Here is a 57,671-nt window from a genome sequence, read left to right on the forward strand (position 1 = left end):
AAACACCAAGCACAGCCGGGCCGTGCGCCGCCGGCTGTTCCCCGATACCGCGATCTTCGTGACCGCCCTACCCGCCCGGTAGGGCGGCGAGGTGGGCGACGAGGTCACCGGCCCGGTCGGTGATAATGCCATCCACGCCCGCCTCGCGCAGGACCTGCCACTGCGCCGGGTCGTTCACCGTCCAGACCAGAGTCGCCAGGCCCGCCGCCCGCCAGCGCGCCGGCGCCTCCGGGTCGGCCAGCACCACCGCGGCGTCCGGGTTGTAGGCGATGGCCCCCACCGCCGCGCAGGCCCGCACCGGGTCCTCGTGCGGCTCCTCGCTAAGCAACGCGCGCGGCAACCCGGGCGGGGTCGCGGCCACCAACGCCGGATGGAAACTCTGCACCACCATCCGTCCGGCCAGCCCGTGCGCCGCCGCCATCGCCACCACCCCGGCCACCTGGGCGTCGGTCATCGGCGGCTTGAGTTCCAGCAGCAGGCGGCCGCCGTGCGCGGCCAGGTCCGCGCAGAGCGCCGCGAACGTGGGCACCCGCTCGCCGGCGAAGCCGGGGTCAAACCAGGAGCCCGCGTCCAGGTCACCCAGGGACGCCGCGGTCAGCTCCGCCACGCTCCCCTCGCCGGCGGTGGTGCGGTCGACCGTCCGGTCGTGGATCACCACCGGTACCCCGTCGGCCGTGCAGCGGACGTCCACCTCGATCCAGTCCGCGCCCGCCCGGCGGGCGGCGGCGACCGCGGCCAGGGTGTTCTCCGGAGCCACCGCGGAGTGGCCACGGTGGGCGATCACGGCCGGGGGCTCGCCCCGCGGGCGCCTGAGCGGATGCATCGCGCGACCGGTCAGTGGCCCGCGGCGTTCCAGTCGGTGCCGGCGCCGATGGAGACCTCCAGCGGGACCGACAGCGGGTACGCACCGCCCATCTCGTCGCGGATCAGCCACTCCAGGGCCGCCCGCTCCCCCGGCGCCACCTCGAACACCAACTCGTCGTGCACCTGCAGCAGCATCCGCGAGCGCAGCCCCGCCGCCCCGATCGCCCGCTCCACCCGCAGCATCGCCACCTTGATGATGTCCGCCGCGGAGCCCTGGATCGGCGCGTTCAGCGCCATCCGCTCGGCCATCTCCCGGCGCTGCCGGTTGTCGCTGACCAGGTCCGGCAGGTAGCGCCGGCGACCGAGGATCGTCTGCGTGTACCCGTCCTGCCGGGCCTGCCCGACGATCTCCTGCAGGTAGTCGCGCACCCCGCCGAAGCGGCTGAAGTACTCCTCCATCAGCGCCCGGGACTCCTCGGCCGAGATGCCGAGCTGCTGGGAGAGGCCGAAGGCGCTCAGCCCGTACGCCAGGCCGTAGTTCATCGCCTTGATCCGCCGCCGCTGCTCCGGCACCACCGACTCCAGCGGCACCGAGAACACCGACGAGGCGGTCGCGGCGTGGAAGTCGGCGCCGGAGTTGAACGCGTCGATCAGCGCCCGGTCGCCGGACAGGTGCGCCATGATCCGCATCTCGATCTGGCTGTAGTCGGCGGTCAGCAGCGTCTCGTACCCCTCGCCGACCACGAACGCCCGCCGGATCCGCCGGCCCTCCTCGGTGCGGATCGGCACGTTCTGCAGGTTCGGGTCGGTGCTGGACAGCCGCCCGGTCGCGGCGACCGTCTGGAAGAACGTGGTGTGGATCCGGCCGTCGTCGGAGACCGACTTCAGCAGACCGTCCACCGTCGACTTCAGCTTCGCCACGTCCCGGTGGCGCAGCAGGTGCTCCAGCACCGGGTGCTGCGTCTGCGCGTACAGGCCCTGGAGGGCGTCCGCGTCCGTGGTGTAGCCGGTCTTGATCCGCTTGGTCTTCGGCAGCCCCAGCTCGGTGAACAGGATCTCCTGCAGCTGCTTCGGCGAGCCCAGGTTGAACTCCCGGCCGACCACCGCGTACGCGGCCTGCGCGGCGGCCTTCACCTCGGCGGCGAAGTGCGCCTCCAGCTCCGACAGGTAGTGCGTGTCCGCCGCGATGCCGACCCGCTCCAGCCCCGCCAGCACGAACAGCAGCGGCTGTTCCACCTCCGCCAGCAGGCGGGTGCTCTGCTCGCCGTCCCGGGACAGCTCGGCGTCGATCGCGTCGGCCAGGTCGAGGGTGGCGCGGGCGCGCAGCATCAGGTTCTGCTCCACCTCGCCCTGCGGGCCGAGCCCGTCCAGCGTCAACTGGCCGTCGTCCGGCGCCTCCACCCGCAGCTCGCGGTGCAGGTACCGCAGCGCGAGGTCGGTCAGGTCGTAGGAGCGCTGGTCCGGGCGGGCCAGGTAGGCGGCCAGCGCCGTGTCCCGCGATAGGCCGGACAGCGTCCAGCCGTGCGCCGCGAACGCCAGTACCGCCGGCTTGGCGTCGTGCAGCACCTTGGTGCGCTCCGGGTCGCCCAGCCAGGCGGCGACCGCCGCCTCGTCGGCCTCGTCCAGCGCGGCGGGGTCGAACCAGGCGGCCGGGCCCGCCGCCGATGCCACCGCGACGCCGGTCAGCGCGCCGGTGCCCCGGCCGAACGTGCCGGCGACCGCCACGCCCACCGCCGGACCGCCGGCCGGCACGTGCCGCGCCAGCCAGCCGGCCACCGCGCCGGGGCCCAGCACCGAGCCGTCGAGGTCGAAGCCCGACTCCGCCTCCGGCTCCACCGCCTCCAGGTACTGGTACAGCCGGTCGCGCAGGATGCGGAACTGAAGCGTGTCGAAGACCTGGTGGACCGCCTCCCGGTCCCAGCCCTCCCAGCGGGCGTCCTCGGGGCGCAGCGGCAGCTCCAGGTCGCTCACCAGGCAGTTGAGCTCGTAGTTGCGCAGCACGTCGGCCAGCCGCTCGCGCAGGCTGTCGCCGGCCTTGCCCTTGATCTGGTCGACGCCGGCCACCACGCCGGCCAGGCCGTCGAACTGGTTGATCCACTTCGCCGCGGTCTTCGGGCCGACGCCGGGAACCCCCGGGAGGTTGTCGCTGGACTCGCCCACCAGGGCCGCCAGGTCCCGGTACCGCTCCGGGCCCACGCCGTACCGCTCGCGCACCGCCGCCGGGTCCATCCGGGCCAGGTCGGAGACGCCCTTGCGCGGGTACAGCACGGTCACCCGCTCGCCGACGAGCTGGAAGGCGTCCCGGTCCCCGGTGCAGATCAGCACCTGCATGCCGGCATCCCGGGCCTGGCAGGCCAGCGTGGCGATCACGTCGTCCGCCTCGTAGCCGGGCTTCTCCACGACCGGCACGCGCAGCGCGTCCAGCACCTCCTTGACCAGGCTCACCTGGCCGGCGAAGGGCGCCGGGGTCTCCGCCCGGCCGGCCTTGTACTCCGCGTACTTCTCGGTGCGGAACGAGCGGCGGGACACGTCGAAGGCGACCACGATGTGCGTCGGCTGCTCGTCCCGCAGCACGTTGATGAGCATCGAGGTGAAGCCGTAGACCGCGTTCGTCGGCTGCCCGGTGCTGGTGGAGAAGTTCTCCACGGGCAGCGCGAAGAACGCCCGGTAGGCCAGGGAATGCCCGTCGAGCAGCAGCAGGCGGCCAGGTGCGGAACTCACGGGAACCGACTCTAGCCGGCCGGTACGACAGCCTTCCGCAGCGGCGTGGCGCCCGGGGATCAGCCGCGGTTCACGGCCGGTTAACACGCCCCGGCGACCCCACTGGCCAGGGAAGATTACGACTACGCAACGCTCACCGCGCGATGCCGGGGAAGGCCTAGTGCGACGGCTGTGGGGTCACTAAGTTGGGCGTTCATCAGCGGAACGCCGTGTGCACGTCCGTGCGCACCGACGCTGGACGAAGGAGACAGAATGATCCGCCCTAATACTGCCTGGCGCAGTGCGGTGCTCCTCAGCGCCGCGTGCCTCGCCCTGGCCGCGTGCGGTGGCGGCGGGGACGAGCCGTCGAACGGCTCCTCCGCTAGCGCGGCGACCGGGGGCGACGGGGTGCTCAAGATCGGGACCCTGCTGCCGCAGACGGGGTCGCTGGCCTTCCTCGGCCCGCCGGAGTTCGCCGGCGTCGACCTCGCCGCGAAGGAGATCAACGACGCCGGCGGCGTGCTCGGCAAGCCGGTCGTGGTCAGCCACAGCGACTCCGGCGACACCGCCACGGACATCGCCACCCAGTCGGTGAACAAGCTGCTCACCGAGAAGGTGGACGTGATCGTCGGGGCGGCCTCGTCGTCCGTCTCGCTCGCCGTGATCGACAAGATCACCGGCAGCGGGGTCGTCCAGATCAGCCCGGCGAACACGTCCGACGCGTTCACCACCTACAACGACCACGGCCTGTACTTCCGCACCGCCCCGCCGGACAAGCTGCAGGGCCGGGTGCTGGGCGACCTGGTGCTCCAGGACGGCAACGAGAACGTGGCCATGCTGGTCCTGCAGGACTCGTACGGCACCGGCCTGGCCAAGAACGCCCGTGCCGCGATCGAGAGCGGCGGCGGCAAGGTCGTCGCCGAGGAGACCTACGACCCGAAGGCGGCCGACTTCTCCGCCGAGGTGGGCAAGGTCAAGGCGGCCAACCCGCAGGCCATCATCCTGATCGGCTTCGACGAGACGAAGAAGATCGTGCCGAAGCTGGTCGAGGCCGGCCTGACCGCGCAGAAGACCCACTGGTACTTCGTGGACGGCAACCTGTCCAACTACGGCTCCGAGTTCCCGAAGGGCACGTTCGCCGGCGCCAAGGGCACCCAGCCGGGCGCGAAGGTCACCGACGAGTTCCGGCAGCGGATGCTGGGCATCGACCCGAAGCTGAAGGACTTCAACTACGGGCCGGAGTCCTACGACGCGACGATCCTCGCCGCGCTCGCCGCCGAGGCGGCCAAGTCCGACGCCCCCGCCGACATCGCCAAGAAGCTGGCCGAGGTCAGCAAGGGCGGCGAAAAGTGCACCAGCTTCAAGCAGTGCAAGGACCTGCTGGCGGCCGGCAAGGACATCGACTACGACGGCGTCAGCGGCCCGATCGAGTTCGACGACGCCGGTGACCCGGCCGAGGCGACCATCGGCATCTACCAGTACGGCGCCGACAACACGAACACGAACCTGACCTACATCACCGGCAAGATCAGCGGCTGACGCGCGGGCAGAACCAAAGGGGGCCCGGCCACCATGGCCGGGCCCCCTTCGCGTTGTCCCGATGTGTCCTGCCCGATGGTCCGCCCGGCCGCGGTGCGGGCCGCGCCGGACGCGGCCCGCACCGGCCGTCAGGCGCGGGCGAGGGTGCCGAGGTACAACTCGATGACCTTCGGGTCGTGGATCAGATCCTGCCCGGAGGCGGTGTACGCGTTGCGGCCCTGGTCGAGGACGTAGCCGCGGTCGCAGATCTGCAGGCAGCGGCGGGCGTTCTGCTCGACCATCACGACCGTGACGCCGGTCGAGTTGATCTGCTTGGTGCGGTAGAAGACCTCGTCCTGCATGGCCGGGGACAGGCCGGCGGAGGGCTCGTCCAGCAGCAGCACCCGCGGCTCCATCATCAGTGCCCGGGACATCGCCACCATCTGCCGCTCGCCGCCGGAGAGAGAGCCGGCGCGCTGCTTGCGGCGCTGCGCGAGGGTGGGGAACAGGCTGGCGACGAACTCGAAGCGCTCCTTGAAGCGCCGGGGCCGCAGGAACGTGCCCATCTCCAGGTTCTCCTCGATGGTGAGGGTCCCGAAGACGTTGTTGGTCTGCGGCACGAAGCCGATGCCCCGGCCGACCAGCACGTGCGCCTTGAGGTTGGTGATGTCCGCTCCGCCGAGGGTCACCGTGCCGGAGCGGACGGCCACCAGCCCGAACATCGCCTTCAGCAGGGTGGACTTGCCGGCGCCGTTCGGGCCGATGATGCCGACCAGTTCGCCCTCGCGCGCGTACAGGTCGGTGCCGTTGAGGATGTTCACGCCGGGCAGGTAGCCGGCGACGAGGTTGTCGGCGCGCAGCACCGCGCCCTCGGCGGCGGCCAGGTGCTCCCGGCGGTCGACGGTCTCGACGCCGGCGGTGTCGTCGGCCAGCGCCTCGGTGAGCTCCACCTCTGGCTCGTCGGTCATGCCTTCGCCTCGCCTTCGCTACGCCGCTCGCCCGCCGGGTCCTCGGCGGTTGGGGCGGACCGGGGAGCGCCATCGACGTCGGCCGGGCCGGTCTCGGCCGGTTCGCCGTCGACGGCCGCCTCGGCCACCTCGGGCGCGTCGCCGGTCGCCGCCGCGCCGTCGTGGTGCGCACCCAGGTACGCGTCGATGACCCGCTCGTCGGCCATCACCTCGTCCGGGGTGCCCTCGGCGATGACCCGGCCCTGACCCATGACCACGACCCAGTCGCTGATGTCCCGGACCATGTCCATGTCGTGCTCGACGAACAGCACGGTCATGCCGTCGTCGCGCAGACCCTTCACGTGACCGAGCAGGGACTGGGTCAGCGCCGGGTTCACGCCGGCCATCGGCTCGTCGAGCATGACCATCTCGGGGCCGACCATGAGCGCGCGGGCCATCTCCAGCAGCTTGCGCTGGCCGCCGGAGAGGCTGCCGGCGAAATCGCCGCGCTTGGCGTCCAGCTTGAACCGGACGAGCAGTTCCTCGGCCCGCTCGGTGATCAGCCGCTCCTGGTCCCGCCAGACCGCCGGGATCAGCCCCGGCCAGAACCGCTCGCCGCGCTGGCCGGTGGCGCCGAGCCGCATGTTGTCCAGCACGGTGAGCCGGGACAGCGCCTTGGTGAGCTGGAACGTGCGGACCATGCCGCGCCGGGCCACCAGGTGCGGGGCCACGCCGGCCAGCGGCTGCCCGTTGAACTGCCAGTTGCCGGCGTCCGGGCGGTCGAAGCCGGTGAGCAGGTTGAAGAAGGTGGTCTTGCCGGCACCGTTCGGGCCGATCAGCGCGGTGATCGAGCCGCGCTGGATCTCCAGGTGGGCGACGTCCACCGCGGTGAGGCCGCCGAACCGGCGGACCACGCCGTCGGCGACCAGGATCGGGTCCGGCTTGGCGGCGCCGGGCTGGCGGGGGACGTTCGAGAAGTCCCGGGCGGCGGCCACGGTGGGCGGGGCGTCAGCGGGCATCGAGCATGACCTCCCTCTTGTCGCCGAGGATGCCCTGCGGCCGGAAGATCAGCAGCAGGATCAGGATGGCGCCGACCAGGATGTACCCGACGGCACCCGCCTGGTTGGCGTCCATGACCCAGCGGGGGATGAGGCCGTCGCTGATCATCGCCGGCAGCAGTGCGTTGATGAAGTTCAGCAGCACCCAGAACAGCGCCGCGCCGAGGATCGGGCCGAGCACCCGGGCCGCGCCGCCGAGGATGACGATCGCGTACATGTAGAAGGTGAACTCGGTGCCGAACGTGTCCGGCTGCACCGCCGCGCGGCTCAGGGCGAACACGAAGCCGCCCAGGCTGCCGAGCACGCCGCCGAGGACCAGCGACTGCATCTTGTACGAGAACACGTTCTTGCCCAGGCTGCGCACCGCGTCCTCGTCCTCGCGGATGGCCTTGATGACGCGCCCCCACGGGCTGCGCATCGCCAGGAACACCACGAGCGAGGCGATCAGCACCAGGGTCCAGCCGACCACCATCACCCACAGTTCGCGGCGGTCGAAGCTGAACAGCCAGAGGTTGACGCCCGTCGTGAACGGGTTGCGGGAGTAGAAGTCGTCGGAGAACCGCTGGAGGCCGTCCGAGCCGCCGGTCCACTTGCTGAGGCTGACCGACCGGAACAGCAGGCGGACGATCTCCGCCGCGGCGATCGTGACGATGGCCAGGTAGTCGGCGCGCAGGCGCAGGGTGGGCACGCCGAGCAGCAGGGCCAGCACGACCGCACCGGCCAGGCCGACGAGGATACCGACGAAGAACGGCAGCCCGTACGTGGCGACCGACATCGCCAGCCCGTACGCGGCGACGCCGAGGAACGCCGACTGGCCGAAGTTCAGCAGGCCGGTGTACCCGAAGTGCACGTTCAGGCCGATCGCGGCCAGCGCGTAGACGATCGTCGTCGGGTTGATCAGCGACTCGACGGTCACACTGAAGATGGTGTTCCAGTCCACGGCGCCTCCCCTCAGCCGATCCGCTCCCGGCGACCCAGGATGCCCTGGGGCCGGAACAGGATGATGATGATCAGTACGGCGAGCGCGCCGACGTTCTTCAACTCCACCGGGATCCACAGCGTGGACAGTTGGGTGGCGATGCCGACCACGAGGCTGCCGATCAGGGCGCCGAACGCGGTGCCCAGGCCGCCGAGGGTGACCGCGGCGAACACCAGCAGGAGCATCTGGAAGCCCATCTGGTAGTTGATGCCCTGGAAGATGCCGAGCATCACGCCGCTGAGCGCGGCGAGGGCGCCGCCGATCGTCCAGACCAGCCGGATGATGCGGTCCACGTTGATGCCGGACGCGGCGGCGAGCGCCGGGTTGGTGGCGACCGCCCGGGTGGCCTTGCCGAGCCGGGTCAGCACCAGCGCCAGCGAGACCGCGACCAGGACCAGGATGGCCACGCCGTCCATGATGAGGTTCTTCGGCGCGATCGACAGCGGGCCGATATCCATGCCGGGCTGCGCCACGTACTCCCGGAACTGCTGGGTGGAGCCGCGGAACATGAACAGGTAGATGTAGCGCAGCATCAGCGCCAGCCCGATCGAGATGATCATCATGCCGATGATCCCGGTTCGGCGTCGTCGCAACCAACCCCAGAAGACCAGGTCCTGCAGGTAGCCGAAGAGCCCGCCGAGCGCGACGGCGACCACCGCCGCGAGCACCAGCGGCAGGCCGACGATCCAGTTGAAGAGGAACGCCATCAGCGCGCCGAAGGTGACCAGTTCACCGTGGGAGAAGTTGGTCAGCCCCATCGTGCCGAAGATCAGCGAGAGCCCGAGCGCCGCCAGCGCGATGGTGAGCCCGAAGTGCACGCCGGTGTAGAGCAGGTCGAGGGTGCGGTCCCAGAAGCTCACGCCGCTGTCCGGCGGCGGGCCGCTGCTGGTTCCCTTCGGGCCGAGCGGAAAGATCACGTTCCGGACGTTGTCGGCGAACACGGTGACCGTCAGGCTCGGCCGGCCGTTCGTCACGCTCAGCCCGTCCGGGAGCGTGCTGACGTCCAGGTCGACCTTGTAGGTGCCGCCGGCCGGGACCGGGACGCTCCACTTGCCGTCGGCCGCGGACGTCGCCGACCCGATCGCCGTGCCGTCCTGCGCGGTCACGGCGATCGTCACGCCGGCGACCGGATCTCCGTTGTTGCGCAACGTTCCCTGCACCGCCTGGCCCGCGGCGGACGCACCCGTCGCACTGAGCCCGAGCGAGACGAACAGGCAGCCCAGAAAGGCCGTGAGCATGACCACGGCTCTACGCAATGGTGCTCCTCGTGGGGGGCGGCGGGTTCGGTTGGAACCACCGATGTTTCAGGTCAGGACTGCGGGATCATAACGTGCGTCACAACCCGCGGAACGACCGTTACCGAACCGTTGTTCCCGGACAACACCGCTGCTCAGGACGGCGAGGGGGCGGTGCCCCCGGGCGACTCGGCGAGGATCCGGTCGGCTACCTCCCGCATCGTCATCCGGTGGTCCATCGCGGTGCGTTGGATCCACTTGAACGCCTGCGGCTCGCTCATCCCGTATGTGGTCATCAGCGTGCCCTTGGCCCGCTCAACCGCTTTGCGCGTCGCCAGCCGGTCGGTCAGCGACGCCACCTCGGCCTCCAGCGCGGACACCTCGGAGAACCGGGACAGCGCGATCTCGATCGCCGGCACCAGGTCGCTCTTCTGGAACGGCTTGACCAGGTACGCCATCGCCCCCGCCGCGCGGGCCCGCTCGACCAGATCCCGCTGGCTGAACGCGGTCAGGATCACCACCGGGGCGAGCCGCTTCTCGGCGATCTTCTCCGCCGCGGCCAGGCCGTCCATGACCGGCATCTTGATGTCCATGATCACCAGGTCCGGGCGCAACTCCTCGGCCAGCGCGCAGGCGGCCTCCCCGTCGGCGGCCTCGCCGACCACCGCGTAGCCCTCCTCGACGAGCATCTCGGCCAGGTCCAGGCGGATCAGCGCCTCGTCCTCCGCGATCAGCACCCGGCGCTGGACGCCCGGCTCAGTCTCGGCCACCAACCCTTACCCCCAACATGCTCGGTCCGCGTACCGCAGCCCTCAGCGTAGTGGGTATCCTGGTGCGATCCTGAACCGCTGCGGCACCGTTGCGGCCGGGAGCGCGTGAGTGAACGTGAAGCCCCTGTATCCCAATCGGCAGAGGAACGGAGCTCAAACCTCCGACAGTGTGGGTTCGAGTCCCACCGGGGGCACCACCGGGCCGTCAGCCCGTATTTCAATAGCGCAGCGTATCAACACGCGTCGCGTTCGGTATCGGCGACCGCCGACGCATTTCACATTTCCCGACGCATAGGCTGGTCATGGTTGCCGTCGCAACCACCGATGAGCCATGCTGTCGATCAAGCGAAACGCGCTGTGCGCAGAAAGCCGGGGAAAGATGGCGAAGCAGGTAATCACCAGCCTGATCGATGACATCGACGGAAAGCCCGCCGATCACACGATCGAGTTCGGGCTCGACGGCGTGGGCTACACGATCGACCTGTCCGACAAGAACGCGGACAAGTTGCGCGCCGCGCTGCACCCGTACATCGAGGCGGGCAACCGGGTCGGCCGGGTCGGCGGCAGCAACCGCCCCGTCGCCCGCAGCCGGGGCGCCGCCACCACCCGGGCGAACCGGGACCAGACCGCGGCGATCCGCGAGTGGGCGGTCAACAACGGTTACGAGGTGTCGCACCGCGGCCGGATCCCGGCCAAGGTGGTCGAGGCGTACGAGGAGGCACACCGGCGCTGACCACTGCCGTCGGAGCGCATTACGAAGGGGACCCGCAAATTACGTCGGGTCCCCTCCGCCGTGCGCCACCGGGCGCGGCCCGGGTAACCGCCGGCGCCCGCCCATTGAGTATCGGACGGGTTCGCCAAAAGCCCTTGGCAGCCATTGTCCGGGCTGCATGTCGCGGCACCCGGCCCGCCGCCGACCCATTGCCGGGCATTGACGGCCCCCACCGCTGGCACCGATGCTGGGACGACACCGGGCAGGACGGGGGGTGGGCGTGACGAGTCTCGGCGACGGCGAGGGCGTCCCGCGGGTCCGCGGCCCCGTCGCCACCCACCTGCGCCGGCTCTGGCGCCGCCGCCGGTTCGTCGCCGCCCTCGCCGCCGTCCTGGTCGTCTCGGTGGCGCTGCTCCAGGCCTCGTTCGTGCCCGCCCTCGACCGGTACGCGGAGATCCTGGTCAACCTCGGCGCCAGCTTCCTCGGCGTGGTCGCCACGGTGCTGGTGCTGGAGCCGCTGATCGAGCGCTCCCGCACCCCCGAGGAGGTGATCCACTCCGAGTTCCCGTACAAGATGTTCCTCACCGGCGTCGACACGGCCGCCTACCACCTGCGCATCCTCGGCGCCTGGCCGTACGTCATGGACCACCCGTGGCGGGCCCGCTTCCTCGACGGGCTGCGCGCCGCCGCCGAGCGGGGGGTGCGCATCCAGATCCTCGTCCTCGACCCGGACAGCAAGGCCGCCGAGCAGCGCTCCCGGGACCTGGACAACCAGTTCGACGTGGCCCGGGTCATCAGCGAGGTACTCCAGGAATTCTGGCGGCTGCGCGCCGGCCTGCCCGACCGCGTCGCGGCGCACCTGGAGATCCGCGTCTACTCGCTGCTCCCGCCGGCCCGCATGTACCGCTGGGACGCCCGGGCGATCAGCTCGTTCTTCCCGATGGGCAACTGGGTCGGCAGCGACATCAAGCACTACGAGACCAACATGAGCTCGCGCCTGGCCCAGTTCGTTGACGAGCAGTTCGAGCTGATCTGGCACGACGTGGACACCGTCTCGCTGGACGAGTACTTCCGGCTCTCGCTCGACCTGGCCGTGCCGGACTTCGGCTTCCTCTCCACCTCGCAGGAGTACGTGGTGCACGACGGCGTGCTGTACGTGGCCGCCCGGGAGATCGTCGAGGAGCTGTACCGGTTGCAGACCGCCGACCCGCTGCTGCGCCTGTGCAGCCGGGTCCGCGGCTTCGACCGGGGCGAGGACCGGCTCGCCATGGAGGTCATCCCGCAGAGCCGGGCCCCGCGCGTGCGCGACCTGTTCCGCCGCAAGTACGGCCCGGCCAGCCCGCTGGACGGCGGCGGCTCGCTGCTCGCCCTGGCCACCCGCCCGCGCGCCGGGCAACCGTGACCGGTGCCCGCGCCGGCGGGGTCACGGGTCCCCGGGGCGGTGGATGGTGAAGATCAGGTCGACGACGAGGGCGGTCCACCCGGTCTGGTGCCAGGCGCCGAGGCCGGCACCGTTGTCGCCGTGGAAGTACTCGGGGAAGGCGATCAGGTCGCGCCAGTCCGGGTGGGTCTGGAACAGGTCGCAGATGCCGTAGATGGGGCGCCAGCCCCACCGGTTGGGCAGGAACATCGAGACCAGGCGGCGGGACAGGTCGTCGGCGACCTCGGTGAGGGTGTGCTTCTGGCCGGAGCGGGCCGGGTACTCGACGGTGAGGTCGTCGCCGAAGAACCCGGCGAACCGGCGCAACGCCTCGATGAGCAGGTAGTTGACCGGCATCCAGATCGGACCGCGCCAGTTGGAGTTGCCCCCGAACAGGCCGCTGGTGGACTCCGCCGGCTCGTACCCGACGGTGAAGTCGGCGCCGCCGAGGTGCACGGTGAACGGCTTGTCCAGGTGGCGGCGGGAGAGGGTGCGCAGCCCGTACGGTGAGAGGAACTCGTCCTTGTCCAGCATGCGGGCGAGGATCCGCACCAGTTGCTCCGGGCCGACCATGGCCAGCAGGCGCTGGGTCCAGCCCTGCGCCGAGACCCGGCGGGCGCCGATGACGTCCCGGTACTCGGGCTTGTTGGTGAGCAACCAGCGCAGCCGGGCGGCCAGTTCCGGCATCCGGGCCAGTTGCCGGGAGGACAGCGTGGTGGTGGCACACAGCGGGAGCAGGCCCACCACGGAACGGACCTTCAGCGGGACCCTGCTGCCGTCGGGCAGGCGCAGCACGTCGTGGAAGAAGGCGTCCTCGGGGTCCCACAGGCCCTGCTCGTACGCGGCGGCGGCGATGTAGCTGAAGTGCTCGAGGAACTTCGTCGCCAGGTCCGTGTAGGTGTGGTCGTGCTGGGCCAGGGTCACCGCCATGTCCAGCATGTTCAGCGCGTACATGGCCATCCAACCGGTGCCGTCGGACTGCTCCAGCACGCCGGCGACGGGCAGGGCGGCGGACCGGTCGAACGGGCCGACGTTGTCCAGCCCGAGGAAGCCGCCCTCGAAGACGTTGTTGCCGCCGGTGTCCTTGCGGTTGACCCACCAGGTGAAGTTCAGCAGCAGCTTGTGCATGACCCGCTTGAGGAAGTCGTGGTCGCCGCCGCCGTCGATCTCGAAGACCCGCAGCGCCGCCCAGGCGTGCACCGGCGGGTTCACGTCGCCGAACGCCCACTCGTACGCCGGGATCTGCCCGTTGGGGTGCAGGTACCACTCGCGCAGCAGCAACAGCAGTTGCGCCTTGGCGAAGCCGGGGTCCACCCGGGCGATGGTCACGCAGTGGAACGCCAGGTCCCAGGCGGCGTACCAGGGGTACTCCCACGGGTCCGGCATGGAGATGACGTCGAAGCTGTTCATGTGCCACCAGGCGCTGTTGCGCCCGTGCCGGCGGCCGGCGGGGGGTGGCGCGCCGGCCGGGTCGCCGTCCAGCCAGCGCGCCACGTCGAAGTGGTAGAACTGCTTGCCCCACATCAGCCCGGCGATGGCCTGGCGGGCCACCAGGCGTTCCTGCTCGCTGGCGGCGGCGGGGATGAGGTCGGCGAAGAACTCGTCCGCGTCGGCGCGGCGGTCGGCCACGACCCGGGCGAAGCCGTCGCCGAGGTCGAGGGCGGGCGCCTGCCCGGTGCCCGGCGGCGGGCTGGTGACCGCGAGCCGCAGCCGGATCTTGACACTGTCGCCGCCGGGCACGGTAAGGCGGTAGTGCAGCGCCCCCTTGGTGCCCACGCCCGCCGGGTTGACCGTGTCGGCACCGTTCACGACGTGGTCGTTGATGCCGTCCTTCGGGTACGGGGCGCCGCCGTCGTATCCCCAGAGGCGCCTGGCGTTGGACTCGTTGTCGCAGACCAGCGGGGTGGGCGCTCCCTCCGCCGCTCCCCCCGCGTCATCGCCTTGGAGGACCAACTGGCCGAGCACCCGGTGCTGCCCCACCAGCCGGCCACCCTCGGCGGTCAGCACCGGCTTCCGCTCCCACCCGGGCAGACCCCAGGACCACGTGTTGCGGAACCACAGCGTGGGCAGCACGTGCAGGGTGGCCGCCCCGGGCGCCCGGTTCGCCACGGTGATCTCGACGCACAGGTCGGTCGGGCCCGCCTTGGCGTAGTCGACCGTCACCGCCCAGTACCGGTCGTCGTCGAACGCGCCGGTGTCCACCAGTTCGTACTCGGGCTCGTCGCGCCCCCGCGCGGCGTTGACCGCGACCAGTTCGTCGTACGGGAAGGCGCGCTGCGGGTAGTGGTACCGCCAGGTCATCCACGAGTGGGTGGGCGTGGAGTCGAGGTACCACCAGTACTCCTTGGCGTCCTCGCCGTGGTTGCCGCCGTCGCCGCCCAGGCCGAACATGCGTTCCTTGAGGATGGGGTCCTGACCGTTCCACAGCGCCAGCCCGAAGCAGAACGTCTGCCGGTCGTCGCAGACGCCCGCCATGCCGTCCTCGTTCCACCGGTAGGCCCGGGAGCGGGCGTGGTCGTGCGGGAAGTAGTCCCAGGCGGTGCCGTACTCGCTGTAGTCCTCGCGAACCGTGCCCCAGGCCCGCTCGGCGACGTACGGGCCCCACGAGCGCCAGGGCGTCCCGCCGGCATCCGCCTCGGCCAGCCGCGCCCGCTCGGCGCCCCCGACCGGCGCGGCAGACCGCTCCATTCCGCCTGTCGCCCCCGTCCCGCGCGCCCGATCCACCACACTGACATTCTGCGTCGGCACTGGTCGCGCCGGCCTGTCTGTACGAAGGGTAGCCATGATCCCAATCAGCTTCGGCCCGCAGGTATGCGGGGACCTCGCCGCGAGCGCCGCGCGGGAATGGCTCGTGCCGGACGGCTGCGGCGGGTACGCCATGGGCACGGTCGGCGGGCTGCTCTCCCGCCGGTACCACGGGCTGCTGGTCGCGGCCGGTGACGTGCCGGCGCGGCGGCACGTGGGGCTGGTCGCCCTGGACCCGGTGCTGCGCCTGCCCTCGGGCACCCAGGTGCGCCTCGGCGTGCACGAGTGGCGGGACGGCGTGGTCGAGCCGCGGGGCCACATCCACCTGGAGCGCTTCGACCTGGTGGACGGGCTGCCCCGGTGGCGCTGGCGGGTCGGCGACGTGGTGCTGGAGCGGGAACTGGCGACGGTGCACGGGCGGCCGGCGGTCGCGGTGGTGCACCGCCTGCTGGCCGGCGGCCAGGTTCGGCTGGGCTTGGACGCCCTGTGCACCTGGCGGGACGCGCACGGCGAGCGCACCGCGGGCGGGCCACCCCCGGTGGTCACCCCCGCCGCCGGGGGCGTCACCGTGGAGGACGCCTACCGGATCAGCGGGCCGGGGTGGGAACCGACCGGGCAGTGGTGGTACGGCGCGTACCACCGGGCGGAGGCGGAGCGTGGGCTGAACCCGGTCGAGGACCTGTGGTACGCGGGCCGGTTCACCGCCACCCTCGACGAGCCCGGCGCGACGGTCGAGGTGGTGGCCTGGGCGGGCGACCTGACCGACCCACCCCCGCCCGCCACCCGGGTCGTCGCCGCCGCGCAGGAACGCAACCGGACGGTGGTGGCGGCCGTCCGGCCCGCCGACCCGGTGGACGCCACCCTCGCCCTGGCCGCCGACGCGTTCGTGGTCACCACGCCGGCCGGGCCGGACGTCGTCGCCGGGTACCCGTGGTTCGGCGCCTGGTCGCGGGACACGATGATCGCGTACGAGGGGCTGTTCCTGACCACGGGGCGCGCCGCCCAGGGGCGGGAACTGCTGCGCGGGTACGCGGCCACGCTGTCGGAGGGGATGCTGGCCAACACGGCGGATACGGGGCACACCGAGTACAACACCGTGGACGCGACGCTGTGGTTCGTGCACGCGGTGGAGCGGCACGTGGCGGCCACCGGCGACACGGACCTGGCCGCCGACCTGCTGCCCGCCCTGCGGAGGGTGGTCGACGCGCACCTCAAGGGCACCCGGTACGGCATCCAGGTGGACCCGGCCGACGGCCTGCTCGACTCCGGCGCCGCCGGCGTGGCGCTCACCTGGATGGACGCCCGGGTCAACGGGGTGCCGGTGACGCCCCGGGCGGGCAAACCGGTCGAGGTCAACGCGCTGTGGGTGAACGCGCTGGCGGCGGTGGGCGCGCTCGCCGAGCGGGTCGGCGGGGAGCCCGGCGCCGCCGTGGACGCGCACCGCGCCGCCCGCGCCGCCTTCCGGCGCCGCTTCCCGGCGCCCTCGGGCTGGCTGTACGACGTGCTCGACGCGCCACCGCAGCCGTACCCGCTCGGCGGCGGGGACGAGCGGCACCCGGACGACTCGCTGCGCCCCAACCAGCTACTCGCCTGGTCGCTGCCGTACGCGCCGCTGCCCCCCGAACCGGCCGCCCTGCGGGCCGTCGAGGCCGGCCTGCTGACGCCGCTCGGCCCGCGCAGCCTGGCCCCCGGCGAGCCCGGATACCTGGGCAGCCACCGGGGCGCCCCGGCGGAACGGGACGCCGCCTACCACATGGGCACGGTGTGGCCCTGGTTGGTCGGCCCGTACGCGGACGTCCGACGGAAGGCCGGCCTGGCGCCCGGCGAGCCGTTCGCCGGGCTCGAAGCGCATCTCGGCGAGTTCGGCCTGGGCTCGATCTCCGAGACGGCGGACGGCCGGCCGCCGCACTCCGCCACCGGATGCCCCTTCCAGGCGTGGTCGGTCGGCGAACTGCTACGCGTCCGCCGGGGCTGATCCGACGGCGCGGTCAGACCCAGGCATCGGGGTCGGCGGCGAGGGTACGGACCCGCTCGGGGAGATCGTTGGCGGCCACGTCGGCGACCGTGACCAGTTCGAGGATCTCCCGCTCGCTCGCGCGCAGGGCGATCCACACGTCCTGGAGGGCGGTGGCGGCGCCGCGGTAGCCGAGATCCTCGGGGCGCTGGCCCCGGACGTTGGCGAGCGGGCCGTCCACGACCCGGATGATGTCGGCGAGCGTGATCTCGGCCGGCGGGCGGGCCAGCCAGTACCCGCCCTCCGGGCCGCGCTGGGCCTGGACGATGCCGCCCCGGCGCAGTTGCAACAGGATGCTCTCGAGAAACTTCGGCGGGACGTCCTGGGCGCGGGCGATCTGCTCGGCGGTCATCGGCGCGCGCCGCGGCCCACCGCCGGCCGGGGCGCCCGGCGCCGCCGCCGAGGCGCCGGCGGCGGCGAGTTCCACGACGGCACGCAGGGCATAGTCGACCCGGGCGGAGAGACGCATGCGGTCAGTATCTCCCGGAGATCACCGCTCCGGTCCGGCACCCACCTTGCGCAGCAGGCCCTCCTGCACCGCGCTGGCGATGTGCCGGCCGTCGCGGGTAAGCATGCGGCCGGTGGCCAGGCCCCGCGCCCCGGACGCCGACGGGCTCCAACAGTCGTAGAGGAACCACTCGTCGGCGCGGAACGGGCGGTGGAACCACAGCGCGTGGTCGAGGCTGGCGCCGACGACGCCGCCCGGACCCCACACCTCGCCGTGCACCGACAGCACCGAGTCGAGCAGGGTCAGGTCGGAGGCGTAGGTGAGCGCGCAGGCGTGCAGCAGCGGGTCGTCGGGGAGCTTGCCGTCGATGCGCATCCACACCCGCTGGTGCGCCTGGGCGGGCCGGTCGCCGGGCGCGACCCAGCCGGGCTCGCCGACGTAGCGGGCGTCGATGGGGCGCGGAATGATCGCCCAGAGACCCAGCCGCTCCGGGTACCGGGCGAGCCGGTCGGCCATCGTGGGGACGTCCTCGGGCGGGGGCACGTCCCGCGGGGTCGGCGCCTGGTGGTCCAGGCCCTGCTCGGCCCGGTGGAACGAGGCCGACATGAAGAAGATCGGCTTGCCCTGCTGGAGCGCCACCGAGCGGCGCACCGAGAAGGAGTGGCCGTCCCGGACCCGCTCCACCGCGTACTCGATCGGCTCGCTGGGATCGCCGCCGCGCACGAAGTACCCGTGCAGCGAGTGGACGTGGCGCTCCGGGTCGACCGTGCGACCGGCGGCGACCAGCGCCTGCCCGGCGACCTGGCCGCCGAAGACCCGCTGCGGGCCGATCTCCGGGCTGATCCCGACGAACGTCATCGCCCCGATCTGCCGCAGGTCCAGCACCTCCAGGAGCTGGTCGACGGCGGCCTGACCGACCACCGGACCGGGGGCGCCGGGACCGCTACGGCTCACGCGCTCAGCGGGCGGACCGACGCCGGGTCCACCAGCGAGCCGAGCTGGTGGACGCGCAGGGTGTTGGTGGAGCCGGGGGCGTTCGGCGGGCTGCCCGCCACCACGACCACGTAGTCGCCGGGCTTGCCGCGGCCCAGGCCCAGCATCGCGTGGTCCACCTGGCGGAACATGTCGTCGGTGTGCTGCACGAACGGCACCAGGAACGCCTCGGTACCCCAGGAGAGCGCGAGCTGGTCGCGGACCTCGGCGACCGGGGTGAACGCCAGCAGCGGCAGCTCGCAGTGCAGCCGGGACAGGCGGCGCACGGTGTCGCCGGTCTGCGAGAACGCCACCAGCGCGATCGCGCCGGTGTTGCGGGCGATCTGGGACGCGGCCACGGTCAGCGCGCCGCCCCGGGTGCGGGGGTCGTGCTGGAGCCGGGGCACGTGCAGCGAGCCCGCCTCGGTCGTCTCGACGATCTTCGCCATCGTGCTGACCGTGAGGATCGGATACTTGCCGACGCTGGTCTCCCCGGACAGCATCACCGCGTCCGCGCCGTCCAGCACCGCGTTCGCCACGTCGGACGCCTCGGCGCGGGTCGGGCGGGAGTTCTCGATCATCGAGTCGAGCATCTGGGTCGCCACGATGACCGGCTTCGCGTAGTCCCGGGAGAGCTGGACGGCTCGCTTCTGCACCAGCGGAACCTGGTCCAGCGGCAGCTCGACGCCCAGGTCGCCGCGGGCCACCATGATGCCGTCGAAGGCGTCGACGATCGACTCCAGGGCCTCGACCGCCTCCGGCTTCTCGATCTTCGCCAGGACCGGGCGGCGCCGCTCCTCCTCGTCCATGACCGCGTGCACCTGCTTGATGTCCTCCGGCGAGCGGACGAACGACAGGGCCACCAGGTCCACGCCCAGGCGCAGCGCGAAACGCAGGTCCTCGGTGTCCTTATCGGACATGGCGGGCACGCTCACCGCCACGTTCGGCAGCGAGACGCCCTTGTTGTTGGAGACCGGGCCGCCCTCGATGACCAGGCACCGGATGTCCGGGCCGTCGACCTCGGTGACCTCGACCGCCACCTTGCCGTCGTCGATCAGCAGGCGGTCGCCGACCTTCACCTCCTGCGGCAGCTTCTTGTACGTGCAGGAGACGCGCTCGGCGGTGCCGACGACCTCCTCGCTCGTGATGACCACCGAATCGCCGGTGCGCCAGTCGACGGGCCCGTTCGCGAACCGGCCCAACCGGATCTTCGGGCCCTGCAGGTCGGCCAGGATGCCGACGGCGCGACCGGTCGCCTGGGCGGCGGCGCGAACCCCCCGGTACACCTGCTCGTGGTCGGCGTGGGAGCCGTGGCTGAAGTTCAGCCGGGCCACATCCATGCCCGCTTCGACCAGGGCGCGCAGGCGTTCCGGGGAGGACGTCGCGGGGCCGATGGTGCAGACGATTTTCGCGCGCCGTGTCACGCCCATCAGGCTAGTCTCCTCCGGGCCGGCGCCGGGGCCGACCCCTCTCATCCACCAGGGCCCGGGCGGGCATCGTCGGCCGCTCGCGAGACAGCTTAACCAGGGCGGTGTGAGCCGGGGACCTCCCGGGCGAAGGCGCCGTGCCGGACGCGCGACCGCCCGCCCCGGCCGGGGCGGGCGGTCATGGAACCGCGGCTATCCGACGGCGGCGGTCAGGGCGGCCAGATAGCCCGAACGCTGCCCGGTGGCGTTCGGGTGGAAGGCTCCGGTCAGCGCGGTGATCCCATTGATCCACGGGGACGAGCCGCACACCCCGTGGCCGGCGAAAATCGAGCGCACGTCCACGAACGTCGCGCCGGCCGCCGCGGCCCGGGACCGGATCACCGTGGCGAGCGTGTCCGCGCCGGTGTTCAGCGCCTGCCGCTTGGCCACGCTCATCCCGAGCAGGCCGCAACCGGCGCTGCCCGTCTCGAACAGCCGCGGGTACCCGAGCACCACCAGCCGGGCGCCCGGCGCGCGGCTCTTGACGGCCGCGTACGTGCGGTCGAGCCGGCCGGGCAGGATCGTGCTGGCGTACGCCGTGCTGGTCGCCACGGCGGCCCGGCAGGCGTCGTCGGTGGCCAGTTGGCAGGTGCCGACGACGGCCACGAAGCCGGCGTCGTTGCCGCCGATCGTGATGGTGACGAGGGTGGTGGCCGACGTGATCGAGGAGAGCTGGCCGGCGAGCACGTCGTCGGTCGTCGCCCCGCTGCACGCGGCGAACGCGAACGACGGCGAGCTGTGGTTCGCGGCCCACAGCGGGCCGTACGCGACCGAACTGCGCGTGCAGCCCGACCCGTCGTACGAGCCGGCGCCGACGCCGGAGGAGTAGGAGTCGCCGAGGGCGACGTAGCGGTCGGCCAGGGCGGCCTGCGCGGGTGCGGTGGTAACCAGGACGGCGGCGAGGCTGCCGGCGGCGGTCAGGGTCAGCGCGAGGACGGCGCGGACCAGCGGGCGAAGCGGCATGGACCACCTCCACGAGGGGCGACGGGGATCGCCTCGTGGCCGCGCGCGTGGCCGAGAGGGTGCGGGGGTTACTGCCGGGTAATGCTATCGAAACAATTAAATCTATGGAAGTACTTGGGCGAATCGGCGGCGGGCGCGGGCGCGGGCAGCGGGCGCGGGCCAGCGCAGCACGCGGGCCCGGGGGCCCGGGTGCCGCCGCCGCGCGGCGCCCCGCCCCGCGGTCGCCGGGCGGGGCGGCCGAGCCGATCAGCAGGTCGCGGTGAGCGGGCGGGCGGACGGGTCCAGCGGGGTGGGGAGCGAACCCACCCCGCCCAGGTACGAGTGGATCGCCGCCGCGGCGGCGCGCCCCTCCGCGATCGCCCACACGATCAGCGACGCGCCGCGGTGCATGTCCCCCGCGACGAACACGCCGTCGGCGGCCCGCCAGTCCGGGGCGGCGTCCACCGCGCCCGCCCGGTTGCGGACCACACCGAGCTGGGCCAGCAGCGGCTGGTCCTCGGTGCCCTCGAAGCCGATGGCCAGCAGCACCAGGTCCGCCGGGAGCTCCCGCTCGGTACCCGGTGCCACGGTGACGACCCGGCGCCCGGCCACCTTCTCGACGCCGACCTCGGCGACGCGCACGGCCCGGACCCGGCCGGTGCCGTCATCCACGAACTCCCGCACCGCGACGGCGAACAGGCGGTCGCCGCCCTCCTCGTGCGCCGGGTAGGTGCGCAGCACCCAGGGCCAGGTGGGCCACGGGTCGCGGGCGCCGTCCCGGGCCTGCGGCGGCTCCGGGTACAGGTCGAGCTGGTGGATGCCGGCGGCGCCCTGGCGGTGCGCGACGCCGAGGCAGTCCGCCGCCGTGTCGCCGCCGCCGATGATGACCACGTGCCGGCCGGCCGCGTCGATGGCCGGCGGGCCGGCGGCGCGCCCGCTCACCGCCCGGTTCGCCGCCACCAGGTGCGCCATCGCCAGGTGCACGCCGCGCAGCGAGCGCCCCGGCGTCTCGGGCGCGTCCCGGCCGGCGAGCGCGCCGCAGGCCAGCAGCACCGCGTCGTGGTCGGCGCGCAGCTGCTCGCCGGTGACGTCCACGCCGACGTTCACGGACGTGCGGAACACCACGCCCTCCGCGGCCAACTGGTCGAGGCGCCGGTCGATGTGCTGCTTCTCCAGCTTGAAGTCGGGGATGCCGTACCGCATGAGCCCGCCGATCGCGTCGTCGCGCTCGTACACGGTCACGGCGTGACCGGCGCGGGCGAGCTGCTGGGCGGCGGCCAACCCGGCGGGGCCGGAACCGACCACCGCCACCGACCGGCCGGAACGCTCCGGCGCCGGCCGCGGCCGGACGTACCCGCGGGCGAACGCCCGGTTGCTGATCTCCACCTCGACCTGCTTGATGGCGACCGGGTCGGACCCGATGCCGAGCACGCAGGCGGCCTCGCACGGCGCCGGGCACAGCCGGCCGGTGAACTCCGGGAAGTTGTTCGTCGCGTGCAGGGCCTCGCTGGCGAACGCCCACGCGTCCGTGCGGACCAGGTCGTTCCAGTCCGGGATCCGGTTGCCGAGCGGGCAGCCCTCGTGGCAGAACGGGATGCCGCAGTCCATGCAGCGGGTGGCCTGCTCGCGGATCAACTCGTCGGTGGCCGCCGGGTACACCTCCTTCCAGTCCCGGATGCGCACCGGGACCGGCCGGCGGGCCGGCAGGCGCCGGGGATACCGCAGGAAGCCGTTCGGGTCAGGCACGTGCCGCCTCCATCACTGCCGTGTCGACGTCCCGGCCGGCGGCTTCGGCGGCCCGCATCGCCTCCATGACTCGCTTGTAATCCCGCGGTACCACCGCGGTGAACTCGGTGACCGCCGCCGGCCACCGGGTGAGCAGCCGCTCGGCCACCGCCGAGCCGGTCTCGGCGAAATGCCGCTCGACCAGCGCGCGCAGGGTCACCGCGTCCTGCTCCGAGACCGGCTCCAGGCCGACCAGTTCGGTGTTCACCCGGTGCGGGTCGAGCCGCCAGACGAACGCCGTCCCGCCGGACATGCCGGCGGCGAAGTTGCGCCCGGTCGGGCCGAGCACCGCCACCGTGCCGCCGGTCATGTACTCGCAGCCGTGGTCACCGACCCCCTCCACGACCGCGACCGCGCCCGAGTTGCGCACCGCGAAGCGCTCGCCGACCCGCCCCCGCAGGAACAGCTCGCCGCCGGTCGCCCCGTACAGGATGGTGTTGCCGGCGATGATCTGGTCCTCGGCGGCGAACGGCGCGGCGGCGGCCGGGCGGACCACCAGCCGCCCGCCGGACAGGCCCTTGCCGACGTAGTCGTTGGCGTCACCGTGCAGCCGCAGCGTGACCCCGCCCGGCAGGAAGGCGCCGAACGACTGGCCGGCGGTGCCGTTGAGGGTCACCTCGATCGTGCCGTCGGGCAGGCCCGCCCCGCCGTAGCGGCGGGCCACCTCGCCGCCGAGCATCGCGCCGACGCTGCGGTGCTCGTTGCGCACCGCGACCGCGGCGCGCACCGGTGTGCCGTCGGCCAGCGCCGGCGCGGCGATCTCCAGCAGCTCGTTGTCCAGCGCGAAGCGCAGTCCGTGGTCCTGCTCCCGCACCTTGCGCAGGGCCGCCCCTTCGGGCAGTTCCGGCAGGTGCAGCACCGGGGACAGGTCCATGCCCCGGGCCTTCCAGTGCTCCACCGCCGGCCGGGTGTCCAGCAGGTCGACCCGGCCCACCGCCTCGTCGATGCCGCGCAGGCCCAACCGGGCCAGGTACTCCCGCACCTCCTCGGCCAGGAACAGGAAGAAGTTCTCCACGAACTCGGGCCGCCCGGTGAACCGCTCACGCAGCACCGGGTTCTGCGTGGCGATGCCGACCGGGCAGGTGTCCAGGTGGCAGACCCGCATCATGACGCAGCCGGAGACGATCAGCGGCGCGGTGGCGAAGCCGAACTCCTCCGCGCCGAGCAGCGCGGCGATCACCACGTCCCGGCCGGTCTTGAGCTGCCCGTCCACCTGCACCGTGATCCGGTCCCGCAGCCCGTTCAGCAGCAGCGTCTGCTGCGTCTCGGCCAGGCCCAGCTCCCACGGCGTGCCGGCGTGCTTGAGCGAGTTCAGCGGGGAGGCGCCGGTGCCCCCGTCGTGCCCGGAGATCAGGACCACGTCCGCGCGCAGCTTCGCCACGCCGGCCGCCACCGTGCCCACGCCGACCTCGGAGACCAGCTTCACGTGCACCCGCGAGCGCGGGTTCACGCACTTCAGGTCGTGCACCAGCTGGGCCAGGTCCTCAATGGAGTAGATGTCGTGGTGCGGCGGCGGCGAGATCAGCCCGACCCCCGGCGTGGCGTGCCGGGTCCGGGCGATCCACGGCCAGACCTTGTAGCCCGGCAACTGGCCGCCCTCGCCGGGCTTGGCACCCTGGGCCATCTTGATCTGCAGGTCGTCCGCGTTCACCAGGTACTCGGCGGTGACGCCGAACCGCCCGCTGGCGATCTGCTTGACCGACGAGCGCCGGTGCGGGTCGTACAGCCGCTCCGGGTCCTCGCCGCCCTCGCCGGTGTTGGACCGGCCGCCCAGCCGGTTCATCGCGATCGCGAGCGTCTCGTGCGCCTCCGCCGAGATCGACCCGTACGACATGGCACCGGTCGCGAACCGGCGCACGATCGACCCGGCGGGCTCCACCTCGTCCAGCGGGATCGGCTTTTGCCCCCGGGTGCGGAACTCGAACAGACCGCGCAGCGAGCCGGCCGCCGCGGCCAGCGCGTCCGCCTTCGCCGTGTACCTGCGGAACACGTCGTACTGGCCGCTGCGGGTGGCGTGCTGGAGCAGGAACACCGTCTCGGGGTTGAACAGGTGCAGTTCGCCCTCGCGGCGCCACTGGTACTCGCCGCCCACCTCCAGCCGGCGGTGGCTGCGCTCGGCGTCGTTGGCCGGGTACGCCTTGGCGTGCCGGGCGGCGATCTCGGCGTGCACGCCGTCCAGCCCCACCCCGCCGATCTTGCTGGAGGTGCCGGCGAAGTACCGCTCGACGAGCTGCGGGTCCAGGCCGACCGCCTCGAACACCTGCGCCCCGCGATACGACGAGACGGTCGAGATGCCCATCTTGGACATGATCTTCAGAACGCCCTTGCCGAGCGCCTTCACGTAGTTGCGGATCGCCGTCGCCGGCTCGACGCCCGGCAGGGCGCCGGTGGCGATCAGATCCTCCACCGACTCGAACGCCAGGTACGGGTTCACCGCCGCCGCGCCGTACCCGAGCAGCACCGCCGCGTGGTGCACCTCCCGGCAGTCGCCGGACTCCACGATCAGGGCGACCTGGGTGCGGGTCTGCTCCCGGATCAGGTGCTGGTGCACCGCCGCGGTCAGCAGCAGCGACGGGATCGGCGCCAGGTCGGCGGTGGAATCCCGGTCGGACAGGACCAGGATCCGCACCCCGTCCTCGATCGCCTCGGAGACGTGCCGGCAGATCTCGACCAGCCGGGCGCGCAGCCCCGCCCCGCCGTCGCGCAGCCGGTACAGGCCGGAGACCCGGACCGCCTTGAAGCCGGGCAGGTCGCCGTCCTCGTCGATCGAGAGGATCTTGGCCAGCTCGTCGTTGTCGATGACCGGGTACGGCAGCAGGATCTGCCGGCAGCTGGCCGGACCCGGCTTCAGCAGGTTCCCCTCCGGGCCGATCGTGCTGGCCAGGCTGGTGATCAGCTCCTCCCGGATGGCGTCCAGCGGCGGGTTGGTCACCTGCGCGAACAGCTGGTGGAAGTAGTCGTACAGCAGCCGCGGGCGGCGGGACAGCGGCGAGATCGGCGTGTCGGTACCCATCGAACCGATCGGCTCCGCGCCGGTGCGCGCCATCGGCTCGACGAAGATCTTCAGCTCCTCCTCGGTGTACCCGAAGGTCTGCTGCCGGCGCTGCACCGAGTCGTGCGGGTAGCCGATGTGCTCGCGCTCGGGCAGGTCGGCCAGGTGGATCAGCCCGGCGCGCAGCCAGTCCCCGTACGGCTCGGCGGCGGCCAGTTCCGCCTTGATCTCGTCGTCCTCGACGATCCGGCCGGTTGCCGTGTCGGCCAGGAACATCCGGCCCGGCTGGAGGCGGCCCTTGCGCACCACGGTCGCCGGGTCCAGGTCCAGCACGCCGGCCTCGCTGCCCAGCACGACCAGGCCGTCCGCGGTCAGCCACCAGCGGCCCGGGCGCAGGCCGTTGCGGTCCAGCACCGCGCCGACGATCGAGCCGTCGGAGAACGCCACCGACGCCGGCCCGTCCCACGGCTCCATCAGGCTGGCATGGAAGCGGTAGAACGCCCGCTTCGCCGGCTCCATGTGCGGGTCGTTCTCCCACGCCTGCGGGATCATCATGAGGACCGCGTGCGGCAGGCCGCGCCCGGCCAGGTGCAGCAACTCCAGGACCTCGTCGAAGTTCGCCGAGTCGGAGGCGTCCGGCGTGCAGACCGGCAGGATCCGCCGGAGGCTGCCCGGGATGGTCGCCGACGCGAGCAGCGCCTCCCGGGCGTTCATCCAGTTCCGGTTGCCGCGGATCGTGTTGATCTCGCCGTTGTGCGCGATCAGCCGGTACGGGTGGGCCAGCGGCCAGGACGGGAACGTGTTCGTGGAGAACCGGGAATGCACCAGCGCGATCGCGCTCGCCACCCGCTCGTCCCGCAGGTCGGGGAAGAAGCCGGGAAGCTGGTCCGGGGTCAGCATGCCCTTGTAGACCATGGTCCGGCCGGACAGCGACGGGAAGTACAGCGGCACACCCCGCTCGCGGGTCTCCCGCTCGGCCTGCTTGCGCACGCAGAAGGCCACCCGCTCCAGTGCGATGCCCTCCAGCGGCTCCCCGGTGGCCAGGTCGCACGCGGCCAGGAACACCTGGCGGATCAGCGGGCGGGCCCGCTCGGCGGTCTCGCCCAGCCCCGCCGGCTCGACCGGCACGTCCCGCCAGCCCAGGATCTCGGCGCCCTCCACCAGCGCGTACTTCTCCAGCACCCGGACCGCGCGGCCGCGCCGCGCCGCGTCGCCGGGCAGGAACGCCAGGCCCGTCACGTACCGCCCCGCCGGCGGCAGCGGGAAGGGCACGACCGAGCGGTAGAACGCGTCCGGAACCTGAATCAGGATGCCGGCGCCGTCGCCGGTGTCCGGCTCGGCGCCCCGCGCGCCCCGGTGGTCCAGCCGGCGCAGCGCGGCCAGCCCCTTGGCGACCACGTCGTGCGAGCGCCGGCCGTGCAGGTCGGCGACGAAGGCGACGCCGCAGGCGTCGCGTTCGGTCGCCGGGTCGTACAGCCCCTGGGGATACGGGAAAGCCACCTGGCCTCCTGACGTCGATTTGTGACTACGGGGGGTCGGGACGACGTCGGCCCTGGGGGGTACTGAGTGTACGTTAAGGCTGCGGGTGGCCCGCCACCACGAAAGAATCACATGGACCCGGCACCCACCCGGCGGCCCGAATCGGCCCGGTATCCTCGCGCGATGAGCGACTCGGGCACGACGGGTGCGCTACTTTCGCGACTGGAGACCTTCTACGACGCGGCACCGCGGGACCGCGCGCGGGTGGAGGACTTCGGCTCGCTGCTGCTGTTCGTGAACGAAGGACCGAGCTGGCCGTTCTACGCCCGACCAGCGAGCCGAACGGCCATACCTGATGCGGCGGACATTATGGCAGTCCGCGCCCGGCAGCGCGAACTGGGCCTGCCCGAGGCGTTCGAATGGGTCCACGACCTGCACCCCGACCTGCTCGCCGTGGCCCGCTCCGCCGGCCTGGTCGTGCTCGAGGCCCCGCTGCTGGTGCTCGACCCGGACGCCCTGCCCGCCGCGACGGACGTTCCGGTGCGCCTGCTGGACCCGGCCGCCCCGGCGTTCCCCGCCGACGTGGCCGCGCGCCGCGCTGTGGCGGCCGTCGGCTTCGCCGCACCCGGCACCGCCCGCGCCGCCGAGGGCCCCGACGAGCGCGACGCCGCGCTCGCCGAGCCCACCGGGGCCGGCCTGGCCCACGAACGCCAACGCCATCTCGACGGGCGCGCCGTCTCCGCGCTCGTCGAGGTGCCCGGCGAGGGCGCCGTCGCCAGCGGCTACGCCCAAGCCCTCGACAGCGCCGCCGAGATCGTCGGCGTCGCCACCCTCCCCGCCGCCCGCCGCCGCGGCTACGCCGCCACCCTCACCGCCGCCCTGGCCCGCCGCCTGCTCGCCGACGGCGTCACCACCGTCTTCCTCTCCGCCGGCAGCGACGACATCGCCCGCGTCTACGCCCGCGTCGGCTTCCGCCGGGTCGGCACCGCCTGCATCGCCGAACCCACCGCCTGATCCGAACTGGTCCAGCTCCGCGCCGCAGAAAGTCCCCCGCCATAAAGGCGGGGGACTTTCTGCTTCTGGCTCAGTGGTTTGCCTTGACGTCCTCAATGAACTCCCGCCAGACCTCGCGAGAGAACGTCAGGGCAGGCCCGGCCGGGTCCTTACTGTCGCGCACGCCGACCACGTTGGGCAGGTTGTCGGCAACCTCGACGCAGTTACCGCCGTTACCACCGCTCCGCGTGCTCTTGCGCCAGATGGCGCCCGTGAGATCACTCATGGTGACCGCTCCCCCTGATCGACTGCATCACTTTCTCCGATTCTCTCTCATCCAGCGCCAGAGCTTCTAGCGACTTCCAGGCCCGTTCGTACGCGGCGACCTCGGCCGGCTTGTCCAGGTACAACGCACCGGTCAGTGACTCGCAGTAAACGGTCGTTGGCTCTCGATCGCCGTTGCCGTTGCGGGCCGGGAAGCCCAGGATTACGAACGAGCCAGCCGGCGAGGCCAGGTGTGGGCCGGTCGCCGCCGGCAGCACGCGGATCGCGGCCGTCCCGGCCCTGCCTACACCAATCAGGTGGTCAAGCTGCTCCGCCATCGCCTGCCCCGGTAGGCGGGCCCGCAAGACGTGCTCGGCGATGATCGCCGTCAGCTCTGGGGCGGACGGGAGGTAACGCGCCAGCAGCTTCTGGCGCTCCAGCCGCATGGCGACGGCCTTCTCCACGTCCTCGGGTCGCCGGCCGGGCTCGGTTCGCATGACGGCCGCCACGTAGGCGGGAGTCTGGAGCAGGCCCGGGATGAGGTTCAGTTCGTAATGCCGCAGGGTGTCGGCTGCGGCCTCCAGCCCCACGTACAGTTCGAACCAGGTGGGCACGGCGTCCCCGTAGGACTGCCACCAGCCCCGCGAGTTGGTCTCCCGGGCAAGGCTCATCAGGGCCTGGGTCAGCTCGTCCGTGCAGCCGTACAGCCGGCACATGTTGGCCACGTTCATGGCCCGGACGGCGTTCTTGCCCTGCTCGATCCGGTACAGCGTCGTGCGGTGCACCTCCAGTTGCCCCGCCGCCGCCTCGAAGGTGATCCCGGCCGCCTCGCGGGCCTGGCGAAGGTACCGCCCAAGCTGCCGGCGCGGGACGCTGGACCCCGCATCGCTCATTGGCTCCCCCAATGGGTGTAGGTGTTGCATCCCGCACGCCTGAATGTCGCACTGTGCCGCACCCTAGCAAAAGTGGTGCGACTTGCACTGCACCATATTGCACCACAGTCCAGTGTGGCCGATGCTACCCGCAGGGCGCGGCGCCAACCTGCTGTGCAGTTACCGCTCCCCGGCGATACAGCACTACCACGCGGTTGGCGTCGCGCCCACACACTCACCGAGGGGAGAGCGCCATGCCTGACCGCGCCGCGTGGTACTTCCGCGACCACCACCGCAACCAGCCCATCGAGTACGACCGGCACCGGCCGCTCGTCCAGGTTGGACAGGTGGTCGAGCTTGACCGGGCCGACTACCTGAACGGTCGCGGCAACCTCAAGCTCCGCATCACCCACGTCCCACCCGAAGCGAGTCATCCGTCAATCGAATGGGTGCGCCTGCTCGGCGTCGAAGTGCTGGCCGACAAGGACGGCGCGCACCAGAACGTCGTCGTCCGCGCGGACGCACTGCGCCAGCAACAGCCTCCCGCCCCGGCCGCTCGGCCCGAGTCGCTCGCGGATGAGGACGAAGCGTGATCGTTGTTGACTGGAGCCCGCGCCAGATACAGGCGCTGCGACTCGCGCACCGGATGTCGATGACCGACTTCGGTCGGACGCTGGGGCTCTCGCACGGCTCGGCCGGTCAGTGGGAACTGGGGGCTCGGCGTCCCACCCTGTTCAATCGGGCACTGCTTGACGAGCTTCTGCGCCGGGCGGACCGGGAAACGCAGGAGCGCTTCCTGGCCATGGTGCAGGGCACGATCCCCCGGGATTGCTGGGGAAGACCCGCACCACCCCGGCGAGTGCAGCGCCCACCGTGCGCCTAGAAACACAGAAAGGCCCCCGCGCCTGTCGTTCGATCATCGGGCACCGGCGGGCGCGCGTCGTGGGTCAGAAGTAGGCGTACGTGGGGTTGGCGCGGTCCGCGAGGATGCCGTCGAGCGGGGTGTCGCGGCCGGCGTCCAAGGCGGCGTCGAAGGCGGCGTCGCCGAGCACGGCGCGCAGGGCGGCCTCGGTACCCAGCACGTCGGCGCGCTCGCAGGCCGGGATGGGGGTGCCGATCTCGGCGTGGATGCGGGCCGCGGCACCGAGGAGGCGGGCCGCGCGGCGGGGGGCGCCCTCCTGGCGGGCGACCTCGGCGAGGGCGCACAGCACGCTGGCGGTGCGCCAGCGGTCGCCGACCTGCCGGTGCACGCGCAGGCTCTCGGTGAGCAACTCGCCCGCGCGGGCGGTGTGCCCGGCCGCCAACTCGACCAGGCCGCGCAGGTTGTGCGCCCACGCCACGCCCTCCGGGAAGCCGAGCGACGCGTACCGCTCCAGCGACGCGTCCAGCAGCGCGGCGGCCCGGTCGCCGTCGCCCCGGTAGTGGGCGACCGCGCCCAGGTGGGTCAGGGCGTCGGCCATCGCCTCGCCGTCGCCGAGCCGCTCGAAGCGGCGCAGGCAGGCGCGCAGGCGGGGCTCGGCACGGTCGAGGTCGCCGCGCAGCCAGGCGGTGAAGCCGCGCAACTGCGTCATCCGCGCCTCGCCGGACTCGTCGCCCAGTTCGGCGTACTCGACGGCGGCCAGGTCGAGGTGCTCGGCGGAGGCGGCGTACTCGCCCCGCTCGCGGGCGATCGAACCGAGGATCGACTCGGCCCGGGCGCGGCCGCGCCGGTCGCCGATGCGCTCGCAGTCCGCGCGGGCCCGCTCGGCGTGCCCGGCGGCGGCCGGGTAGTCGCACAGCAGCATCGCCAGCATGGCCGCGCCGATCGCGGCCGGGGCGCGCAGCGCCGGCGGCGCTGCGCGGTTGCGGTCCAGCGCCGCGGCCAGCCATCCGCGCCCGTCACGGTAATGGCCGCGCAGCCGGCAGTACGAGGCGAGCGCCGTCGCCAGGCGCAGGTCGCCGTACCCGCCGCCGGCCTGCTCGGCGGCGAACCAGGCGGTGGCGGCCAGCAGGTTGGGCCACTCGGTACCGAGCACCGCCAGCGCGCGGGGCAACTCGGGGCCGGCGAGTTCGGCGTCGCAACGCTCGGCGACGGCCAGGTAATGCCCGGCGTGGGCGGACCGGGCGGCCGGCTCGTCCCCGGCGGCGAACAGCGCCAGCTGGGCCACCCGGCGGACCGTGCCCAGCAGCCGGTACCGGGTCTCGTGGCCGCCGGCGGGCTCCACCAGCGAGGCGCGGACCAACTCGTCCAGCGCCTCGGACGGGTCAGGCGGCGCTCCGGGCGAGCCGAGCGCCACCGCGGCGGCCCGGTCGAAGGTGCCCGGGAAGACGGCGAGCCGCGCGAACAGGGCGCGGGACGGCGGGCTGAGCAGGTCGACGCTGGACTCGACCGCGGCGGTCAGCGTGCGGTGCCGCTCCGGGGCGGTCGGGTCGCTGCTGCTGAGCAACCGCAGATCGGCCCGGACCCGGGCGGCGATCTGCGGCACGTCCAGCACCGAGGTGCGGGCGGCGGCCAGTTCGATGGCCAGCGGCAGGCCGTCCAGTTCGGCGCAGAGCGCGGCGACCGCCGCCGCGGCGGATTCGGGCAGCGGCCGCCCGGTGCGGTCGCGGGCCCGGTCGAGGAACAGCCGGCTCGCCGGGTACTCGGCGAGCCCGTCGAGGGTGTGCCCCTGACCCGGGTGGGGCGTGGACAGCGGCGGGACGGCGACCACCTTCTCGCCGCGGATACGCAGCGGGCTGCGGCTCGTGGCCAGGACCCGCACCCCCGGGCACCGGTCCAGCAGCCGGTCGACCAGGTCCGCGCAGGCGCCCAGCAGGTGCTCGCAGTTGTCCAGCACCACCAGCGGTGCCGGCCCGGACGAGTACCGGGCGACGATGCCGCTGACCGGGTCCAGGCCGGGCTCGTCGCGGACCGCGAGCGCGGTGGCGACCGCCGCGGGTACCCGGTCGGCGCGGTCCACGGCGGCGAGGTCCACGAACGCGGCGGACCGGCGGGAGGACGGGTCGTCAACGGCCCGACGGGCGGCCGCGACGGCCAGCCGGGTCTTGCCGCAGCCGCCCGGTCCGGTGAGCGTCACCAGGCGGGCGTCACCGAGCGCGCCGGCCACCTCGGACAGCAGCCGCTCCCGGCCGATCAGGCTGGTCAGCGGGATCGGCAGCGGGGCCAGCGAGGGGTACTCCCCGGAGGCGGGCTCGGCCGGCGCGGCGCCGCTCGGCTCCGGCCGGGCCGCGGGCCGGGCCGCCGGCTCACCCAGACGCCAGTCGGCGCCCAGTTCGCCCCGCTCCGCGGCCAGCGCCAGCTCCCGCAGCCGGGCACCGGGCGGCACGCCGAGCTGGTCGGCATAGGCGGCGGTGGCGCGCTCGTACGCCTCGGCAGCGGCCCGCCGACCGCCGGTCAGGTACGCCGCGACGACGACCAGTTCCCAGAGCCGCTCCCGCACCGGGTGCGCGACCAGGACCGGCGCCAACCCGTCCACGTCGGCCCGGGCGGCGGCGAGCGCCGCGTCCGCGATGTGCGCGCTGTCCGGCGGGGCGACCGGCGCGCCCGACGCGTCCACGGCGGCCCAGGCCAGCCGCAGCGAGCAGGCGACCCGCTCCTCGATGGCGCTCAGGCGCAGCTCGCGCAGGCGGGTGACCTGCGCGGCGGCCCACCCGTGCACGGCGACGCCGGACAGCGCCTCCACGGCCGGGTCGCGGGGCCACAGCCGCAGCGCCCGCTCGAAGCCGTCGAGGGCGGCGAACAGGTCACCGGCGCGCAGGTGGGCAAGCGCCCGGGACACGCCGCGCTGGAACCGCGCCACGTCCACCCGGTCGCCGTGGACGAGCCGGAAGTCGTCCGGCGCGAGGAACGCCGACAGCCCCGCCTCCGCGAACGCCGACCGCAGCGCGCCCGCGGCGGGCCGGACCGGCAGCTGCGGCAGCGCGGCCCGGATCTCGGCCGGCGCCACCCGCTCGCCCGCGCGCAACGCGAGCACACCGAGCAGTTCCCGCGCAGGCCCCGCGGCGAGCCGCGCGTCGGCCACCGGGTCCGCCAGCCGGACCGGGCCCAGCGCACACACCACCAGTCCCGCGTGCGGCGCGGATCTGCTGGTCTGGCCACCGGGCACGGCTCACCCCCTCGGCGAATACCGGTCAGTGTGCGCAATGCCGGGCCGCTCCGACAGCACCCGTTCGGATCGGCTCGGTCGGATTCCGGGCCAAACCCGCACGCCCGATGGGCCTCCCCCACCCGAGCGCCAGCACCGCGAGGCCGGCGCCACGGGGTCGGCGCTGCTGGGCCAGCGCTGCGAGGCCCGGCGCTGCGAGGCAACGCCGCGGGGTCAACGCCGCGAGACCAGCGCCGCCGGGGCCGGCGCTGCGGGGCAACGCCGCGGGGTCAACGCCGCGGGGGGCGCCAACTCGCGGCGGTGGTGGCGGCGCGGTCGAGTAGGCGCGGGGACAGCGAGCCCAGCGCCGCGTCCCGGGCCCGCAGCGCCAACCGGCCGCGGGCCTGGACGACCGCGCCCATGCGGCGGGTCTGCCGCACGATGCGCGCCGCGCGGGGCCGGCGCACCCGGTTGTACGCGTCGACCGCCGAGCGCAGGGCCTCCCCCGGCACCGCGTCGTGGACGACGGTGGCGAGCGTGGCGGCGTCCTCGAACGCCAGGCAGGCGCCCTGGCCGAGGTGGTGCGGCATGGCGTGGGCGGCATCGCCGAGCAGCACGAAGCCGCCGGTGCCGGCCGGGAAGCCGTACCCGCGGGGCAGTGGACGCAACTCGCGGACCGCGTGCTGGACCACGTCCTCCGGGTCGGTGGCGGCCAGCAGCTCCCCGATGGGGGCGTGCCAGCCGGCGAACCAGCGCCGCAGCAGGACCAGCTGGGTGGCCGGCGGCTCCGGGCGGGGCGCGCCGGTGGCGGTGGCGATCCAGTAGATGCCGCCGCGCACGGAGCCGCCGGACGAGCCCCGCTCGCCGAGCGACGCGGCGATGAAGCGGTACCCGGCGCCGAGGGTCTCGCCGCCGACGGGCTGGTCCTCGGGCAGGCGCGGCGCCCGGTACCAGGGGATGACCGCGCGCCAGGCGGTGCACCCGGCGCTGACGGCGAGCGACTCGGGGGCGAGCCGGCGCCGGACCATGCTGTCGATGCCGTCGGCGCCGACGACCAGGTCGGCCTCCCAGGTGGTGCGCCCGTCGCTGACGGCGGGGCGCTCGCCGGCGTTGGCCCGCACCGAGCGCACCGCGACACCGGTGTGGATCTCGATGTCGGCGCCGAGGCCGGCCACCAGCGTGTCGTGCAGATCCTCGCGGTGCACCACGACCGGCAGGTCCGCCTCGCGGGCGGGGTCGACGCCGGGCTGCGCGAGCCACTGGCCGTCCGGGCGGCGCACCCCGCCGTGCCGCACCGGGGTCGCGATCGCCGACAGGCCGGCGTGCAGCCCGAGGGCGCGCAGCGCGCGGAGCCCGTTGGGCCAGACGAGCAGGGCGGCCTTGTCGACCCGGATCCGGTCGGCGCGCTCCAGCAGCGTCACCTGCCAGCCGGAGCGGGCCAACGCACCGGCCGCCGCCAGGCCGCCGATCCCCGCGCCCACCACCACGGCCGACCGCATCTGGCTGCTCCTCTCACCCGGTACTACTTCGCCGACGGTTCCTCGTCCGCGCGCTCCGGCCCGCCCTCGGGCGGGTCGTCGGGGCCCTCGTCGGGGATCTGGACCTCGTCGTCCGAGTCGTCGGCGAACTCGTCCAGGGGCGGCCGATCGGGGTCGATCAGGTCGGCGCCGTCGTCCTCGTCGTCGGGCGGCACCACCCCGCTGGCCTGGTACCGGTGGAACTGCGCCTCGCTGACCACCCGGTACCCCGGGCCCTCCCCGCCGGTCGGCGGCGGCTCCCCCTCGCCCTCGGCCGGGGTCGCCGCGCCGGTCGCCCCGCCGGCGGCGACCGCCGCCGGCACCGCGGCGGGCGCGGCCGTGATGGCGCTCGCGGGCACCAGGTACTCCCGGGCGCCGCGCACTCGCAGGAAGTAGATCAGCGCGCCGATGAAGACCAGCAGCGCCGTCCAGACATTCAGCCGGACGCCGAGGATGTGGTTGGCCGGGTCGGTGCGCATCGCCTCGATCCACGCCCGGCCGGCGGTGTAACCCATCACGTAGAGGGCGAACGCCCGCCCCCGGCCGAACTTGAACCGCCGGTCCAGCGCGAAGACCAGCACCGCCACCCCGACGTCCCAGATCGCCTCGTAGAGGAAGGTGGGGTGGTAGAGGCCCTCGAGCAGGATGGGCTTGCCGTCGGCGTCGGTGGCGGCGTGCCCCGGGTTGTTCGGGTCCATGTCGTGGATCTGAAGACCCCAGGGCAGGGTCGTGCGCCCGCCGTACAACTCGTTGTTGAACCAGTTGCCGACCCGGCCGACCGCCTGGGCCAGCGGCAGCCCGGGGGCGAACGAGTCGGCCAGCACAGACAGCGGGATGCCCAGTTGCCGGCAGCCGAGCCAGGCGCCCACCGCGCCGCCGGCCACCGCGCCCCAGATGCCGAGGCCGCCCTCCCAGATGAACAGCGCCTTCAGCGGCTCACGGCCCGCGCCGAAGTAGTCCTGCCAGGAGGTGGCGATGTGGTAGATCCGGGCGCCGACGATGCCGAACGGCACCGCCCAGACCGCGAGATCCAGCACCGCCCAGGGCTGAACGCCGCGGCGGCGCATCCGCCGCTCGGTCACCACGCACGCGACCACGATGCCGGCGATGATGCACAGCGCGTAGGCGCGCAGCGGAAGCACCCCGACGTGCCAGACGGCGGTGGTGGGGCTCGGTATCGACGCGATCGTCACGGATGAACACGCTACCGCTGTCGCCGGCACCCGTGGGAACCGGCGCCCGGGCAATCTTCCGGCCGCCCCGGCGCGGCCGCGCGGGTCAGCGCTGGGCTCGGCGCACGCCCGCGGCCAGGTCGGCGGCCACCGCCCGGACCCCGGCCAGCCCGCTGGCCTCGTCCGGGGCGTCCAGCAGGGCGCTGACCAGGGCGCTGCCCACGATCACCCCGTCCGCGTAGGAGCCGACCCGCGCCGCCTGATCGCCGTCGCGCACCCCGAGACCCACGCCGACCGGCAGCCCGGTGACCGCCTTGACCCGGGCCACCAGCGCCGGTGCCGCCTCGGATGTCCGCTCCCGGGCGCCGGTGACGCCCATGACCGCGGTCGCGTAGACGAAGCCGCGGCACTGGGCGGTGGTCATCGCGATCCGGGCGTCGGTGGAGGACGGGGAGACCAGGAAGATCCGGTCCAGCCGGTGGGCGTCGGAGGCGGCCAGCCACTCGTCCGCCTCGTCCGGGACCAGGTCCGGCGTGATCAGCCCGCTGCCCCCGGCGGCGGCCAGGTCGCGGGCGAAGGCGTCCACGCCGTACCGCTCGACCGGGTTCCAGTACGTCATCACGACCACCGGCGCGCCCGCGCCGGCGACCGCCTCCACGGTGCGCAGCACATCGCCGACGCGCACCCCGGCGGCGAGCGCCCGGTCGCTGGCCGCCTGGATGACCGGGCCGTCCATCACCGGATCGGAGTAGGGCAGCCCCACCTCGACCAGGTCGACGCCGGCCTCGACGATCGCCCGGATCGCGGCCACGCCACCCGCCACCGAGGGGAACCCGGCCGGCAGGTAGCCGACCAGCGCGGCCCGGCCCTCGGCCCTGGCCTTCTCGTACGCGACCGAGACGCTCATAGCTGTCAGTCCTTCAGGATGCCGAAGTACTCGCCGGCCTGCTCGACGTCCTTGTCGCCGCGGCCGGACAGGTTCACCACGATCACCGGGTCCCGGCCCAGCTCGCCGCGCAGCGCCGGGACGACCCGCAGCGCCCCGGCCAGGCCGTGCGCGCTCTCGATCGCCGGGATGATGCCCTCGGTGCGGCAGAGCAGCTTGAACGCGGCCATCGCCTCGGCGTCGGTCACCGGCTCGTACCGGGCCCGCCCGGTGTCGTGCAGCCAGGCGTGCTCCGGCCCGACCGCCGGGTAGTCCAGGCCGGCCGAGATGGAGTGCGACTCGACCGTCTGCCCGTCCTCGTCCTGGAGCACGTAGGTGCGGGCGCCGTGCAGCACCCCGCTCGACCCGCCCGTGATCGACGAGGCGTGCCGGCCGGTCTCGATCCCGTCGCCGCCGGCCTCGAACCCGTACAGCCGCACGTCCGCGTCGCCGATGAAGGCGTGGAAGACGCCGATCGCGTTCGAGCCGCCGCCCACGCAGGCCGCGACCGCGTCCGGCAGCGCGCCGGTCAGGGCCAGCGCCTGCTCGCGCGCCTCCACACCGATGCCGCGCACGAAGTCGCGGACCATCGCCGGGAACGGGTGCGGACCGGCGGCGGTACCGAGCAGGTAATGGGTGTGCTCAACGTTGGTGACCCAGTCCCGCAGCGCCTCGTTGATCGCGTCCTTGAGGGTCCGGGAACCCGTGGTGACCGGGATGACCGTGGCGCCCAGCATCCGCATCCGGGCCACGTTCAGCGCCTGCCGCCGGGTGTCCACCTCACCCATGTAGACCACGCACTCGAGGTCCAGGTACGCGGCGGCGGTGGCGCTGGCCACGCCGTGCTGGCCGGCCCCGGTCTCGGCGATCACCCGGGACTTGCCCATCCGCTTCGTCAGCAGCGCCTGGCCCAGCACGTTGCGCACCTTGTGCGCACCGGTGTGGTTCAGGTCCTCCCGCTTGAGCAGGATCGTCGCGCCCACCTCGGCGGAGAGCCGGGTGGCCCGGTACAGCGGGGACGGGGTGTTCGCGTAATCCCGCAGCAGCGCGCCGAACTCGGTCTGGAACGCCTCGTCGGCCATCGCGTGCCGGTACGCCGCGTCGAGTTGCTCCAGCGCGGCGATCAGCGCCTCGGGCACGAACCGCCCACCGTACCGCCCGAAGTGCCCCGCCACGTCCGGCATCAGCCCCGCCGCGCTCACGGTGCCTGCCTTCCGTTCGCGACTGCGGTGCTTCCTCCACGGCGGCAAGCCCCGCTCCGGGCGCTCCTCACGCTCACCACGCCTGCCTTCCGTTCGCGACTGCGGTGCTTCCTCCACGGCGGCAAGCCCCGCTCCGGGCGCTCACCGTGCCGGCCTCGGGGTTGCCGGGTGGTTGCCCGCATTCACCAGTTCGGCGACCGCGTCGCGGGGGCTCTTCTGGGTCACCAGGCCCTCGCCGACCAGCACCGCGTCCGCGCCGACCGACGCGTACCGGATGAGGTCGTGCGGTCCGCGCACGCCCGACTCGGCGATCTTCACGACCGTGTTCGGCAGCCCGGGGGCGATCCGCTCGAAGACCGAGCGGTCCACCTCGAGGGTGCGCAGGTTGCGGGCATTCACGCCGATCACCCGCGCGCCGGCCTCCAACGCCCGGTCCGCCTCCTCCTCGGTGTGCACCTCGACCAGCGCGGTCATGCCCAGCGACTCGATTCGCTCCAGCAGCCCGGTGAGCGCGTTCTGCTCCAGCGCCGCGACGATCAGCAGCACCAGGTCCGTCCCGAAGGCCCGGGCCTCGTGCACCTGGTACGCGGAGACCACGAAGTCCTTGCGCAGGACCGGCACGTCCACCGCGGCCCGCACGGCGGCCAGATCCTCCAGCGACCCGCCGAACCATCGGCCCTCGGTGAGCACGCTGACGCACCGGGCGCCGCCGGCGGCGTACTCACCGGCCAGTTCGGCCGGGTTCGGGATCTCGGCCAGCGGGCCCTTCGACGGCGACGACCGCTTCACCTCCGCGATCACGCCGACCCCCGGCCGGCGCAGCACCTCGAAGGCGTCCAGGGCCGGGGGCGCCGCCGCCGCGCGCGCCTTGACCTCTTCCAGCGGGACCCGCTGCTGGCGGCGCTCCACATCCGCCCGCACGCCGTCGAGGATCTCGTCCAGCACGCTGCCCGTCGAAGAATGCGGGTTGGGCTGCCCTACGCTCACTCACGGACTCCCCTCTGGTCGACCCCCGCCGCCGACTCCCGCCCGCATCCCCACGCGGACGGCCGGCCTGCGGCACGGGTCGTCATGGGGCGATGCTATGGCTGGTCGCGGGATGGGCCGAGTCCGGGGTATGGCGTGCCTCACGGGATGGACTGCGTCATAATGCCGCGCCCTCACCCGGGCCTACCCTGGAGTGCGGTCGCACGTCACGAACCGTTCACCCGACGCCCGGGAATCATCCGGAAGCCGGAATGCCATGGTCACGAGCCCGTAACACCGCGTGTCCAGGATTGGCGTGCCCGTTGTGGAACCAGGAGGTGTGACATGAGCCGGAACCGGCCGCGCCTTGGCGCCGACGGGGTGGACATCACGGACATCCCCCGCGCCTTCCTGTCGGCCGCCGTCGGCCTGGCGCACACGGTCGAGGTGGCCGTGGTCGGCAACCGCCGCACCGCCCGGGACAACGCGTGGGAAGCCGTCCAGGCCGACCGCCGCCGGGCCACCCTGCGCGCCGAGGTCAACCAGCTCGTGGCGACCCGCGCCAAGCGCTCCTAGGAGTCCTCGGGCGCGCGCCGGTCGACCGCCCGCGGCGGCTCGCGCAGGGTCGGGTCCTCGCCCCGGTCCAGCGAGTTCCACATGTCCTGCGATGTTGCCGACCATGCCGCGGGCCTCGTCTCGGCGCGGCGCTCGTACCGCCCGCCCATGGTCGGCCAGGCACGCCCCCGGACCACGGCCAGCGCGCCGGCGGCGGCGACCAGCAGCCCACCGAGCGCCGCGACCACCGGCCAGGCCGGGCGGTCGGCGCGGGTCAGCCCGGAGCCGCCCGCCGCGACGATCGCGAGGCCCTCCAGGACCAGCAGCCCGCCGACCAGCCCCCGCCCGCGGCGCCCGGTGGCGAACAGCGCGCCCGCCCCGGCGATCGCCACCACCGCCAGCGGCGCAAGCCAGCCGACCAGGGCACCGCCGGTGCGCTCGGTGCGCAGCGGGGTCAACGGCTCCGGGCGGGCCACCACCTCGACCGTCCAGACCCGGCCGGCCGCCCACAGCGCGAGCGCGCCGCCGACCGCGCACGCCAGCACCGCGTACACCCGTTGCCGCCGCGGATCCATCGCGCGGACACCCTCGTCGCGCGGCTGCGCATCGCGGGGGCCGGTCATCGCGCGGGCCGCAGGGTCTCGGCCGCCGCGATGGCGGCGAGCACGGCGGCGGCCTTGCTGCGCGTCTCCTGCTCCTCGGCGGCCGGATCCGAGTCGGCCACGATGCCGGCACCCGCCTGCACATACGCCATCCCGCCGCGCAGCAGCGCCGTGCGGATCGCGATCGCCATGTCCATGTCCCCGCCGAAGCCGAAGTACCCGACGGTGCCGCCGTAGAGGCCACGCCGGGTCGGCTCCAGCTCGTCGATGATCTCCATGGCCCGGACCTTCGGCGCGCCGGAGAGCGTCCCGGCCGGGAACGTCGCCGCCAGCGCGTCGAACGCCGTACAGCCGTCCCGCAACTGCCCGACCACCGTCGAGACGATGTGCATGACGTGGCTGTACCGCTCGATCGTGGCGAACTCCGGCACCGTCACCGTGCCCGGCCGACTCACCCGGCCCAGGTCGTTGCGGCCCAGGTCGACCAGCATCACGTGCTCGGAGCGCTCTTTCGGGTCACCGAGCAGTTCGTGCGCCAGGCCGCTGTCCTCCGCCGGGGTGCTCCCCCGCGGCCGCGTCCCCGCGATCGGGTGCAGCATCGCCCGGCGGCCGGTCACCTTCAGGTGCGCCTCCGGTGACGAGCCGACGATGTCGAAGTCGTCGAAGCGCAGCAGATACATGTACGGGCTCGGGTTCGTGGTGCGCAGCACCCGGTACACGTCCAGCGGGTCGGCCCCGGTCGGCCGCTCGAACCGCTGCGCCACCACGATCTGGAAGCACTCGCCGGCCCGGATCGCCTCCTTGGCCGCCTCCACCGCCTTCGGGTACGCGCCCGGCTCGGTGCGGCTCACCACGTCCCCCACCGGCGCCGGCTCCACCGTCGAGATCATCGGCGGGGTCGGCCGGGACAGGGCGGTGGTCATGGCGTCCAGCCGCCCCACCGCGTGGTGGTACGCCGCCGCCACCTCGGCCGGCCCCGGCTCCGCCGGCAGCACCGCGTTCGCCACCAGGATCGCCGAGCCCGCGTAGTGGTCCAGCACCACCAGGTCGGTGGCGAGCATCATGCCCAGCTCCGGCAGGCGCAGGTCATCCTCGGCCCGGCTCGGCAGCCGCTCGAACCGGCGCACCAGGTCGTACCCCAGGTACCCGACCATGCCCCCGGTCAGGGGCAGGTGCTCGCCGCCGTCCAGCGGCTCGGCCGCGCTGAGCGCCACGATCGTCTCCCGCAGCACGTGCACGGGATCGCCGCCCACCGGCACACCGGGCGGCGGGCTACCCAACCAGTGCGCCTCACCGTCCCGCTCCATCAGCGTCGCCGCGCTGCGCACCCCCACGAACGAGTACCGCGACCAGGCCGTACCCGCCGCTCCGCCGCCCTGCTCCGCCGACTCCAGCAGGAACGTCCCCGGCCCGCCGGCCAGCTTCCGGTACACCCCGACCGGCGTCTCCCCGTCCGCGAGCAGCCGCCGGATCACCGGCACCACGCGCCGCCCCCGCACCCGCTGGCCAAACTCCCGCTCGCTCGGCTCCACCGCTCCCGTCGTCATGTCGTGGCTCCCTCCGTGCTACCGCGCCCGCTGCCGGCCTCGTCTTGGGCGGCCTCGCCTCGCGTGCCCCCGCCCGGGGCGGCCCCGCCCGGGGCGGCCCCGCCCGGGGCGGCCCCGCCGGCGGGGCGGGTCACCGGGAGGTCGTTGGTGAAGCAGGTGTAGGTGCCGGTGTGGCAGGCGGCGCCCACCTGCTCCACGTCCACGAGCACCGCGTCGCCGTCGCAGTCCAGCCGCACCGCCCGCACATACTGGTGGTGGCCGGACGTCGCCCCCTTCACCCAGTACTCGCGCCGGCTGCGCGACCAGTACGTCGCCCGGCCCGTGGTCAGCGTGCGGTGCAGCGCCTCGTCGTCCATCCACGCCAGCATCAGCACCTCGCCGCTGTCGTGCGCCCGCACGACCGCCGCCACCAGCCCGTCCGCCGTCCGCCGCAACCGCGCGGCGATCGCCGGGTCAAGGTCACTTCCGGGGACCGAGGGAGCCCTCACCTCGTTCGACGCAGCCACAGTGCCCGATTGTCCCGTACCCGACGAGTTCCCGGGCGGGGGGTATCGATCGCCGGGTCGCCTTCGGCTCCGCTGGCGTGGCCGATCCGGGCCGGGCGGTCGTGCCGCGAGGTTACGGCAATACGAAGATGCGCGTTGCCGGCATCGCCCACCGGCCGGGGCAGGTTGTCTCGTCACGGCGCTTTGCTCTGCTTCCGCAGAGGAAACACCACCCCTCACGCGGCGCCGCACGCCCGGCCAGAGGTCTTGGTACGGATTTGCCCGAAAATCGCCGCATCTGTACCAAGATTCGTGTCCGGCCCGATCAGTGGATGCGCACCGCGCCGCCCCGGACCCCGCCGGTGGACATTTGGGCGGTCTTGTCGGCGCTTGCTCGGGGGTCGTGCGGAGTGGAAGACGACGGTAGGTTGACGGGTGCGTTGGCGGGTCCTCGTGGGGACCGTCGCCCCCGCCGGACGGTCCCGGGCGCCGCGATGGCCCGTACGCGCGGTTTCCCGACTTCCGGACGCACCGCCCCCGCCGGGCGACCCCCATCGGACGGAGGATACGTCATGCACTACTCCCCCAACCCCGCATCGCCTCAGCCCGGCCAGCCGGCGGGCAACTCGCAGGCGACCCAGAACAGCCACATACCGGAGCAGCGCGAGCCCGGGGCGCTGCCGCCCTCCCCGGAGGGCACAACGCCCGAGAAGGTCGCCCTGTACGAGGCCACCCGCGAGTTGCCGTTCATCGTTCCGGTCGCGCCACCGGGCGAGGTTGCGGCGCAATCCACTGAAGAGTCGCCGGAGGAGCCGGCCGACCAGGCCCCGGTCGAGTCCACTGAGGATGATGAGCCGACCCAGCACCTGGGCTGGGAGCCGGTGCCGCCCGCGGCGGCCGCTCCGGAGATACGGCCGGAGGAGGCGACCCCCGACGCCGAGGCGGCGGAGGCATCGTCCGCACCGACCAATGGCGAGGCGGCCGACGAGAACTCCATTGAGGACAGCACGACCGAGGTGAGCGCAACCGAGGCCGGCACCGCCGGGGCCGGGGCCACCGAGGCCGGGGCCACCGAGGCCGGGGCCACCGAGGCCGGGGCCACCGAGGCCGGGGCCACCGAGGCCGGGGCCACCGAGGCCGGGGCCACCGAGGCCGGGGCCACCGGAGACGAGGGCACCGGAGACGAGGCCGCCGAGGCTGGGGCCACCGAGGGCGGGGCCGCCGAGGCCGGCGGCGTTGACGGGCTGGCGGTCGCGGGCAGCCCGTGGGCGCAGGCACCCGCCGGGTACGCCGTCGTCGCCGCCGAGCAGGACGATGAGGCTGACGACCAGGCTCCCGAGGTACCGCAGGTAGCACAGGACCAGTCGGCGGTGACCGACGAGGCCGATGTGGACGAGCCGCCGGCGCTGGTTGGCGAGGCGGACGAGGTGATCCCCGCCGCCGAGGCCCCCCAACTCGACCCGACGACGGACACCGACGCCGGCGTGGAACCGGCCGACGCCGAGGGGGCGCCAGCGAACGCGGTGGCAGCGGGGACGCTGAGCGCTGAGGTGTCCACGCCAGACGGACCCGGCCCTGCTGACGCCACAGACGCTGAGGCACTCGAAGCGGCCGAGGCCACGGCTCCGCCAACAGACGCCGAGGCCGAGGCCACGACCGCAACGGACGGGGCGGCCGAGGCCGCCGCCGCAGCCGACGAGGTACGGACCGACGCCACCGACGACCTAGACACCGACGACACCGCAGCCGACGAGGGACCCCAGGCCGAAACCCAAGCCACCGGCAACGCGGCGCACACCAACAACGAGGCCACCACCGACACCACAACCGACGAGGTACAGGCCGAGGCCGCCGACGACCCGGACACCGACGACACCGCAGCCGATGACGAGCCCGCGGCCGAAACCCAAGCCACCAACGACGCCGACGGCAGCGACACCGCCGCCGACGAGGAGCCCGAGACCCAAGCCGCCAGCGACACGGCGCACACCGACAACGAGGCCACAGCCGACACCACCGCCGGCGAGGTGCAGACCGACGCCGCCGACGAGGCGGCCACCGGCGACACGGCAGTCGATGAGGCGCCCGAAGTCGAGGCCACCGCCGACCCGGACCCGCACCGCGAAGTCGACCAGGAGGTCGAGGCCGAGGCCGATGTGACCGGCGCCGCACGGGACTCCGACGGGGCCACCGACGTCGCGACACCCGACGAGATGCCTCAGGCCGAGGCCGGGGACATCACCGACACTGCACCGGCCACCGACGACGAGGCCGCCATCGATGCGGCGACAGACGCCGAGACCGCGACCGACGCCGACGAGGTGGCCACCGACGCCGAGTCCCGCGCCGCCGAGGAGGCCATCGTGGCGGTCGGTGCGACGGCGACGGCCGACGGCGAGGCCATCAGCGACATCACACAGGACGCCCTCGACGAGTACGCGGCCGAGACCCTCCCTGACAGTGCGCCCGGCACCAGTGTGGAGGCGGCCACCGCTGTCGACGACGAGTCCGACGTGGACGATGCCCCGGCGACCGGGATCGACGCGGCGAACGGAGACGCGGCTGAAGCCTCTGCGGTAGCCATGTCCGATGTGGATGGCGCGGTGTTCGAGGTGGACGAGGAATTCGACGCGCCCGCCGAGATCACCGGTAGCAGCGAGGACGCCGGAGCCGAGGCGACCGCCGGGCAAGCGGGCGAGGACGGTGACGGCGAGCAGGACGACGCAGTCGGCGCGGACGACACGGACGACACGCTCGGCGGGGACGACCTCGACGGCGTGGCGGCCGAGGCCGCGCCGCACGGCGCGGCGGCCATCGACGTCACGCCGGCGGCTTACGGGGCGAGCGACGACGATGAGGTCGGGGGCGACAGCGAGAACGCCCCCGATGACGAGGATCTGGGTCAGGACCTCGGCCAGGTCCCCGGCGAAGGCGTCACCGCGGCGGAGGCGCTGCCCGGGGACGGCGAGCCGGCGGTCGCCACGCCGGCGGAGGCGTGGGCCCGTTACGAGGAGCAGGAGCCCGGGCAGCCGTTGGCGTCGCTCCAGCCCGCCGAGCAGCTTGCCACCCTGGAGGCATGGGCCAGCGCCGCGCCCGAGGGTGAGGAGAGCGTGCCGGCGACGGAGGCACCGATCGTCGCGGAGGCCGGCACCGTCTGGCAGCCGGCCGCCGGCGAGAACGCCGCCGAGGAGGGCCACACGGCCGAAACCGGCGACGACGAAACCGCCCACGACGGCCCCACGGCCGAGGCCGGGCGCGACGAAACCGCCACCACCACCGACGAAAGCGCGAACGACGTAACCGCCACGGTGGACGCCACCAACGCCGAAGGCTTCACGGCCGAGACCACCACCGATGAGGCCGACGCCGAGGACGACGAAGCCGACGCCAACGCGGAGGGTGCCGAGGCTGCCACCGCCGAGGACGACGATGAAGCCGACGACGTGGACTGGTTCGCACCGTCGGCGGAGGTCGTGGTGCAGCCGGAGGAGGAGGCGCTGCCGGTAGCATCCTCGCGGCCCGGGGAGGTGCCGGAGACGCGGATCGCGGTGTGGTCGGTGGACGCGGTGGAGCGGTTCCGGGACCAGTGGCGGGACGTGGCCGCCCGGTTCGTGGAGGAGCCGGACGAGGCGTTGCGCGAGGCGCAGGCGCTGGTGGCGCGGGCCGTGCACGGGTTGGCGGACGCGCTGCTGGCCGAGCAGGTGGACCTGGACCCGCGGCGGTACAGCGAGGAGCCGGACACGGAGGAGATGCGGGTGGCGATGCGCCGCTACCGCGACTTCCTCGATCGGGTGCTGGCCCTCTAGCAGCCCGCGGGCGCGAACGCGACAGGGGCCTCCGCCGGTGAAACGGGCGGCGGCCCCTGTTGCGGTCCCAGGATTTCATCTAGCGTTGAGTTCAACGCCTGATGACTTCTTTGAGGGAGGACCGATGACAGCCGCGATCGAGGTGCGTGACCTCGTGGTCGAGCGGGGCAAGCGGCGGGTCCTGAACAGCATCAGCACGACCGTGCCGCGCGGCAGCGTGACCGGGTTGCTGGGGCCGAGCGGGAGCGGGAAGACGACGCTGATGCGCGCGATAGTCGGCGTGCAGATCGTGCGGTCGGGCAGCGTGCTGGTGCTGGGGCAGCCGGCCGGCGCGGCGGCGCTGCGGCGCAAGGTGGGGTACCTGACGCAGGCGCCCAGCGTGTACGACGACCTGACGGTCCGGGAGAACGCGCGGTACTTCGCCGCGCTGTACGGGTATGGCGCCACGGCGGCGGACGCCGCGATCCGGGACGTGGGGCTGGCGGACGCGGCCGGGCAACTCGTGGCGTCGCTGTCCGGCGGGCAGCGCAGCCGGGCGTCGCTGGCGTGCGCGCTGCTGGGCGAGCCGGAACTGCTGATCCTGGACGAGCCGACCGTGGGCCAGGACCCGGTGCTGCGCGCCGAGTTGTGGGACCGGTTCCACGCGCTGGCGGCGGCCGGCACCACGCTGCTGGTATCCAGCCACGTGATGGACGAGGCGGGCAGGTGCGACCGGCTGATCCTGATCCGCGAGGGCGCGATCATCGCCGACGACAGCCCGGCGGACGTGCGGGCGGCGGCGGGCACCACCGATCTGGAGGAGGCGTTCCTGCGCCTCATCCAGGAACGCGAGGAGGCGGTGGCCACACCCGGCGACCGCGCGGGAAGCACCGCAGTCGCGAACGAAAGGCAAACACCGTGAGCGCGAGGAGCGCCCGCAGCGCGCCGGGCCGAAGGACCAGCGACCGCGCGGGAAGCACCGCAGTCGCGAACGAAAGGCAAACACCGTGAGCGCGAGGAGCGCCCGCAGCGCGCCGGGCCGAAGGACCAGCGACCGCGCGGGAAGCACCGCAGTCGCGAACGAAAGGCAAACACCGTGAGCGCGCGTATTCTGGCCGCCACGACGCGGCGGATCCTGACCCAGTTGCGGCACGACCGGCGCACGATCGCGTTGCTGGTCGTGATGCCGACCGCGCTGCTGACACTGATTTATTACATGTACCAGAATCTGCCGGCGCCGCCGGGTGCGCCACGGCCGTTCGACCGGATCGCGCTGGTCGTGCTGGGGCTGTTCCCGTTCACGATCATGTTTCTGGTGACCAGTATCGCGATGCTCCGGGAGCGCACCTCCGGCACCCTGGAGCGGCTGCTCACCACGCCGTTGAACAAGCTCGACCTGCTGTTCGGGTACGGGATCGCGTTCGGCTTGGCCGCGGCGGTGCAGGCGGCGATCGCCTCGGCGGTGGCGTACTGGGTGTTCGGGCTGGATACCGCCGGGCCGCTCGGCCTGGTCATCCTGATCGCGGTGACCAACGCGGTGCTCGGGGTGGCGCTGGGGCTGTTCTGCAGCGCCTTCGCCCGCACCGAGTTCCAGGCCGTACAGTTCATGCCGGTTGTGGTGATCCCGCAGTCGCTGCTGTGCGGGCTGTTCGTGGCCCGCGACCAGATGGCGGGGTGGCTGCAGGGGCTGAGCCGGGCGCTGCCGCTGACGTACGCCGTCGAGGCGCTGCAGGAGGTGGGTGCGCACACCGACGCCACCGGGCGGATGTGGCGGGATCTGGCGATCGTCGCGGGCGCGGTGATCGTGACCCTGGTCCTGGCCGCGGCCACCCTGCGCCGACGCAGCGGCTGAGGCACCACATCGGCTAAGCCACGCACTGGCTGAAGCACCTCAGCGGCTGAGGCACCGCACTGGCTGAAGCACCACAACGGCGGAGGCGCCAGGCGCCGCGGGAGTTGCGCGAGGCGACGGCCGGAACGGCGCCGGGGCGCCTGGGCGGCCACGGCTACACGAGTGGAGAGGGGACGGATGGCGCGGCGCAGTGGGCGGCGGCCCGGCAACCCGGACACGCGGCAGGCGATCCTGGCCACCGCCCGGGAGGTGTTCGCCGAGAAGGGGTACGACGCCGCGTCCATCCGCGCGATCGCGACCGGCGCCGGGGTCGACCCGGCGCTGGTCCACCACTACTTCGGTACCAAGGAGCAGTTGTTCCTGACCGCCCTGGAGGTGCCGCTGCGCCCGGCGGAACTGCTGCCGCAGGTGCTCGCGGGCGGCCCGGACGAGTTCGGCGAGCGGCTGGTCCGCACGTTCCTGCGGGTGTGGGACTCCCCCGCCGGCACCGCCGGGGCCGCGTTGTTCCGCACGGCGGTGAACAACGAATGGACCGCCCGGTTGCTGCGCGAGTTCGTCATCGTGCACGTGCTGCGCCAGGCGCTTCAGCACCTCGACCTGGAGCCGGACGAGGCGCCGCTGCGCGCGTCGCTGGTCGCGTCCCAGCTGTCCGGCCTGGTGATGACCAGGTACCTCCTGAAGATCGAGCCGCTGGCGTCGGCGCCGGCCGAGACGGTGGTGGCCGCGGTGGCGCCGACGATCCAGCGGTACATCAGGGGGACGATCGGTCCGGTTGCCCGCCCGTAGCTCAGCGGGTCTGTTCGAGCCAGCTCGCGTAGAGCAGGCCGTAGATCGACTCGGGGTCGCGCACCAACCGGTCGTGCGGGCCGCGCTGCACCACCCGGCCCTTGTCCACCACGATCACCTCGTCGGCGGCCTGGGCGGTGGCGAGCCGGTGCGCGATCGCGACCGTGGTGCGGCTGCGGGTGACCGCGTCCAGGGTGCGCTGGAGGCGTACCTCGGTCGCCGGGTCCACCGCGCTGGTCGCCTCGTCGAGCACGAGCAGGTCGGGGTCGGCGACGTAGGCGCGGGCCAGGGCCACGAGCTGCCGCTCCCCCACGCTCAGCGCCTCGCCCCGCTCCCCGACCGGCGTGTTCAGCCCGTCGGGGAGGCCGGCGACCCAGTCCGCGAGGCCCAGTTCGGTGAAGGCGAGCGCGAGTTGCTCGTCGGTCAGGTCCGGGCGGGCGAAGCGCACGTTGGCGGCCACCGTGTCGTCGAAGAGGAACCCGTCCTGCGGCACCATCACGACCCGGGAGCGCAGCGACGCGAACCGCACGTCGCGCAGCGGCACGCCGGAGAGCAGCACGTCGCCGCGGGCCGGGTCCATCAGCCGGGTGAGCAGCTTGGCGAACGTGGTCTTGCCGCTGCCGGTCTCGCCGACCACGGCCACCCGGGTCTTCGCCGGGATCGTCAGGTCCACGTCGGAGAGCACCTCGGGGCCGCCCGGGTAGGCGAAGCCGACGTCCGCGAAGCGCACGTCCAGCGGTCCGGGCGGCAGGTCCCGGCCCCGCTCTCCCGGGTCCGCCACGTCCGGGGCGACGGCCAGCACGTCCAGTACCCGGCGCCAGCCGGCCACCGCGTTCTGCGCCTCGTTGAGCACCTCGGTGGCGATCTGCACCGGTTGGATGAACAGCGTGACCAGGAACAGGAACGCGGTGAGCTGGCCGATCGTGAGTTGGCCGGCCACGCCCAGCAGCACGCCGACCACCACGACGGCGGCCAGCGCCAGGCCGGCCGCGATCTCGCCGGTGGAGAAGCCGATCACGCTGGTCCGCAGGGCCCGCTGCTGCGCCCGCCGCTGCGCCTCGATCGCCTCGTCGAGCCGGGCCGCGGTGCGGTCCGAGACGCCGTACGCCCGGATCACCCCGGCGCCCACCACGCTCTCCGCGATCGCCGCGAGCAGTGCGCCGAGGCGGCGCCGCACCAGGCCGTACGCCCCGGCCAGGCGCTTCTGGAACCGGCGGATCACCAGGACGGCGGGGACGAAGCAGGCGAACACCACGAGGGTGAGCTGCCACGAGTACACCGCCATCACGATCGCCGTGACCGCCAACTGGCCGCCGTTGACCAGCAGGATCACCCCGCCCCACTGGAGGAACTGGGTGATCTGGTCCACGTCGCTGGTGACCCGGGAGACCAGCGAACCGCGCCGCTCGGACTGCTGGTGCAGCATCGACAGGTCGTGCACGTGCCGGAAGGCGCGGGCCCGCACCGCCGCCAGCGCGCTCTCGCTGACCGTGAACAGCCGGCGCATCATGAGGTACCCGCAGGCCGTGGTTGCCACCAGCACCGCCACGGTGATCGCCACGACCGTGCCGATGACGCCCAGGTCCGGCCCGCCCTTCGCGGCCAGGCCGTGGTCGATGCCCTGCTGGATCGCGACCGGGATGGCGGCCCGCCCGACCATCGAGACGGCGGCGAGCGCGATCGTGCCGGCCAGCCCGGTGCGCAGCTCCGGGGAGAGCGCCAGTCCGCGCCGCAGCGTCCGCCAGGCCGACTCCTCCGACTCGACCAGCGCGCTCTCGGCGGTCACGCCGGCACCTCCTCGTCGTACGCGTCTTTCCGGTACCCGTCCTTGTCGTACGGGTCTTCGTCGTACGCGTGCTCGCGTTCCCGCTCGGCCTCGGCCTTCTCGTAGGCGGTCACCAGGTCGGCGTAGGCGGGCACGGTGGCCAGCAGCTCGGTGTGGGTGCCGCGGGCGACCACCCGGCCGTGCTCCACGAACACGACCTCGTCGGCGAGCGCGATGGTGGCCCGGCGGTAGGCGACCACGAGGATGGACGCGCTCGCGTCCGCTCCCCGCAGCGCGGCCAGGATCGCCGCCTCGACCCGCGGGTCCACGGCGCTGGTGGCGTCGTCCATGACCAGCAGCCGGGGCCGGCCGACCAGCGCCCGGGCCAGCGTGAGCCGCTGCCGCTGCCCGCCGGACAGCGACGTGCCCCGCTCGCCGACCATCGTGTCCAGCGCGTCCGGCAGGTGCGCGACGAAGCCGTCCGCCTGCGCCAGCCGCAGCGCCGCCCACACCTGCTCGTCGCCGAGCGGGCGGCCGTCCGGGTCCGCCCGGTCCAGGGTGACATTGGCCCGGACGGAGTCGTCGAACACGAACGGCACCTGCGGGACCAGCGACGCGGTGCCGGCCAGCGACGCGGCGGTCAGCTCCCGGGCGTCCACCCCGTCGAGGCGGACCGTGCCGGACCCGGGGTCGACCAGGCGCACCGCCAGCGACGCGATCGTGGACTTGCCCGCTCCGGTCGGCCCGACCAGGGCCACCGTCCGCCCGGGCTGGACGGTGAACGACACGTCGTGCAGAACCGGCAGGTTCCGCTCGTACGCGAAGGTGACGCCGGCGAACTCCAGCCCGGCCGGCGCGCCGCCGCGGCGGTCCAGGGGGCGCTCGCCGTAGGGCATGGAGCCGGGCGCGCCGAGCACGCTCTGTAGCCGGTCCCAGCCGGCGACGCTGCGCGGCACCTCGGCCAGCACCCAGCCGATCGCCCGCACCGGGAACGCCAGCACCGTGAACAGGAACATCACGCTGACCAGTTCGGCCACGCTGACCGCGCCCTGGTGCAGCCGGTACGCGCCGACCAGCAGCACGACCAGGGTGCCGATGCTCGGCAGGGTATCCAGCAGCGGGTCGAACAGGCCGCGGAGCCGGCCCACGGAGATCAGCGCGTCGCGCAGCTCGTTGGCCCGGACGGCGAACCGGCCGGTCTCCTCGGCCTCCCGACCCATCGTCTTGACCACCAGCGCGCCGTCGAAGCTCTCGTGCGCGATCGCGCTGACCTCGGCCCGCAACCGCTGGGCGCGGATCTGCCGGGGCGCCATCCGCCGGGAGTAGAACACGTTCAGCGCGCCGAGCGCCGGGAAGATCGCCAGGCCGACCAGGGCCAGCGCCCAGTCGGTGACGAACAGCGACGCCATCGCGACCACGATCATCACGACCGTGCCGGCGGCGAACGGCAGCGGCGCGATCGGGAACCAGGTCGCCTCCACGTCCGAGTTGGCGTTGGACAGCAGCGTGCCGGTGGCGTGCCGCTGGTGCCACGACAGCGGCAGTTCGAGGTACCGGCGGGTGACCCGGCGCCGGTAGGCGGCCTGGAGCCGGAACTGCATGTACCCGGCGCCGAGCCGGCGGCCGAAGATGCCGATCACCCGCAGCCCGGTGATCGCCAGCAGGGCGGCGGCGGCCAGCGCCAGCGCGCCAGCGTCGTACCGCTGGTCACGCAGCGCGGGCACGGCGATCCGGCCGACGATCGCCCCCACCACGAAGGAGTTGGCGATGATCAGTACGCCGAACAGGACGCTACCGGTGAGCGCCAGCGTGAAGATCCTCGGCTGCTCGCGGATGGCCAGGCCGAGCACCCGCATACCCCGGGCGATGACTTCCTTGCTGGTACCGCCCGCCACGTCGCCCCCGTCTCCGCTCGCCGGCACAATGCGCCCGCCGAAATGGTAAGTGTGTTTGCAGGTTCCCATCCTTACCGAGGTGAGCGGCGAGGGCAGCACGATATTCGCTGTGCGCGCAGTCACAGGTAGTTTGTCGCGCCAGCGGGCGAAACGCCCGAACCGGGCCTACGATCGGCTTCCATGAGCCGGTACGCGCAAGCCGAGCGCCGGGCGCTCGCCGACCTGCTGCTCGAACTCGGACCGGAGGCGCCGACCCTGTGCGAGGGCTGGACCGCGCGGGATCTCGCCGCACACCTGGTGACCCGGGAGCGCCGGCCCGACGCCGGCCTGGGCGTGCTGTTCCCGCCGCTGCGCCGGCACGGGGAGGCGGTCCGGACCGCGGTGGCGGCGCGGCCCTACCCGCGGGTGGTGGCGGAACTGCGGCACCCGCCGGTGTGGAGCCCGGTCAGCAACCCGCTGGTGGAGGGGGTGACCAACGTCGCCGAGATGTTCATCCACCACGAGGATCTGCGCCGCGGCCAGCCGGCCTGGCAGCCGCGGTCGCTGGGGCGCGACTTCGAGGCGGCCCTGTGGTCCCGGACGAGGACCCTGGCCCGGCTGCGGCTGCGCCGCTTCCCCGGCTCGGTCCTGGTGCAGGCGCCCGGGCTGGGCGACGCCCGCGCCGGGGCGGGCGGCCCGGCGCTGCGCCTGGTCGGCGCGCCCGGCGAACTGCTGATGTTCCTGACCGGCCGGCAGCGGGCCGCCCGCGTCCAGCTGGACGGCGCGGCCGAGGTCGCCGCGAAGCTGCGCGGCCGGGACCTGCGGATGTGATCCGGGCGGATCCTGGGCCGGGGGTTTCGCCCAGGGTCCGCGCGCTGGCGCATCGGCCGTCCGGACGAGGGTCGTGCGCCGAACGGGGGAAGCGTACCCACGAACGCGCAAGCCTTTAAATATCGGATCATCCATACCGCGGTACCGGACCGGTGGGCACTCTGGCCACCGAGGTACGTTTTGTCTACTCTCTGGTAACACCGCCGTCGCGTGACGGCGATCACCCTGCCCAATCGCGGGAGGCTGCACCCCCCATGGCCCTCGACGTCCCCTACCAGTCGATCCCGGACCTGTTCCTGACCCGGGTGGCGAAAACCCCCGACGCCCCCGCGTTCGCCCACCCGGCGGCCGACGGCTCCAGCCCGGTATGGCTCACCTGGGCCCAGGTCGCGCAGCGGGCGAAGGCGCTCGCCGCCGGCCTGCGCGAGCTGGGCGCCGGCACCGAGGACCGGGTGGCGATCGTCGCCAACACCCGCCTGGACTGGGTGATCGCCGACCTCGCCGTGATGTGCGCCGGCGGCGCCACCACCACGGTCTACCCCACCACCGAACCCGAGGACGCCTGCTACATCGTCCGCGACTCCGGCTCCAAGATCGCGGTGGTGGAGAACCAGGCGCAGGCCGCCAAGCTCACCGCGGCCGACCTGCCCGACCTCACGCACGTGGTGCTGATGGCCGGCCCAGCCGACGAGTCCGCCGCGCCGGCCCAGCTCACCATGGCCGAGGTGGAGCGCCGCGGCGCCGCCGCGCTGGCGGCCGAGCCGACGATGATCGAGCGGATCGTCTCGGGCATCCAGCCGGACCAGCTCGCCACGCTCATCTACACCTCCGGCACCACCGGCCGGCCCAAGGGGGTCGAACTGCTGCACAGGGGCTGGGTCTGGGAGGGTGTCGCCCAGGCCGAACTGGGCCTCATGCGCGCGGACGACCTGCAGTACCTGTGGCTGCCGCTGTCCCACTCGTTCGGCAAGACCCTGCTCTGCGGGATCATGCACGTCGGCATGCCCACCTACGTGGACGGCCGGGTGGACAAGCTGGTCCAGATGCTCACCGTGGTGCGGCCCACGCTGATGTGCGGGGCGCCCCGGATCTTCGAGAAGGTGTACAACCGGGCGGTCACCACCGCGCAGGAGGGCGGCGGCGCGAAGGCGAAGATCTTCGCCTGGGCGGTGCGCACCGGCAAGGCGAAGGTGGCCCTGGAGCAGGCGGGCCGGCCGGTACCGGCGGGGCTGAGGCTGCGGCACGCCGTGGCGGACCGGCTGGTCTTCACCAAGCTGCGCGCCCGGCTCGGCGGCCGGATCCGGGTCCTGGTCTCCGGCTCGGCGCCGCTGTCCGTGCCGATCGCCGAGTTCTTCGCCGCGGCCGGCATGCCCATCATGGAGGGGTACGGGCTCACCGAGAGCAGCGCCGGCAACTTCGTGAACCGGCCCGGGCACCTGAAGATCGGCACGGTCGGCGTCCCGCTGGGCGACCTGGAGTGCCGGATCGCCGAGGACGGCGAGGTGCTGCTGCGCGGGGCGCCGGTCATGCGCGGGTACCACAACCTGCCGGAGGCCACCGCGGAGGCGTTCACCGAGGACGGGTTCTTCCGCACCGGCGACATCGGGGAACTGGACGACGAGGGGTTCCTGCGGATCACCGACCGCAAGAAGGACCTGGTCAAGACGTCCGGCGGCAAGTACATCGCCCCCTCGCACATCGAGGGCCTGTTCAAGGCGCTGTGCCCGTACACCTCGCAGGCGGTGGTGGTGGGGCAGGCCCGCAACTACTGCACGATGCTGGTCACGCTCGACCCGGAGGCGATCGTCGCCTGGGCCGCGGGCGGCCCGCTCGACGGCAGGGACTACGCCGAGATCGTCGCGTCGCCGCGGGCGCACGAGATGGTCGCCGGCTACGTCGAGGAGCTGAACCGGAAGCTCAACCGCTGGGAGACGATCAAGAAGTTCACCATCCTGCCCCGGGACCTGACCATCGAGGACGGCGAGGTCACCCCGTCCATGAAGATCAGGCGGCGGAGCGTGGAGCAGAACTTCGCGGACGAGATCGAGGGGATGTACACCGGCGTGCTCGCCGAGCTCGGCTAGCCTAGCCGGCCTGCGTCACGATGTCGTTGAGGATCTTCTGGACCACGTCCCTGGTCTCCGGCGGCGACTTGATGAACACGCCGACCTGCCAGCGCAGGGCCCGGTCCGCCGGGTCCTCGCTGCCGCTGAAGAAGTGGCTGCCGTCCACCGTGTACATGCCCTCGCCGTTGGTGCGGGTCTCCACGTAGTACGTGCGCTGGCGCAGCACCTCGGCCTTCTCCGGCTCGTCCAGCCAGACCCGGTTCATCGCCACCTGCTCGGCCGCGGTGCAGGTGGTCGGGCAGGGGCGCAGCAGCACGTTGACCTTCTGCTTGGCGTCGGTGTTCCGCTCGTCCACGCAGACCCACGCCTTCGCGTTCGGGATCGTGGTCTTGCCGCCGAGGCAGCCCCACGACCCGGGCGTCCGGAAGGCGAACGGCCAGCCGTCGAAACGCATCGTGTACGTCTCCTCGCCGGCCGCGAACGACGGGCCGACCACGGTCACCGGCGACACGTTCCGCAGCACCGGCCGGCCGGGCGACCCGGTACCGCCGGAGCCGGTGGCGGGCGGCGGGACGGGCGCCCCCGTACCGTGCGACGGCTTGACGACCGGCGGGGTGCTCCGCTCGGCCTGCGGCTTACCGCCGGCCAGCGACCCGCCGAGGTAGAACACGCCCACCGCGGCCGCCATCAACAGCACCACCCCGGCGGCGATCAGGGCGGCCCGGGCACCCGTCGACATGCCCGCCGGGGCGGGCTGGACCGGCGGCGGGGTGTAGGCCGCGGGAACGGGGACGACCGGGCCGCCGGGCAGCCCGGCCAGCAGCCGCTCCGCGCCCGCCTGGCCGGAGCGGGCGTACGTGGCCGCCCACGGCCGGGTGCTGGCGAGGTCCGCCGCGTGCACCGGCACGTCGCCCGGCTGCTGGGCGAAGCTGTTGTGGCTGACCGCGGCCGCGAACGCGGCGCGCAGCGCCGGGTCGGCCGCGGCCTGCTCGCGAAGCACCACCACGGTCACCGGCGCGCCGGAGGCGTCGGCGCCCGAGTACAACTGCGCCATCGGGTTCTGGCCGACCTGCCGCAGCGCACTGAACCGCAGGTACAGCGTGTCCAGCGGGCCGGGTTGAGGGCCGGAGGGGGAACCGGGATGCGCCACGAGTGCCGACCCTATCGCCCCCGGTCAAACCGCGCCGTTCCCCGACCGGCCGCACCCTGACCCGCCGCACGCCCGACCGGCGGCAGCCCTGACCGGCGACCAAGGTGCGGCCGGCAGGCCGGGCGTGCGGGCGATGCTCGGTCAGGCGATCATCGCCGGCTCGCTCCACCGCGGGCGGGGCACCCGGTCCAGGTCATAGCGGACCGCGGCCAGCCGTCGGACCGCCTCCGCGAGGTCCTCCGGGGGCAGCGCGAACGGCAGCCGCAGGAACCGCTCCAGGGTGCCGTCCGCGCCGAACCGGGGGCCGGGCGCCAGCCGGACGCCGAGATCCTCCGCCGCCCGGGCCAGCGCGCTGGAGACCGGGCCGTCCAGCTCCGCCCAGAGCGACATGCCGCCGCGCGGCACCGCGAACCGCCACTCCGGCAACTCCGCGCGCAGGGCGGCGACCAGCGCGTCCCGCTGCCGGACCAGCTGCGCCCGCCGCGCCGGCACCACCGTGTCCGCGCGCTCCAGCAGCCGCACCGCCACCAACTGGTCCAGAACCGGGCTGGACATGTCCATCCCGACCCGCACCGCCGCCAGCCGCTGCACCACCGGCGCCGCCGCCCGCACCCAGCCGATGCGCAGGCCACCCCAGTACGGCTTGCTCATGCCGCCGATCGTCAACACCCGGGAGTGCCGGTCGTAGCTGGCCAGCGGCGGTGGCGGCGCGACCCCGTCCAGCGCCAGGTCCACGAAGGACTCGTCGGCGACCAGGTCGGTGCCGGCGCTGTGCACGGCGGCGGGCAGCCGCTCCCGCAGCCCGACCGGCATCAGGTGCCCGGTCGGGTTGTGGAACTCCGGGATCAGGTACGCCAGCCGGGGTCGGGTCTGCCGCACCGCGCCCAGCAGCAGCTCCGCGTCCCACCCCGCCCGGCCCAGGCCGTGGGTGGCGATCCGGGCGCGGCGCGCGGCCAGCGAGGCCAGCGCGTTCGGGTACGTCGGCGTCTCCACCAGGACCGGGGAACCGGCCGGCACGAGCAGGCGCAGCACCAGGTCCAGCGCGTGCTGCACGCCGCTAGTGATCATGATCTGCTCGGCGCTGGTCGGCAGCCCCCGCCGGGTGAACCCGGCGGCCACCGCGTCCCGCAGGTCGGGCAGGCCCGCCGGGTGGTACCCCGCGCCGGACAGGTACCGGGACAGGTCCGCCACGGCTTCCTCGGCCGCCGCGGGCAGCTCCGCTGGCGCCGGCATCGCCGCGGAACCCAGGTCGATCCCGTCGAGGTCGTCCAGCGGGGCCCACAGCCCGTGGCTGCCGACCCGGTGCCCGCCGGGCAGCGTGGTCCAGCTCCCGGCGCCGCGCCGGCTGGTCAGGTGGCCGGAGGCGCGCAGTTCCCGGTACGCGGCGGAGACCGTGGTGCGGCTGATCGCCA

41 protein-coding genes, 1 tRNA gene and 1 pseudogene (1 of these 43 running past the window's edge) are annotated in these 57,671 nt (G+C 73.5%); 14 read left to right on the forward strand and 29 right to left on the reverse strand.

The genetic code is table 11. The features are described from left to right. Positions 1-67 precede the first annotated feature (67 nt). Positions 68-784, reverse strand: coding sequence for a glycerophosphodiester phosphodiesterase (locus KJS59_RS17270; protein WP_213453939.1), 717 nt, complete (start codon positions 782-784; stop codon positions 68-70). Between the two features lie 50 nt (positions 785-834). Continuing rightward, entirely contained in the window at positions 835-3,525 is a 2,691-nt protein-coding gene (gene polA / locus KJS59_RS17275; protein ID WP_213453940.1) for a DNA polymerase I, read from the reverse strand. A 252-nt stretch (positions 3,526-3,777) separates the two neighbouring features. Here polA and KJS59_RS17280 point away from each other — a divergent pair, with 252 nt between their 5' ends. After that, complete coding sequence (locus KJS59_RS17280; protein ID WP_213453941.1) at positions 3,778-5,043, forward strand: ABC transporter substrate-binding protein; 1,266 nt, start codon at positions 3,778-3,780, stop codon at positions 5,041-5,043. A gap of 128 nt (positions 5,044-5,171) precedes the next feature. Here KJS59_RS17280 and KJS59_RS17285 read toward each other — a convergent pair whose 3' ends face one another. The 5 genes from KJS59_RS17285 to KJS59_RS17305 form a co-directional block, all read right to left on the reverse strand. Then, positions 5,172-5,990 (reverse strand): ABC transporter ATP-binding protein, encoded by an 819-nt coding sequence (locus KJS59_RS17285; protein WP_213453942.1) that lies wholly within the window; start codon positions 5,988-5,990, stop codon positions 5,172-5,174. Continuing rightward, complete coding sequence (locus tag KJS59_RS17290) at positions 5,987-6,988, reverse strand: ABC transporter ATP-binding protein (RefSeq protein ID WP_213453943.1); 1,002 nt, start codon at positions 6,986-6,988, stop codon at positions 5,987-5,989. The genes KJS59_RS17285 and KJS59_RS17290 overlap by 4 nt, the downstream gene beginning before the upstream one ends. Continuing rightward, entirely contained in the window at positions 6,978-7,967 is a 990-nt protein-coding gene (locus KJS59_RS17295; protein ID WP_213453944.1) for a branched-chain amino acid ABC transporter permease, read from the reverse strand. The genes KJS59_RS17290 and KJS59_RS17295 overlap by 11 nt, the downstream gene beginning before the upstream one ends. Before the next feature lie 11 nt (positions 7,968-7,978). Further along, positions 7,979-9,244 (reverse strand): branched-chain amino acid ABC transporter permease, encoded by a 1,266-nt coding sequence (locus tag KJS59_RS17300; protein ID WP_249714336.1) that lies wholly within the window; start codon positions 9,242-9,244, stop codon positions 7,979-7,981. 152 nt (positions 9,245-9,396) lie between these two features. After that, a complete protein-coding gene (locus KJS59_RS17305) occupies positions 9,397-10,011 on the reverse strand; it encodes an ANTAR domain-containing response regulator (protein ID WP_213453945.1) in 615 nt (204 codons plus the stop codon). Positions 10,012-10,131: 120 nt separating this feature from the next. Here KJS59_RS17305 and KJS59_RS17310 point away from each other — a divergent pair. The 3 genes from KJS59_RS17310 to KJS59_RS17320 all read left to right on the forward strand — a co-directional run bounded on the left by KJS59_RS17310 (position 10,132) and on the right by KJS59_RS17320 (position 12,125). Further along, positions 10,132-10,208 (forward strand) — tRNA-Leu (locus KJS59_RS17310). Positions 10,209-10,390: 182 nt separating this feature from the next. After that, a complete protein-coding gene (locus tag KJS59_RS17315; RefSeq protein ID WP_213453946.1) occupies positions 10,391-10,744 on the forward strand; it encodes a histone-like nucleoid-structuring protein Lsr2 in 354 nt (117 codons plus the stop codon). Positions 10,745-11,003: 259 nt separating this feature from the next. Beyond that, positions 11,004-12,125 (forward strand): hypothetical protein, encoded by a 1,122-nt coding sequence (locus KJS59_RS17320; RefSeq protein WP_213453947.1) that lies wholly within the window; start codon positions 11,004-11,006, stop codon positions 12,123-12,125. Between the two features lie 21 nt (positions 12,126-12,146). On the opposite strand, the gene KJS59_RS17325 is transcribed toward KJS59_RS17320, so the two are convergent. Continuing rightward, positions 12,147-14,831 (reverse strand): MGH1-like glycoside hydrolase domain-containing protein, encoded by a 2,685-nt coding sequence (locus KJS59_RS17325; RefSeq protein WP_213453948.1) that lies wholly within the window; start codon positions 14,829-14,831, stop codon positions 12,147-12,149. Positions 14,832-14,925: 94 nt separating this feature from the next. Here KJS59_RS17325 and KJS59_RS17330 point away from each other — a divergent pair, with 94 nt between their 5' ends. Next, a complete protein-coding gene (locus KJS59_RS17330) occupies positions 14,926-16,863 on the forward strand; it encodes an amylo-alpha-1,6-glucosidase (RefSeq protein WP_213453949.1) in 1,938 nt (645 codons plus the stop codon). 13 nt (positions 16,864-16,876) lie between these two features. On the opposite strand, the gene KJS59_RS17335 is transcribed toward KJS59_RS17330, so the two are convergent. The 6 genes from KJS59_RS17335 to gltB form a co-directional block, all read right to left on the reverse strand. Further along, positions 16,877-17,371 carry an RrF2 family transcriptional regulator gene (locus KJS59_RS17335; protein WP_213453950.1) on the reverse strand — a complete coding sequence of 165 codons (495 nt, stop codon included), beginning with the start codon at positions 17,369-17,371 and terminating at the stop codon, positions 16,877-16,879. Between the two features lie 21 nt (positions 17,372-17,392). After that, entirely contained in the window at positions 17,393-18,304 is a 912-nt protein-coding gene (locus tag KJS59_RS17340; protein WP_213453951.1) for an acyl-CoA thioesterase, read from the reverse strand. Then, the gene (pyk, locus tag KJS59_RS17345; protein WP_213453952.1) at positions 18,301-19,752 is read right to left on the reverse strand and encodes a pyruvate kinase; all 1,452 of its coding nucleotides are present in this window, start codon (positions 19,750-19,752) and stop codon (positions 18,301-18,303) included. The genes KJS59_RS17340 and pyk overlap by 4 nt, the downstream gene beginning before the upstream one ends. 189 nt (positions 19,753-19,941) lie before the next feature. After that, positions 19,942-20,751 carry an SGNH/GDSL hydrolase family protein gene (locus tag KJS59_RS17350; RefSeq protein WP_213453953.1) on the reverse strand — a complete coding sequence of 270 codons (810 nt, stop codon included), beginning with the start codon at positions 20,749-20,751 and terminating at the stop codon, positions 19,942-19,944. 246 nt (positions 20,752-20,997) lie between these two features. Continuing rightward, a complete protein-coding gene (locus KJS59_RS17355) occupies positions 20,998-22,476 on the reverse strand; it encodes a glutamate synthase subunit beta (RefSeq protein WP_213453954.1) in 1,479 nt (492 codons plus the stop codon). Continuing rightward, positions 22,469-27,007 carry a glutamate synthase large subunit gene (gltB, locus tag KJS59_RS17360; protein WP_213453955.1) on the reverse strand — a complete coding sequence of 1,513 codons (4,539 nt, stop codon included), beginning with the start codon at positions 27,005-27,007 and terminating at the stop codon, positions 22,469-22,471. The genes KJS59_RS17355 and gltB overlap by 8 nt, the downstream gene beginning before the upstream one ends. A 162-nt stretch (positions 27,008-27,169) precedes the next feature. Between gltB and KJS59_RS17365 the strand changes: the two genes are divergently transcribed. Beyond that, positions 27,170-28,000, forward strand: coding sequence for a GNAT family N-acetyltransferase (locus KJS59_RS17365; protein ID WP_213453956.1), 831 nt, complete (start codon positions 27,170-27,172; stop codon positions 27,998-28,000). A 70-nt stretch (positions 28,001-28,070) separates the two neighbouring features. Here KJS59_RS17365 and KJS59_RS17370 read toward each other — a convergent pair whose 3' ends face one another. Both KJS59_RS17370 and KJS59_RS17375 read right to left on the reverse strand, forming a co-directional pair. Further along, on the reverse strand, positions 28,071-28,265 hold the full coding sequence (locus KJS59_RS17370; protein WP_213453957.1) for a DUF397 domain-containing protein: 195 nt from the start codon (positions 28,263-28,265) through the stop codon (positions 28,071-28,073). Beyond that, positions 28,258-29,136, reverse strand: a complete 879-nt coding sequence (locus KJS59_RS17375) for a helix-turn-helix domain-containing protein (RefSeq protein WP_213453958.1) — start codon at positions 29,134-29,136, stop codon at positions 28,258-28,260. The genes KJS59_RS17370 and KJS59_RS17375 overlap by 8 nt, the downstream gene beginning before the upstream one ends. Before the next feature lie 233 nt (positions 29,137-29,369). Here KJS59_RS17375 and KJS59_RS17380 point away from each other — a divergent pair, with 233 nt between their 5' ends. Further along, positions 29,370-29,708 carry a hypothetical protein gene (locus tag KJS59_RS17380; RefSeq protein WP_213453959.1) on the forward strand — a complete coding sequence of 113 codons (339 nt, stop codon included), beginning with the start codon at positions 29,370-29,372 and terminating at the stop codon, positions 29,706-29,708. A gap of 354 nt (positions 29,709-30,062) precedes the next feature. On the opposite strand, the gene KJS59_RS17385 is transcribed toward KJS59_RS17380, so the two are convergent. The 6 genes from KJS59_RS17385 to trpC all read right to left on the reverse strand — a co-directional run bounded on the left by KJS59_RS17385 (position 30,063) and on the right by trpC (position 38,940). Continuing rightward, complete coding sequence (locus tag KJS59_RS17385; protein WP_213453960.1) at positions 30,063-33,200, reverse strand: AfsR/SARP family transcriptional regulator; 3,138 nt, start codon at positions 33,198-33,200, stop codon at positions 30,063-30,065. A gap of 269 nt (positions 33,201-33,469) precedes the next feature. Next, positions 33,470-34,678 (reverse strand): FAD-dependent oxidoreductase, encoded by a 1,209-nt coding sequence (locus KJS59_RS17390; RefSeq protein WP_213453961.1) that lies wholly within the window; start codon positions 34,676-34,678, stop codon positions 33,470-33,472. Between the two features lie 23 nt (positions 34,679-34,701). Further along, positions 34,702-35,889 (reverse strand): prolipoprotein diacylglyceryl transferase, encoded by a 1,188-nt coding sequence (gene lgt / locus KJS59_RS17395; protein ID WP_249714339.1) that lies wholly within the window; start codon positions 35,887-35,889, stop codon positions 34,702-34,704. Positions 35,890-35,974: 85 nt separating this feature from the next. Beyond that, positions 35,975-36,775 (reverse strand): tryptophan synthase subunit alpha, encoded by an 801-nt coding sequence (gene trpA / locus KJS59_RS17400; protein WP_213453962.1) that lies wholly within the window; start codon positions 36,773-36,775, stop codon positions 35,975-35,977. A gap of 5 nt (positions 36,776-36,780) precedes the next feature. Then, entirely contained in the window at positions 36,781-37,977 is a 1,197-nt protein-coding gene (gene trpB, locus KJS59_RS17405; protein ID WP_213454005.1) for a tryptophan synthase subunit beta, read from the reverse strand. A gap of 159 nt (positions 37,978-38,136) precedes the next feature. After that, positions 38,137-38,940, reverse strand: a complete 804-nt coding sequence (trpC, locus tag KJS59_RS17410) for an indole-3-glycerol phosphate synthase TrpC (RefSeq protein WP_213454006.1) — start codon at positions 38,938-38,940, stop codon at positions 38,137-38,139. A gap of 366 nt (positions 38,941-39,306) precedes the next feature. On the opposite strand from trpC, the gene KJS59_RS17415 reads away from it, so the two are divergent. After that, a complete protein-coding gene (locus KJS59_RS17415) occupies positions 39,307-39,537 on the forward strand; it encodes a hypothetical protein (protein WP_249714340.1) in 231 nt (76 codons plus the stop codon). On the opposite strand, the gene KJS59_RS17420 is transcribed toward KJS59_RS17415, so the two are convergent. The 3 genes and pseudogenes from KJS59_RS17420 to hisI all read right to left on the reverse strand — a co-directional run. Next, positions 39,534-40,091 (reverse strand): Trp biosynthesis-associated membrane protein, encoded by a 558-nt coding sequence (locus tag KJS59_RS17420; protein WP_213453963.1) that lies wholly within the window; start codon positions 40,089-40,091, stop codon positions 39,534-39,536. The two genes, KJS59_RS17415 and KJS59_RS17420, sit on opposite strands and share 4 nt — an antisense overlap. 44 nt (positions 40,092-40,135) lie before the next feature. Next, complete coding sequence (locus KJS59_RS17425) at positions 40,136-41,665, reverse strand: anthranilate synthase component I (protein WP_213453964.1); 1,530 nt, start codon at positions 41,663-41,665, stop codon at positions 40,136-40,138. A gap of 116 nt (positions 41,666-41,781) precedes the next feature. Next, a pseudogene (gene hisI / locus KJS59_RS17430) lies at positions 41,782-42,171 on the reverse strand (phosphoribosyl-AMP cyclohydrolase); the annotation flags it as partial. Between the two features lie 551 nt (positions 42,172-42,722). On the opposite strand from hisI, the gene KJS59_RS17435 reads away from it, so the two are divergent. The 4 genes from KJS59_RS17435 (at position 42,723) to KJS59_RS17450 (ending at position 48,573) form a co-directional block, all read left to right on the forward strand. Beyond that, complete coding sequence (locus tag KJS59_RS17435) at positions 42,723-45,956, forward strand: midas domain-containing protein (RefSeq protein WP_213453966.1); 3,234 nt, start codon at positions 42,723-42,725, stop codon at positions 45,954-45,956. Between the two features lie 124 nt (positions 45,957-46,080). After that, positions 46,081-46,857 carry an ABC transporter ATP-binding protein gene (locus KJS59_RS17440; protein ID WP_213453967.1) on the forward strand — a complete coding sequence of 259 codons (777 nt, stop codon included), beginning with the start codon at positions 46,081-46,083 and terminating at the stop codon, positions 46,855-46,857. Positions 46,858-47,031: 174 nt separating this feature from the next. After that, positions 47,032-47,787: an ABC transporter permease gene (locus KJS59_RS17445; protein WP_213453968.1), complete on the forward strand. Its 756-nt coding sequence runs from the start codon at positions 47,032-47,034 to the stop codon at positions 47,785-47,787. Positions 47,788-47,964: 177 nt separating this feature from the next. Continuing rightward, on the forward strand, positions 47,965-48,573 hold the full coding sequence (locus KJS59_RS17450; protein WP_213453969.1) for a TetR/AcrR family transcriptional regulator: 609 nt from the start codon (positions 47,965-47,967) through the stop codon (positions 48,571-48,573). 1 nt (position 48,574) lies between these two features. Here KJS59_RS17450 and KJS59_RS17455 read toward each other — a convergent pair whose 3' ends face one another. Both KJS59_RS17455 and KJS59_RS17460 read right to left on the reverse strand, forming a co-directional pair. After that, positions 48,575-50,359 (reverse strand): ABC transporter ATP-binding protein, encoded by a 1,785-nt coding sequence (locus tag KJS59_RS17455; RefSeq protein WP_213453970.1) that lies wholly within the window; start codon positions 50,357-50,359, stop codon positions 48,575-48,577. Continuing rightward, a complete protein-coding gene (locus KJS59_RS17460; protein ID WP_249714342.1) occupies positions 50,356-52,233 on the reverse strand; it encodes an ABC transporter ATP-binding protein in 1,878 nt (625 codons plus the stop codon). The genes KJS59_RS17455 and KJS59_RS17460 overlap by 4 nt, the downstream gene beginning before the upstream one ends. 180 nt (positions 52,234-52,413) lie before the next feature. On the opposite strand from KJS59_RS17460, the gene KJS59_RS17465 reads away from it, so the two are divergent. Together KJS59_RS17465 and KJS59_RS17470 are read left to right on the forward strand one after the other, a co-directional pair. Beyond that, a complete protein-coding gene (locus KJS59_RS17465; protein WP_213453972.1) occupies positions 52,414-53,043 on the forward strand; it encodes a TIGR03085 family metal-binding protein in 630 nt (209 codons plus the stop codon). A 254-nt stretch (positions 53,044-53,297) separates the two neighbouring features. Next, complete coding sequence (locus KJS59_RS17470; RefSeq protein WP_213453973.1) at positions 53,298-55,127, forward strand: AMP-dependent synthetase/ligase; 1,830 nt, start codon at positions 53,298-53,300, stop codon at positions 55,125-55,127. A gap of 1 nt (position 55,128) precedes the next feature. Here KJS59_RS17470 and KJS59_RS17475 read toward each other — a convergent pair whose 3' ends face one another. Together KJS59_RS17475 and yczR are read right to left on the reverse strand one after the other, a co-directional pair. Next, complete coding sequence (locus KJS59_RS17475) at positions 55,129-56,259, reverse strand: hypothetical protein (RefSeq protein WP_213453974.1); 1,131 nt, start codon at positions 56,257-56,259, stop codon at positions 55,129-55,131. 141 nt (positions 56,260-56,400) lie between these two features. Continuing rightward, a protein-coding gene (gene yczR, locus KJS59_RS17480) for a MocR-like transcription factor YczR (protein ID WP_213454008.1) crosses the window boundary here: on the reverse strand, positions 56,401-57,671 show its 3' portion. It continues 181 nt past the right edge of the window; 1,271 of the gene's 1,452 nt are visible here — the last part of the coding sequence; its start codon lies off the right edge, out of view; the stop codon is at positions 56,401-56,403.

The sequence above is a fragment of the Rhizomonospora bruguierae genome (genome assembly GCF_018397995.1).
GTDB classification, from domain to species: Bacteria; Actinomycetota; Actinomycetes; order Mycobacteriales; family Micromonosporaceae; genus Rhizomonospora; species Rhizomonospora bruguierae.

Excerpts from the sequence above, each read along its gene's own strand:
- KJS59_RS17425 (WP_213453964.1), bottom strand. The coding sequence starts at position 41,665 with ATGACGACGGGAGCGGTGGAGCCGAGCGAGCGGGAGTTTGGCCAGCGG.
- KJS59_RS17420 (WP_213453963.1), bottom strand. The coding sequence starts at position 40,091 with ATGGATCCGCGGCGGCAACGGGTGTACGCGGTGCTGGCGTGCGCGGTC.
- trpB (WP_213454005.1), bottom strand. The coding sequence starts at position 37,977 with ATGCCGGACGTGGCGGGGCACTTCGGGCGGTACGGTGGGCGGTTCGTG.
- KJS59_RS17370 (WP_213453957.1), bottom strand. The coding sequence starts at position 28,265 with ATGAGTGATCTCACGGGCGCCATCTGGCGCAAGAGCACGCGGAGCGGT.
- KJS59_RS17435 (WP_213453966.1), top strand. The coding sequence starts at position 42,723 with ATGCACTACTCCCCCAACCCCGCATCGCCTCAGCCCGGCCAGCCGGCG.
- KJS59_RS17280 (WP_213453941.1), top strand. The coding sequence starts at position 3,778 with ATGATCCGCCCTAATACTGCCTGGCGCAGTGCGGTGCTCCTCAGCGCC.
- KJS59_RS17325 (WP_213453948.1), bottom strand. The coding sequence starts at position 14,831 with ATGGAGCGGTCTGCCGCGCCGGTCGGGGGCGCCGAGCGGGCGCGGCTG.
- KJS59_RS17390 (WP_213453961.1), bottom strand. The coding sequence starts at position 34,678 with ATGCGGTCGGCCGTGGTGGTGGGCGCGGGGATCGGCGGCCTGGCGGCG.
- KJS59_RS17365 (WP_213453956.1), top strand. The coding sequence starts at position 27,170 with ATGAGCGACTCGGGCACGACGGGTGCGCTACTTTCGCGACTGGAGACC.
- KJS59_RS17450 (WP_213453969.1), top strand. The coding sequence starts at position 47,965 with ATGGCGCGGCGCAGTGGGCGGCGGCCCGGCAACCCGGACACGCGGCAG.
- KJS59_RS17330 (WP_213453949.1), top strand. The coding sequence starts at position 14,926 with ATGATCCCAATCAGCTTCGGCCCGCAGGTATGCGGGGACCTCGCCGCG.
- KJS59_RS17375 (WP_213453958.1), bottom strand. The coding sequence starts at position 29,136 with ATGAGCGATGCGGGGTCCAGCGTCCCGCGCCGGCAGCTTGGGCGGTAC.
- KJS59_RS17285 (WP_213453942.1), bottom strand. The coding sequence starts at position 5,990 with ATGACCGACGAGCCAGAGGTGGAGCTCACCGAGGCGCTGGCCGACGAC.
- KJS59_RS17350 (WP_213453953.1), bottom strand. The coding sequence starts at position 20,751 with ATGCCGCTTCGCCCGCTGGTCCGCGCCGTCCTCGCGCTGACCCTGACC.
- KJS59_RS17335 (WP_213453950.1), bottom strand. The coding sequence starts at position 17,371 with ATGCGTCTCTCCGCCCGGGTCGACTATGCCCTGCGTGCCGTCGTGGAA.
- KJS59_RS17380 (WP_213453959.1), top strand. The coding sequence starts at position 29,370 with ATGCCTGACCGCGCCGCGTGGTACTTCCGCGACCACCACCGCAACCAG.
- KJS59_RS17465 (WP_213453972.1), top strand. The coding sequence starts at position 52,414 with ATGAGCCGGTACGCGCAAGCCGAGCGCCGGGCGCTCGCCGACCTGCTG.
- KJS59_RS17440 (WP_213453967.1), top strand. The coding sequence starts at position 46,081 with ATGACAGCCGCGATCGAGGTGCGTGACCTCGTGGTCGAGCGGGGCAAG.
- KJS59_RS17415 (WP_249714340.1), top strand. The coding sequence starts at position 39,307 with ATGAGCCGGAACCGGCCGCGCCTTGGCGCCGACGGGGTGGACATCACG.
- KJS59_RS17470 (WP_213453973.1), top strand. The coding sequence starts at position 53,298 with ATGGCCCTCGACGTCCCCTACCAGTCGATCCCGGACCTGTTCCTGACC.
- KJS59_RS17300 (WP_249714336.1), bottom strand. The coding sequence starts at position 9,244 with ATGCTCACGGCCTTTCTGGGCTGCCTGTTCGTCTCGCTCGGGCTCAGT.
- KJS59_RS17290 (WP_213453943.1), bottom strand. The coding sequence starts at position 6,988 with ATGCCCGCTGACGCCCCGCCCACCGTGGCCGCCGCCCGGGACTTCTCG.
- trpA (WP_213453962.1), bottom strand. The coding sequence starts at position 36,775 with ATGAGCGTCTCGGTCGCGTACGAGAAGGCCAGGGCCGAGGGCCGGGCC.
- pyk (WP_213453952.1), bottom strand. The coding sequence starts at position 19,752 with ATGGGCGTGACACGGCGCGCGAAAATCGTCTGCACCATCGGCCCCGCG.
- KJS59_RS17315 (WP_213453946.1), top strand. The coding sequence starts at position 10,391 with ATGGCGAAGCAGGTAATCACCAGCCTGATCGATGACATCGACGGAAAG.